At 41.0% G+C, this 54240-nt stretch carries 53 protein-coding genes, 2 tRNA genes and 1 pseudogene; 42 read left to right on the top strand and 14 right to left on the bottom strand.

All coding sequences use genetic code 11. From position 1 onward, the window contains the following. The first annotated feature begins 193 nt into the window (after window positions 1-193). Together NFS43_RS02510 and NFS43_RS02515 are read left to right on the top strand one after the other, a co-directional pair. Window positions 194-1930, top strand: coding sequence for a 2-oxoacid:acceptor oxidoreductase subunit alpha (locus tag NFS43_RS02510; RefSeq protein WP_251549187.1), 1737 nt, complete (start codon window positions 194-196; stop codon window positions 1928-1930). Then, window positions 1931-2797 carry a 2-oxoacid:ferredoxin oxidoreductase subunit beta gene (locus NFS43_RS02515; protein ID WP_251549188.1) on the top strand — a complete coding sequence of 289 codons (867 nt, stop codon included), beginning with the start codon at window positions 1931-1933 and terminating at the stop codon, window positions 2795-2797. Between the two features lie 206 nt (window positions 2798-3003). On the opposite strand, the gene NFS43_RS02520 is transcribed toward NFS43_RS02515, so the two are convergent. Next, complete coding sequence (locus NFS43_RS02520) at window positions 3004-3873, bottom strand: cytochrome P450 (RefSeq protein WP_251549189.1); 870 nt, start codon at window positions 3871-3873, stop codon at window positions 3004-3006. Between the two features lie 217 nt (window positions 3874-4090). Between NFS43_RS02520 and miaB the strand changes: the two genes are divergently transcribed. The 4 genes from miaB (at window position 4091) to NFS43_RS02540 (ending at window position 7166) form a co-directional block, all read left to right on the top strand. After that, window positions 4091-5626 (top strand): tRNA (N6-isopentenyl adenosine(37)-C2)-methylthiotransferase MiaB, encoded by a 1536-nt coding sequence (gene miaB / locus NFS43_RS02525; RefSeq protein WP_251549190.1) that lies wholly within the window; start codon window positions 4091-4093, stop codon window positions 5624-5626. A 1-nt stretch (window position 5627) separates the two neighbouring features. Beyond that, the gene (locus NFS43_RS02530) at window positions 5628-6083 is read left to right on the top strand and encodes a YlbF/YmcA family competence regulator (RefSeq protein WP_251549191.1); all 456 of its coding nucleotides are present in this window, start codon (window positions 5628-5630) and stop codon (window positions 6081-6083) included. Window positions 6084-6299: 216 nt separating this feature from the next. Beyond that, window positions 6300-6845 (top strand): outer spore coat protein CotE, encoded by a 546-nt coding sequence (locus NFS43_RS02535; protein WP_251549192.1) that lies wholly within the window; start codon window positions 6300-6302, stop codon window positions 6843-6845. Between the two features lie 120 nt (window positions 6846-6965). Next, window positions 6966-7166 (top strand): hypothetical protein, encoded by a 201-nt coding sequence (locus NFS43_RS02540; RefSeq protein WP_251549193.1) that lies wholly within the window; start codon window positions 6966-6968, stop codon window positions 7164-7166. A 96-nt stretch (window positions 7167-7262) separates the two neighbouring features. Here the strand turns inward: NFS43_RS02540 and NFS43_RS02545 are convergent, their stop codons facing one another. Further along, complete coding sequence (locus NFS43_RS02545) at window positions 7263-7811, bottom strand: GNAT family N-acetyltransferase (protein ID WP_251549194.1); 549 nt, start codon at window positions 7809-7811, stop codon at window positions 7263-7265. 178 nt (window positions 7812-7989) lie between these two features. Here NFS43_RS02545 and NFS43_RS02550 point away from each other — a divergent pair, with 178 nt between their 5' ends. From NFS43_RS02550 to NFS43_RS02575, 6 genes are all read left to right on the top strand, one after another. Beyond that, window positions 7990-8646, top strand: a complete 657-nt coding sequence (locus tag NFS43_RS02550) for a protein kinase family protein (RefSeq protein WP_251549195.1) — start codon at window positions 7990-7992, stop codon at window positions 8644-8646. A gap of 92 nt (window positions 8647-8738) precedes the next feature. Continuing rightward, on the top strand, window positions 8739-9482 hold the full coding sequence (locus NFS43_RS02555; RefSeq protein WP_251549196.1) for a prolipoprotein diacylglyceryl transferase: 744 nt from the start codon (window positions 8739-8741) through the stop codon (window positions 9480-9482). Then, the gene (locus NFS43_RS02560; RefSeq protein ID WP_251549197.1) at window positions 9475-10893 is read left to right on the top strand and encodes a radical SAM protein; all 1419 of its coding nucleotides are present in this window, start codon (window positions 9475-9477) and stop codon (window positions 10891-10893) included. The genes NFS43_RS02555 and NFS43_RS02560 overlap by 8 nt, the downstream gene beginning before the upstream one ends. Before the next feature lie 43 nt (window positions 10894-10936). Then, the gene (locus NFS43_RS02565; protein ID WP_251549198.1) at window positions 10937-11209 is read left to right on the top strand and encodes a hypothetical protein; all 273 of its coding nucleotides are present in this window, start codon (window positions 10937-10939) and stop codon (window positions 11207-11209) included. A gap of 174 nt (window positions 11210-11383) precedes the next feature. Next, entirely contained in the window at window positions 11384-11953 is a 570-nt protein-coding gene (locus tag NFS43_RS02570) for a TetR/AcrR family transcriptional regulator (RefSeq protein WP_251549199.1), read from the top strand. A gap of 59 nt (window positions 11954-12012) precedes the next feature. Then, window positions 12013-12540: an HXXEE domain-containing protein gene (locus NFS43_RS02575; RefSeq protein WP_251549200.1), complete on the top strand. Its 528-nt coding sequence runs from the start codon at window positions 12013-12015 to the stop codon at window positions 12538-12540. A gap of 47 nt (window positions 12541-12587) precedes the next feature. Here the strand turns inward: NFS43_RS02575 and serC are convergent, their stop codons facing one another. Beyond that, entirely contained in the window at window positions 12588-13685 is a 1098-nt protein-coding gene (gene serC, locus NFS43_RS02580; protein WP_251549201.1) for a 3-phosphoserine/phosphohydroxythreonine transaminase, read from the bottom strand. Window positions 13686-13876: 191 nt separating this feature from the next. Here serC and NFS43_RS02585 point away from each other — a divergent pair, with 191 nt between their 5' ends. Both NFS43_RS02585 and NFS43_RS02590 read left to right on the top strand, forming a co-directional pair. Continuing rightward, entirely contained in the window at window positions 13877-14863 is a 987-nt protein-coding gene (locus NFS43_RS02585; protein ID WP_251549202.1) for a 2-hydroxyacid dehydrogenase, read from the top strand. A 150-nt stretch (window positions 14864-15013) separates the two neighbouring features. Then, the gene (locus tag NFS43_RS02590; protein ID WP_251549203.1) at window positions 15014-15793 is read left to right on the top strand and encodes an ABC transporter ATP-binding protein; all 780 of its coding nucleotides are present in this window, start codon (window positions 15014-15016) and stop codon (window positions 15791-15793) included. Between the two features lie 89 nt (window positions 15794-15882). Here the strand turns inward: NFS43_RS02590 and hpaB are convergent, their stop codons facing one another. After that, window positions 15883-17325: a 4-hydroxyphenylacetate 3-monooxygenase, oxygenase component gene (gene hpaB, locus NFS43_RS02595; protein WP_251549204.1), complete on the bottom strand. Its 1443-nt coding sequence runs from the start codon at window positions 17323-17325 to the stop codon at window positions 15883-15885. Window positions 17326-17531: 206 nt separating this feature from the next. On the opposite strand from hpaB, the gene NFS43_RS02600 reads away from it, so the two are divergent. Beyond that, a complete protein-coding gene (locus tag NFS43_RS02600) occupies window positions 17532-18626 on the top strand; it encodes an AI-2E family transporter (RefSeq protein WP_251549205.1) in 1095 nt (364 codons plus the stop codon). An 84-nt stretch (window positions 18627-18710) separates the two neighbouring features. On the opposite strand, the gene NFS43_RS02605 is transcribed toward NFS43_RS02600, so the two are convergent. Then, window positions 18711-19067 carry a winged helix-turn-helix transcriptional regulator gene (locus NFS43_RS02605; RefSeq protein ID WP_251549206.1) on the bottom strand — a complete coding sequence of 119 codons (357 nt, stop codon included), beginning with the start codon at window positions 19065-19067 and terminating at the stop codon, window positions 18711-18713. 135 nt (window positions 19068-19202) lie between these two features. On the opposite strand from NFS43_RS02605, the gene NFS43_RS02610 reads away from it, so the two are divergent. The 6 genes and pseudogenes from NFS43_RS02610 (at window position 19203) to NFS43_RS02635 (ending at window position 26196) form a co-directional block, all read left to right on the top strand. Further along, window positions 19203-20261, top strand: a complete 1059-nt coding sequence (locus tag NFS43_RS02610; protein ID WP_251549207.1) for an LLM class flavin-dependent oxidoreductase — start codon at window positions 19203-19205, stop codon at window positions 20259-20261. Between the two features lie 10 nt (window positions 20262-20271). Beyond that, a complete protein-coding gene (locus NFS43_RS02615) occupies window positions 20272-20838 on the top strand; it encodes an NADPH-dependent FMN reductase (RefSeq protein WP_251549208.1) in 567 nt (188 codons plus the stop codon). A 184-nt stretch (window positions 20839-21022) separates the two neighbouring features. Continuing rightward, window positions 21023-21435 (top strand): annotated as a pseudogene (gene tnpA, locus NFS43_RS02620) (IS200/IS605 family transposase). A 3-nt stretch (window positions 21436-21438) separates the two neighbouring features. Next, window positions 21439-21834 carry an RNA-guided endonuclease InsQ/TnpB family protein gene (locus tag NFS43_RS02625; RefSeq protein ID WP_251549209.1) on the top strand — a complete coding sequence of 132 codons (396 nt, stop codon included), beginning with the start codon at window positions 21439-21441 and terminating at the stop codon, window positions 21832-21834. Window positions 21835-22058: 224 nt separating this feature from the next. Next, window positions 22059-22967, top strand: a complete 909-nt coding sequence (gene murB / locus NFS43_RS02630; RefSeq protein ID WP_251549210.1) for a UDP-N-acetylmuramate dehydrogenase — start codon at window positions 22059-22061, stop codon at window positions 22965-22967. A gap of 307 nt (window positions 22968-23274) precedes the next feature. Further along, window positions 23275-26196, top strand: coding sequence for a glycosyl hydrolase 115 family protein (locus NFS43_RS02635; RefSeq protein ID WP_251549211.1), 2922 nt, complete (start codon window positions 23275-23277; stop codon window positions 26194-26196). Window positions 26197-26551: 355 nt separating this feature from the next. Here NFS43_RS02635 and NFS43_RS02640 read toward each other — a convergent pair whose 3' ends face one another. From NFS43_RS02640 to NFS43_RS24645, 4 genes are all read right to left on the bottom strand, one after another. Next, window positions 26552-26764: a hypothetical protein gene (locus NFS43_RS02640; RefSeq protein WP_251549212.1), complete on the bottom strand. Its 213-nt coding sequence runs from the start codon at window positions 26762-26764 to the stop codon at window positions 26552-26554. A gap of 186 nt (window positions 26765-26950) precedes the next feature. Beyond that, window positions 26951-27024, bottom strand: a tRNA-Arg gene (locus NFS43_RS02645). Between the two features lie 85 nt (window positions 27025-27109). Then, on the bottom strand, window positions 27110-27349 hold the full coding sequence (locus NFS43_RS02650; RefSeq protein WP_251549213.1) for a TMEM164 family acyltransferase: 240 nt from the start codon (window positions 27347-27349) through the stop codon (window positions 27110-27112). A gap of 40 nt (window positions 27350-27389) precedes the next feature. Further along, window positions 27390-27608, bottom strand: coding sequence for a TMEM164 family acyltransferase (locus tag NFS43_RS24645; protein ID WP_478354346.1), 219 nt, complete (start codon window positions 27606-27608; stop codon window positions 27390-27392). A gap of 156 nt (window positions 27609-27764) precedes the next feature. On the opposite strand from NFS43_RS24645, the gene mutS reads away from it, so the two are divergent. Both mutS and mutL read left to right on the top strand, forming a co-directional pair. Continuing rightward, window positions 27765-30374, top strand: a complete 2610-nt coding sequence (gene mutS, locus NFS43_RS02660) for a DNA mismatch repair protein MutS (protein ID WP_251549253.1) — start codon at window positions 27765-27767, stop codon at window positions 30372-30374. A gap of 21 nt (window positions 30375-30395) precedes the next feature. Continuing rightward, the gene (gene mutL / locus NFS43_RS02665; protein ID WP_251549215.1) at window positions 30396-32345 is read left to right on the top strand and encodes a DNA mismatch repair endonuclease MutL; all 1950 of its coding nucleotides are present in this window, start codon (window positions 30396-30398) and stop codon (window positions 32343-32345) included. Between the two features lie 640 nt (window positions 32346-32985). On the opposite strand, the gene mreBH is transcribed toward mutL, so the two are convergent. Then, window positions 32986-33993 (bottom strand): rod-share determining protein MreBH, encoded by a 1008-nt coding sequence (gene mreBH, locus NFS43_RS02670; protein ID WP_251549216.1) that lies wholly within the window; start codon window positions 33991-33993, stop codon window positions 32986-32988. A 435-nt stretch (window positions 33994-34428) separates the two neighbouring features. Between mreBH and miaA the strand changes: the two genes are divergently transcribed. From miaA to glnA, 8 genes are all read left to right on the top strand, one after another. Continuing rightward, window positions 34429-35400, top strand: coding sequence for a tRNA (adenosine(37)-N6)-dimethylallyltransferase MiaA (miaA, locus tag NFS43_RS02675; RefSeq protein ID WP_251549217.1), 972 nt, complete (start codon window positions 34429-34431; stop codon window positions 35398-35400). Between the two features lie 28 nt (window positions 35401-35428). Continuing rightward, window positions 35429-35659 (top strand): RNA chaperone Hfq, encoded by a 231-nt coding sequence (hfq, locus tag NFS43_RS02680; protein ID WP_042456596.1) that lies wholly within the window; start codon window positions 35429-35431, stop codon window positions 35657-35659. Window positions 35660-35867: 208 nt separating this feature from the next. After that, the gene (gene spoVK, locus NFS43_RS02685) at window positions 35868-36815 is read left to right on the top strand and encodes a stage V sporulation protein K (RefSeq protein ID WP_251549218.1); all 948 of its coding nucleotides are present in this window, start codon (window positions 35868-35870) and stop codon (window positions 36813-36815) included. Beyond that, a complete protein-coding gene (locus tag NFS43_RS02690; protein WP_251549219.1) occupies window positions 36796-36957 on the top strand; it encodes a hypothetical protein in 162 nt (53 codons plus the stop codon). The genes spoVK and NFS43_RS02690 overlap by 20 nt, the downstream gene beginning before the upstream one ends. Window positions 36958-36994: 37 nt before the next feature. Further along, window positions 36995-38251: a GTPase HflX gene (gene hflX, locus NFS43_RS02695; RefSeq protein WP_251549220.1), complete on the top strand. Its 1257-nt coding sequence runs from the start codon at window positions 36995-36997 to the stop codon at window positions 38249-38251. 16 nt (window positions 38252-38267) lie between these two features. After that, window positions 38268-39539: a methionine gamma-lyase family protein gene (locus NFS43_RS02700; RefSeq protein WP_251549221.1), complete on the top strand. Its 1272-nt coding sequence runs from the start codon at window positions 38268-38270 to the stop codon at window positions 39537-39539. Window positions 39540-39680: 141 nt separating this feature from the next. Continuing rightward, on the top strand, window positions 39681-40088 hold the full coding sequence (locus NFS43_RS02705) for a MerR family transcriptional regulator (protein ID WP_277613891.1): 408 nt from the start codon (window positions 39681-39683) through the stop codon (window positions 40086-40088). Between the two features lie 29 nt (window positions 40089-40117). Then, entirely contained in the window at window positions 40118-41452 is a 1335-nt protein-coding gene (glnA, locus tag NFS43_RS02710; RefSeq protein ID WP_251549222.1) for a type I glutamate--ammonia ligase, read from the top strand. A 376-nt stretch (window positions 41453-41828) separates the two neighbouring features. Here the strand turns inward: glnA and NFS43_RS02715 are convergent, their stop codons facing one another. Both NFS43_RS02715 and lexA read right to left on the bottom strand, forming a co-directional pair. Then, window positions 41829-42125 carry a DUF4257 domain-containing protein gene (locus NFS43_RS02715; RefSeq protein WP_251549223.1) on the bottom strand — a complete coding sequence of 99 codons (297 nt, stop codon included), beginning with the start codon at window positions 42123-42125 and terminating at the stop codon, window positions 41829-41831. A gap of 261 nt (window positions 42126-42386) precedes the next feature. Further along, window positions 42387-43010 (bottom strand): transcriptional repressor LexA, encoded by a 624-nt coding sequence (lexA, locus tag NFS43_RS02720; RefSeq protein WP_251549224.1) that lies wholly within the window; start codon window positions 43008-43010, stop codon window positions 42387-42389. A 158-nt stretch (window positions 43011-43168) separates the two neighbouring features. On the opposite strand from lexA, the gene yneA reads away from it, so the two are divergent. The 8 genes from yneA (at window position 43169) to NFS43_RS02760 (ending at window position 51417) form a co-directional block, all read left to right on the top strand. Further along, entirely contained in the window at window positions 43169-43492 is a 324-nt protein-coding gene (gene yneA, locus NFS43_RS02725) for a cell division suppressor protein YneA (RefSeq protein WP_251549225.1), read from the top strand. 12 nt (window positions 43493-43504) lie between these two features. Further along, window positions 43505-44152 carry a YneB family resolvase-like protein gene (locus tag NFS43_RS02730; RefSeq protein ID WP_251549226.1) on the top strand — a complete coding sequence of 216 codons (648 nt, stop codon included), beginning with the start codon at window positions 43505-43507 and terminating at the stop codon, window positions 44150-44152. A 77-nt stretch (window positions 44153-44229) separates the two neighbouring features. Next, window positions 44230-44460 (top strand): DUF896 domain-containing protein, encoded by a 231-nt coding sequence (locus tag NFS43_RS02735; RefSeq protein ID WP_251549227.1) that lies wholly within the window; start codon window positions 44230-44232, stop codon window positions 44458-44460. A gap of 184 nt (window positions 44461-44644) precedes the next feature. Next, entirely contained in the window at window positions 44645-46648 is a 2004-nt protein-coding gene (gene tkt, locus NFS43_RS02740; RefSeq protein WP_251549228.1) for a transketolase, read from the top strand. 236 nt (window positions 46649-46884) lie between these two features. Then, window positions 46885-47325, top strand: a complete 441-nt coding sequence (sirA, locus tag NFS43_RS02745) for a sporulation inhibitor of replication protein SirA (RefSeq protein ID WP_251549229.1) — start codon at window positions 46885-46887, stop codon at window positions 47323-47325. Between the two features lie 77 nt (window positions 47326-47402). After that, a complete protein-coding gene (locus NFS43_RS02750; RefSeq protein WP_251549230.1) occupies window positions 47403-47618 on the top strand; it encodes a YneF family protein in 216 nt (71 codons plus the stop codon). Between the two features lie 252 nt (window positions 47619-47870). Beyond that, complete coding sequence (locus NFS43_RS02755) at window positions 47871-49622, top strand: ABC transporter transmembrane domain-containing protein (RefSeq protein WP_251549231.1); 1752 nt, start codon at window positions 47871-47873, stop codon at window positions 49620-49622. Between the two features lies 1 nt (window position 49623). Beyond that, window positions 49624-51417 (top strand): ABC transporter ATP-binding protein, encoded by a 1794-nt coding sequence (locus NFS43_RS02760; RefSeq protein ID WP_251549232.1) that lies wholly within the window; start codon window positions 49624-49626, stop codon window positions 51415-51417. A gap of 70 nt (window positions 51418-51487) precedes the next feature. Here NFS43_RS02760 and NFS43_RS02765 read toward each other — a convergent pair whose 3' ends face one another. Next, on the bottom strand, window positions 51488-51640 hold the full coding sequence (locus tag NFS43_RS02765; protein WP_420910285.1) for a Spo0E family sporulation regulatory protein-aspartic acid phosphatase: 153 nt from the start codon (window positions 51638-51640) through the stop codon (window positions 51488-51490). Between the two features lie 281 nt (window positions 51641-51921). Here NFS43_RS02765 and NFS43_RS02770 point away from each other — a divergent pair, with 281 nt between their 5' ends. Further along, entirely contained in the window at window positions 51922-52629 is a 708-nt protein-coding gene (locus NFS43_RS02770) for a cytochrome c biogenesis CcdA family protein (protein WP_251549234.1), read from the top strand. Between the two features lie 178 nt (window positions 52630-52807). Continuing rightward, entirely contained in the window at window positions 52808-53287 is a 480-nt protein-coding gene (locus tag NFS43_RS02775; protein ID WP_251549235.1) for a CcdC family protein, read from the top strand. Between the two features lie 61 nt (window positions 53288-53348). On the opposite strand, the gene NFS43_RS02780 is transcribed toward NFS43_RS02775, so the two are convergent. Further along, complete coding sequence (locus NFS43_RS02780) at window positions 53349-53777, bottom strand: DUF2621 domain-containing protein (RefSeq protein ID WP_251549236.1); 429 nt, start codon at window positions 53775-53777, stop codon at window positions 53349-53351. A gap of 228 nt (window positions 53778-54005) precedes the next feature. Between NFS43_RS02780 and NFS43_RS02785 the strand changes: the two genes are divergently transcribed. Further along, window positions 54006-54102, top strand: a tRNA-Sec gene (locus NFS43_RS02785). Window positions 54103-54240: the final 138 nt, after the last annotated feature.

Genomic DNA, 54240 nt, shown 5'->3' on the forward strand with positions numbered 1-54240 from the left:
TTTAGACAATATTTTGAGTTAAAGGGTTGCAATTTTCTGTACATAGGTCTAGAATTGAAAGCGTTTAGTACCTCTCCATTATTCTAGTTTTTTGACTTTTCATCATAAGCCATAATTCTAGTGATTCACTATGGAAGATGCTACACTTAACATGATTCAATCAACTTTTTACATATCCAAAGGGGTGTAAGATATGATCAATCAACTTTCGTGGAAAGTTGGCGGACAACAAGGGGAAGGTATAGAAAGTACTGGGGAAATCTTTGCTATTGCATTGAATCGCCTGGGATATTACTTGTATGGCTATCGTCACTTTTCATCTCGTATTAAAGGCGGACATACCAACAATAAAATCAGAGTAAGCACAACACAAGTACGTTCGATATCTGATGATCTCGATATCCTAGTTGCATTTGATCAAGAAACTATTGATTTAAACTACAAAGAGCTTCATAGCAAAGGATTAATCCTAGCAGATTCCAAATTTAATCCTGTCAAACCAGAAGATGCGCAAGCATCAATGTATGCGGTGCCATTCACTGAAATTGCTACTGAACTTGGCACATCCTTAATGAAGAACATGGTTGCCATTGGGGCAACTGCTGCCGTTCTTGATTTGGATATTCATGTGTTCGAAGAAGTGGTCCGTGAAATCTTTGGTAAAAAAGGCGAGCAGGTTGTAGCTAAAAACATGGAGGCCATTAAAGCAGGCTACGAAAATATGAAGGCAAATCTTGAGGCAGGCATTCAGCCAATGCATTTGGAAAAAGCAGATGGCAAAAAACGGATGTTCATGATCGGAAACGACGCTATTGCGCTTGGAGCTATTGCCGGAGGTTGCCGGTTCATGGCTGCATATCCAATCACTCCAGCTTCAGAAATTATGGAATATTTAATTAAAAAGCTTCCGGATCTTGGCGGTACAGTGATTCAAACTGAGGACGAAATTGCAGCTGCCACGATGGCTATTGGAGCCAACTACGCCGGCATTCGCGCTCTTACTGCTTCTGCAGGTCCTGGATTATCATTAAAAATGGAATCTATCGGTCTTTCTGGAATGACAGAAACTCCGCTTGTCATTGTTGATACCCAACGTGGCGGTCCATCGACAGGATTGCCAACCAAACAAGAACAATCAGACTTAATGGCAATGATTTACGGTACACATGGGGAAATCCCAAAAATTGTTATGGCGCCAAGTACTGTTGAAGAAGCATTCTATGATACGGCTGAAGCCTTTAACCTGGCTGAAGAATATCAATGTCCTGTCATCGTCTTATCTGATCTTCAATTATCATTAGGCAAGCAAACAGTAGAACCTCTTGATTTCTCTAAAGTAGAAATCAGACGCGGCAAGCTAGTAACAGGTGAACTTCCTGACCTTGGAGCAAAGGGTTATTTCAAGCGTTATGAGGTAACAGAAGATGGAGTTTCGCCACGTGTTATTCCTGGCATGAAAAATGGGATCCACCATGTAACGGGTGTAGAACACGCTGAGACAGGCAAACCTTCTGAAACCACTGCCAATCGCCAGGCACAAATGGATAAGCGGATGCGTAAACTTAAGAATATTCGTTTTAACACCCCTGTCTATAAAAATGTTAAACACGAAAATCCTGACGTTTTATTTGTTGGCTTTAACTCTACCCGTGGGGCAATTGAGGAAGCGATGGGACGTCTTGAGCAAGATGGTTTGAAAGTAAACCATGCCCACATTCGTCTCATTCACCCATTCCCAACGGCTGAAGTTCTTCCACTGATCCAAGCAGCGAAAAAAGTGGTTGTGGTAGAAAATAATGCAACTGGACAATTAGCAAATATCCTAAAAATGAATGTAGGACATGCTGATAAAATAGTGAATCATACGAAATATGACGGTAATCCATTCTTGCCTCATGAAGTTTATACAAAATGTAAGGAGTTGTTCTAAGTGGCCACTTTTAAAGACTTTCGAAATGATGTGAAACCTAACTGGTGCCCTGGCTGTGGTGACTTCTCTGTACAAGCGGCAATTCAACGTGCAGCTGCAAATGTAGGCTTAGAACCAGAAAATTTAGCGGTCATTTCTGGTATTGGCTGTTCAGGACGTATTTCCGGTTATATTAATTCTTATGGTTTCCATGGAATCCATGGCCGTTCTCTTCCAATTGCACAAGGTGTAAAAATGGCTAATCGTGATTTAACAGTGATCGCATCAGGCGGTGACGGTGACGGTTTTGCTATCGGTATGGGACATACGGTTCATGCAATCCGCCGTAATATTGATATTACTTATATTGTTATGGATAATCAAATTTATGGTTTAACAAAAGGTCAAACTTCTCCACGTTCTGCAGCAGGATTCAAAACGAAGTCAACTCCTGCCGGTTCCATTGAGCAGGCCATTTCACCAATGGAATTAGCGCTGACTGCAGGTGCAACTTTTGTGGCACAAAGCTTTTCAACAGACCTGAAGGATTTAACAGCACTAATCGAGGCTGGAATCAAGCATAAAGGATTTTCTTTAATTAACGTATTCAGCCCTTGCGTAACTTACAATAAGGTCAACACATATGATTGGTTTAAAGAAAACTTGACGAAATTAAGCGATGTGGAAGGCTATGACCCTAGCAATCGTGAAGCCGCTATGCAAACATTAATGAAACATAATGGCTTAGTAACAGGGCTTATTTATCAAAATACTGAGCGGAAGTCTTATCAAGAATTGGTTCATGGCTATTCAGAAGCTCCATTAACTCAAGCCGGCCTCTCACTTGATCAAGCCTATTTTGATAAATTAGTTTCAGAATTTGTTTAATAATACCAAAAAAATCCCGGGCTATCCGGGATTTTTTTTAGATTGAATTAGAGGATACTGCCACCACTCTTCAAACGGTGGATTAAGTACCTTCTCGACAAAGAGAGGTTTTCTCCTTTTTTATGTGTAAAAAGACTTCCGCAACGGGAAGCCAATGAAACGGATTTCCTTTTGTATTTTTCAAAAGTATGGTTTGAGTTTTTGAATTATGTCCGCTTCCTCACATCTTTGATAATTAATTTACTATGGGGAATACTTGGCATGCTGACCATGCTGTAACTTAAATCTTGTTCGGGAACTTCATAATCTATTTGATTAACAAGATAATTTAGACTAACTTTCATGACTTCAATGGTTACCCACTCACCTGCACAACGATGCCCCATATAGTAATCACCGCCACCTTGTGGAATGAAATCAAAAGGATTTCCATCCCATTTGGCAAAACGATTAGGATAAAATAAATCAGGATTTTCCCAAATTTTAGGATCGTGATTAGTTCCGTAAATATCCAATAAAGTTAATGTACCTTCTTCAAATTTATAACCGTTCCAAGTAAAATCCTTTTTTACAAGTGCCATGGCAAACGGGAAGAAGGGATAAAAACGACGAACTTCCTGAATAAACTTTTGAGTATATTTTTCATCTCCCGATTTAAGTTTTTCTTTTTCTTCTGGATAATGATGCAATGCTAACAAAATAAAGTTAATAAATATAGCTATTGCTACTATTGGTCTTAATATATTGATTACTTCTACAGCAGTGGTTACAGTGTCAAGAAAATTCCCTTCTGAATCGCGGTGCATGGCAAATATGTATAATGCAGTATTTTCGGGTGGAATTAATGTTCCATTACGAACCTTTTCAATAATTTCACCAATCCACTTTTCTACACTATTTCGTGCATTTCTTCCCATCCAATGATTTGGTCCAACTGCACCAGCTGATTCGAACATTGCCCCTAAATCATTCGTCAGATTCTTTATTTCGTTTTCTTGAACTGGTACTCCTGACCACTCACAGGCTATCTGGCACATCATTTCCTTGGTTTCTTCATAAAAAAAAACCTTATCCATTTGTCCCCATTTACTTATACTCTAGCCCACATGGGAAAGGGTTATTTTTGTGGCTTTCTAATTGTAAGGGAGGGGAACGGTAAAACTAGGTGATTACCGCTTGCAGGTAATGAAATCAACTTGAGTTTGACATAATCCTGCCTTATAATAGAAGGGTTGAAGATTATAAAAACAAACTCATGAAAACTCAATAATTGTAAGGGATTGATTGAATAAAATGAATGAGAAACAGAGGTTAGATTCACAACAAGCTAATTCTTCGGACAAAAAATCCGAAAAGGATTACAGCAAGTATTTTGAAAGAGTCATTACGGCTCCTTCATTAAAAGATGCTAAAAAACGCGGTAAAGAAGAAGTAAAATATCACAATGATTTTTCCATCCCGGAGGAATTCCGCGGCATGGGGGATGGACGAAAGTTCTACATCCGCACCTATGGCTGCCAAATGAATGAGCACGACACAGAGGTTATGGCGGGAATTTTCCTGGCACTTGGCTATGAGCCTACCGATAGCACCGAGGACGCCAATGTCATTCTTCTAAATACTTGTGCGATTCGTGAAAATGCCGAAAACAAGGTGTTTGGAGAGCTTGGCCACTTAAAAGCATTAAAAATGGAAAACCCTGATCTCTTGATAGGCGTCTGCGGCTGTATGTCTCAAGAAGAGTCAGTCGTTAATAAGATTCTAAAGACTTATCACCATGTTGATATGATTTTTGGAACACACAATATTCATCGCCTGCCACATATCCTAAACGAAGCTTATCTGTCAAAAGAGATGGTCGTTGAGGTATGGTCTAAAGAAGGGGATGTTATTGAAAACCTTCCGAAAGTCCGTCGTGGGAATATTAAAGCATGGGTTAATATCATGTATGGATGCGATAAATTCTGTACGTATTGTATTGTCCCATATACACGCGGCAAAGAGCGCAGCCGCCGTCCGGATGAAATTATTCAAGAAGTTCGTCATCTTGCAGCACAGGGGTACCAGGAAGTTACATTACTTGGCCAAAACGTTAATGCCTATGGGAAAGATTTTGATGACATAAAATACGGTCTTGGTGACTTGATGGAAGAATTACGAAAAATCGATATTCCTAGAATTCGTTTTACCACAAGCCATCCGCGGGATTTCGATGATCACTTAATTAAAGTTCTGGCAAAGGGCGGCAATTTGATGGACCATATTCATCTGCCAGTACAATCAGGTTCTACTGATGTGTTAAAAATAATGGCGAGAAAATATACTAGAGAACAATATTTGGAACTTGTCAGAAAAATTAAGGCAGCTATTCCAGATGTGGCTTTATCTACTGATATTATTGTTGGCTATCCAAATGAAACAGATGAGCAATTTGAAGAGACCATGTCTTTATATCGCGAAGTAGGATTTGAAGCAGCCTACACGTTTATTTATTCACCACGAGAGGGCACACCGGCTGCTAAAATGGTAGATAATGTTCCATTGGAAGTAAAAAAAGAGCGCCTGCAGCGGTTAAATAATCTTGTTAATGAGTTGTCGGCACAAGCAATGAAAAAATATGAAGGGCAGATGGTGGAAGTTCTTGTTGATGGGGAAAGCAAGAATAATCCTGATGTCCTGGCCGGATACACGACAAAGAACAAACTTGTCAATTTTAAAGGACCAAAAACAGCCATTGGAAAAATTGTGAAAGTGAAAATTATCGAAGCCAAAACATGGTCATTAAACGGAGAAATGGTGGAAGAATTAGAAGCAGCAGAGGTGAAATAAGGTGGCGAAGTATACAAAAGACGATATCGTTGCATCGGCGCGGGAATTGGCCCGCATGATTGCAGAAACAGAAGAAGTGGATTTTTTCAAGCGAGCTGAAGCACATATTCATGAAAATCCAAAGGTGAAGACTTTGATTGCCGACATTAAAGGATTACAAAAGCAAGCTGTGAACCTCCAGCATTATGGAAAATATGAAGCACTAAAAAAGGTGGAAGGAAAAATTGCTTCAATTGAACAGGAGTTAGACGAGATTCCAGTCGTACAAGAGTTTAAGCAATCGCAGCTTGAAGTGAATGAATTACTTCAAATCATTGCTTCAACCATCTCAAATACCGTAACGGATGAAATTATTGCTTCAACAGGCGGAGACCTGCTGCGTGGGGAAACAGGAGCCAGTTTAAAAAATGGTACAGAAGCCTGCGGCCACGACGATGGCCATCATTACAAACATTAAATAGGGAAAGAAGCTGTCTCAATTCATGAGATGGCTTCTTTTTTTGTAAATGAAGTTCAGGTGGGCAAATCGAGTCCAATAAGGCACATACCTAAATTTTAAGCATACTATGAATCATGAATTAACATTTATCCAGGAATTATAGTTTAGATATCACACTAACCTAGACATTCGCATAGGATGAAATGAAACAGAAATGAGGAGGGTACGCGCGAAATGGGAGAATACAGAGAGATAATTACCAAGGCCGTAGTAGCGAAAGGACGGAAATTCACCCAGTCCAATCATACAATTAGCCCGGCGCATAATCCAACCAGCATTCTTGGCTGCTGGATTATCAACCATAAATACAGCGCAAAAAAAGTCGGCAAAACAGTAGAGATACACGGCTCCTATGACATCAACGTTTGGTATTCCTTTAACGAAAATACCAAAACGGAAGTGGTTACTGAACGTGTCCAATATACTGATGTTATAAAGTTAAAGTATCGTGACCAAGACTGTCTGGATGACAATGAAATTGTTGCCCGTGTACTGCAGCAGCCTAATTGTACAGAAGCAATCATCTCCCCGAACGGCAATCGAATCATCGTCCACGTTGAAAGGGAATTCCTTGTGGAGGTAATCGGCGAAACTAAAGTTTGTGTGCGAATTAATCCAGAGGGCTGCAAAGACGAGGATGAGGATTGGGGCATGGATGTAGACGACGAAGAATTCGAAGAGCTTAATCCGGATTTCTTAGTTGGCGGAGAAGAAGAATAACATGAACTAGGAGGTATTGCTTCCTAGTTTTTTTCTTGTTCAAAAGGAAACGAATCCTTCGGCAAATTTGATGAATGTTTCAAATGGGAAATCAGCAACCTATTATCAGGAGGTGTTCATGTGGAACCAAAAAACCCTGGCAATAAGGAACTGACTGATTTTCAGGAACTGACTGACAGAATGATTGCGGATCGTCCTTCCAGTCCGATGTTAGTCATTAAGACCAATTTAGATCCGAAAGAACCGACTGAAGAAAATCCCTATTATCAAGAAGGAGAAACGAAAAATTTAAAAGAATTTAAGGAGTATTTTAAGGAATAAGAACCAGGATGGCTCAAATTATATGGATCATCTTAAAACACCCTTCCAGGATAAACGAACATCTCAGGAGGTGATTTAGTTTGATGCTGCATTGAGTCATCCTCTTTTTTCCCATTCCGGTTTTAATAATGACAGCACATAGGTATCGTGAAATTGATCCTGCTGTTTAAAGTAGCCTCTCAGCAAACCTTCCTTTGTAAAGCCGAATTTTTCAAGAAGCTTGAGTGAAGGAACATTTTCCGGGTAAACGACGGCACCAATCCGATATAAATCAAGCTCTTCAAAGCTGTAGCGAAGTACTTCCTCAATGGCCTCAGAAGTATATCCATTTTGCCAATAGGCGGGATGCAGTTCGTACCCAATTTCAGCCCGTTTATTTTTCAACTGAAGTCCGTTAAGGCCAAGGGACCCGATAATCCTTTGATTTTCCTTCAATTTGATTCCCCAGCGGATCCCGCGTTTTTCTGCATAGTTTTTCCGAAACATTTCAATTAGTTTTGCAGCCTCTGCTTGCAGGACAAACCGGTCAGTGCCATAATATTGGGTTACTTGTTCGAATGATAATATTTCAAAAATGCTGTCTACATGACGGGGGGTGATTTCGATTAATTTCAGACGCTGTGTCTCTAGGGTAGGGAAACTCATGTGATCACCTTTCTATATTTGAAATCTTACCTATAAGTGTATAATCAAACCGGATAAATATAAAGGAATTATTTCCAAGAATTAGCCATATTTTCTTGGAAAGGCAATTCGGACTAAAAAATGGGTTGCCTCCTATAAGGAACGATAACATTGTACTTGAAGCATAGAAGGTGTGCAAATGCAGATGAAGCCGTTTTTAAATTTGATAGAACAAGAGTTGCTTCCCCATATTCATTTAATAACCGATCGTCCTTTTGAGCCAATATTGATACGGAACGAATCTAATAGTTGGAAAACTATTGGGAAAGGAAATTACGCGGGTGTCTTTGCACATCCCTCCTATCCGCAATATGTTGTGAAGGTCTATGGCAGAAGCCATGAAGAAATAATCAAGGAAATTAAAGTCTATCAGAAGTTAGGAGCCCATCCAGCCTTCTCTGTCCTGCATGATTATGGCGAACATTATCTTGTCCTGAAAAGAATTCCAGGCATCACTCTGTTTGATGCAGTTGTGAAGGGCTGGCCGATTCCGGAAACTGTTATTCATGATGTCGACCAGGGTTTGAACTATGCCAGGTCTGTTGGACTGAACCCCTATGATGTCCATGGCAAAAATGTAGTTATGCATAAGGGCAGGGGCTATATTGTGGATGTGTCCGATTTTTATAAGCAAGGTTATGACAGAAAGTGGGATGACTTAAAAAAAGCTTATTACAAAATTTATCTGCCCTTCCTTTTTAAGTTACATCCGCCGATCCCTTTTTTTATTGTGGATGGAATTAGGAAAGGATATCGGGTGTATCGAAATTTAACTAAAAAGCAGTTAAGGAAATAAATTAATATTTTTGAAAATAATCTTATTAATGATAAATATTTCCTTTATAATGATAAAAAACATCATCGTTTTTTGGAAGGCGGGGACTTATCTTGCATTATCCTTTCTATATATTCGGGATTCATCCACATTGGTTATTTGAGTCGCTGGCCTATTTTATTGGCTTCCGAGTCTATCTCTATACCCGCAGTAAAGAAAGAATCCCCATGGATTTGGCCCTTTGGGTCATGGTTGGTGCCATCTTAGGCGCTGCGATTGGTTCAAAGCTGCTGTATTGGTTTGAAAGTCCTGCAAAGACACTGGAAAATTGGAATCATCTTATTTATCTTATCGAGGGTAAAACGATTGTTGGCGGTTTATTGGGAGGTTTGATCGGAGTAGAAATCGCTAAAAAAATGATTGGCTGGAAACGGTCTACAGGTGATGATTTTGTCCTGCCGCTCATCGTAGGAATGATGATTGGAAGAATCGGCTGCTTTTTAACAGGGTTAGATGATCATACATATGGGGTGGCAACCCATTTGATAACGGGCGTCGATTTTGGAGATGGCATTAAGCGCCATCCTGCCCAGCTCTATGAAATCGTATTCCTAGGTGCACTTGCCATGATTCTCATGAAAATCAAACGGAAAAACTTGGGGTGGGAGGGTCTGCTATTTCAACTTTTTATGATAAGTTACCTATTTTTCCGCTTCTTGATTGATTTTATCAAGCCAACACCTCACCCGTATTGGCTGCTTAATAATATTCAAGTTGCTAGTTTACTAGGAATCATCTACTACATCTGGCTTATACATAAAAAACAAACAGAAAAGAGGAGAGAATTCTATGCCTAACCGTCCCTACTTATTTTATGAATTAACGAACAGCATCTGTTCCACCTGCCTAAGAAAGGTGGAAGCAAAGGTCATTATCGAAGAGGAAAAAGTCTACTTAGTCAAGAATTGTCTCCAGCATGGACGGGAAAGGGTTTTGATTTCAACGGATGTGGAGTATTATAAGTGGTGCCGCGAGTTCATCAAACCATCGGAAATGCCATATCGTTGGAACACCCCGATCAAATACGGCTGTCCCTATGACTGCGGACTTTGCCCCGATCATGAACAACACAGCTGTTTGACTTTGCTGGAAATCACTGAAAGGTGCAATTTGAAGTGCCCGATCTGTTATGCGGAATCCTCTCCACAAAAAGGAACGTTTAGAAGTTTAGATCGTATTGAATTTATGCTAGATAACATCATTAAGAATGAACGGATGGCAGATATAGTCCAAATCAGCGGCGGGGAGCCCACCATCCACCCGCAATTTTTCGAGATCCTCGACATGGCAAAATCACGGCCTATTCGGCATATCATGGTGAATACTAATGGCCTGCGCATTGCCACCGATAAGGAATTTGTCAGGCGCCTATCGCAATATTTACCCGGTTTTGAAATCTACCTGCAATTCGACAGCTTTGAAAAAGAGGCACTTGAGGAGTTAAGAGGGGTGGATTTAAGGGACATCCGGCAAAAAGCCATCGAGAATCTTAATGAGTTTAACATTTCTACTACTTTGGTGGCTACACTGAAAAAAGGGCTAAATGACCATGAAGTAGGAAAAATCATTCAATACGGTTTGCAGCAAAAGTGTGTTCGCGGCGTTACCTTCCAGCCGATTCAAGCGGCAGGCAGACTGGAGGAATATGACCCGGCAGTCAATCGCCTAACCTTAAGTGAAGTCCGGCAGATGATTATTGACCAGTCCAATGTGTTTCATGCGAAGGATATGATTCCTGTTCCGTGCCATCCGGACTGTCTTGCTATGGGCTATGCCCTGAAACTGGATGGGGAGGTAACTCCTTTGACCGGTCTTATTGACCCAAACATATTATTGGAGGGAGATCGGAATACGATTGTGTTTGAACAGGATGACACGATCAAAACTAAGATGTTTTCACTATTTTCCTTGAATCATTCACCGGATTCATCAGCCGGCTCCTTAAAGGATTTGCTGTGCTGCCTGCCAAAGGTTTCGATGCCGGCCAAGATTGGATATGATAATGTGTTTCGGGTGATCATCATGCAGTTTTTGGATGCCTATAATTTTGATGTTCGTTCCGTCAAAAAATCCTGTGTCCACATCGCCCACCCTGATGGCCGGATCATCCCGTTTGATACCTATAATTTGTTTTACAGGGATGATAAAGAACTGGCGTTAAAAAAAATCCAGGCTGAGCTGGATCGAAAAGTGCCGGTTATTGAATAGGCAAGTGTATTCGGTCTATCTATAAAACAAAAGAGGGATGGAAATGAATCAAAATGGGTCATTAAAGGATTTATGGATTGGAATAGGCATAACCATTGGCATCTACTTGGCGGGTTTAGTCATTCTTTTGGCGGCAGCTTATTTATTTTTCATCTACTTGATAGTAGCAGTCTTGGCTCTCTTGATCATACCAGCTGTCAGTTTTGCCAAAGGGAAGAAACGGTTAGCTCAAGGGGCTCTCATTGGTTTGGGACTTAATATTCTGTTGTTTACAGCTTGTTTTGGCATTATCATTTCCGGACTTGGCGGGGGATGAGGTTTAAATACGGCAACGAGGCTTTATAAAATATAACCGCAAGTATGAATGATGACTCCAATGTAATGGGGCCAGTTTTTTTGCATGAGGACAAAAACCCTTGACATTTTATGGAATATAATGATAATTTGAGTATATACTCAAAAAATGGACTAAGTATTAGGAGTTGGGCTTGTGACAGCTAAGAAAGAAAAAATTCTCCAAACGGCTCTCGAACTATTTAGTGAAAAAGGCTTCAGTGCCACGACCACTAAGGAAATTGCATCGAAGAGCGGGGCAGCAGAGGGACTGCTATTTTATTATTTTAAGGATAAAAATGGCCTGTTAAAGGAGTTGACCCGGCAATTTTCCTTTGTTGAATCGATCAAAGAGGAAATGCAAAACATTCAGGAATTAGATCCAAAGGAAGCTTTATTCAAATTTGGGCATCTTTATCTGGACTTTTTATCCCGAAATAAGCACTTTTTATCCTTTATTTGGTCGCCGGAAATGACTCAAAATCGTGAGGTTAGCAGGGAAGTGGCCAGCCTTATGAGTTCCATGACGAACCAGGCTGCCGCGCTTTTAAAAAATGCTATTAATTTAGAAGTGGATGATCAAAGAATGGCTGCAGCAGCATCGATGCTTCTTTCCAGTCTAATGGCATATGGCCTTTTGGGTGATAGAATAAAAGAATCGGCAATGGCTGAGTGTGATCAATTTATTAAGATTATAACGGACATCATTTTGAAGGGATTAAGCTAATTCCTTTCTTTTTTGCGAAAAAACTGAGTGAACACTCAAATTTTAGGAGGCGAAATAAGATGACTATCACGGTATTGATTTGGATGGTGGCCAGCATTTTTATCCTGCATGATTTTGAGGAGATTATTACTGTCGAGAGCTGGTTCAAGAAAAATGAAAAGGAACTATTTCATGCAGTGCCAAAAAGGTTTCATTCCTACATCAACCGTATTTTTCCAAGGCACACAGCAGGGTTTGCACTTGCCGTATTAGTGGAGTATATCGGGATTTTGATTGTAACGTTTTTGGCGGTCTTTGGCTTGAGGGAGAATTGGACGCTTCTTGGAATTCTTTCAGTGGTAACGATTTTGTTTCTCCATTCTTTTAGCCATATCGGACAATGCCTGTTTTTCAAGAGGTATACACCGGGTGTCGTGACATCCATTTTCTTGGTAATCCCCTTTTCCGTTTATTTTTTTCACTTCACACTGAGTGAGGAGTTCATTGATTGGCGAATGATTTGGTGGAGCATACCGATGGGTGTCATCCTTGTGTTCGTTTTCAATCAGGCGGGACTCGCGCTGGGGAAAAAATTAGAAACCAAATAAAGACACAGCCAAGCCTTATGTTAGGGCTTGGCTGTGTCTACCTTTTGTTATCCATTTGTCCTTTGGAATTGAACCATGAATTCGCTGAACGCTTTGCATGCTTCATATGGCACTGCGTTGTAAGTGGAAGCCCGGCATCCACCAACTGAACGGTGGCCATTTACTCCGATAAATCCTTCCTTCTTCGCTTCAGCCAAGAACTTTTTCTCTAATTCCTCGTCCTTTAAACGGAAAGTAATATTCATGAAGGAACGGCTGTCTTTTTCAGCATGTCCAAGGTAAAAACCGCTGCTTTGGTCGATAGCATTATAAATTAATTGGGCCTTCTCTTCATTTCTTCTGGCTATCTCATCGATTCCTCCAATTCCTTTGGCCCAGTTTAACACTTCACCAAGCATATAAATGCCAAAGGTGGGCGGGGTATTGTACAAGGAGTTATTTTTAACATAAGTGCTATATTTTAACATGGTAGGAACCTTGGTTTCTGCCTTCTCCAACAAGTCCTTCCGGATCATCACAACGGTTACTCCTGAAGGGCCAAGGTTTTTTTGGGCGCCCGCATAAATTAATGAAAATTTGCTGACGTCAAATGGCCTGGAAAAAATGTCACTGGACATATCTGCTACCAGTGGAACCTCTCTAGTGTCAGGGAATTTTTGCCATTGCGTACCATAAATGGTATTGTTGGATGTTAAATGTACATAGGCATCATCGGGATTGTATTGCAGTTCATCCAAACTAGGGATGCGGCGATACTGGCTTTCCTTTGTGCTGGCCGCTTGATAGGGATTTCCAAATAATTTGGCTTCCGAAAGGGCCTTTTCTGACCATGAACCTGTCATAATGTACCCAGCGTTTTGTCCAGGCTTTAAAAAATTCATTGGAACCATTGAGAATTGCAGACTAGCACCGCCCTGTATGAAGACAACCTCATAGTCTTCCGGAATCGCCATCAACTCTTTTAACAGTCTGATGGCTTGGTTATGTACGTCTTCATAGGCAGCACTACGGTGGCTTAGCTCCATCACAGACATACCCGTACCTCGGAAATCAATCAGTTCCTGTTGGGCTTTTTCCAAGACAGGAAGGGGAAGGGCAGAGGGTCCAGCGTTAAAGTTATAAGCACGGTGAACAAGTTGATTCATGAGATAACACTCCCAATTTTTTATTTATTAGAATAGTAACACATTTTTATTGCTTTAGGTAACTAAAGTGGAAATAATCAAAAAATTATTTTTGGAAAAGGGCTGTATTATCGATAGGACAATTATAAAATAGAATTCGTACATAAATGAAAAATCATGAGACTGAAATGGAAGAAAGGGGTTTGCTGCACATGAAACCAAAAATTGTTGTTGCTTACAATAAAGTCAGTCCAAAGGTATTGAGTTTTCTAAGCGAATCTTATCATGTAATCAATTTTGATAAGTTGGATGCCCAAACACTCCCAAACTTTTATCAAGAGCTGGGGGATGCACATGGCTTGCTGACAGCTGGATTAAAAATAGATTCAGCGTTATTGAACCGGGCACCCCAACTGAAAATTGTCAGTAATATTTCGGTTGGATATGATAATTTAAATCTTCTGGAACTGAACAAACGAAATGTTATGGCAACTAATACCCCAGGGGTTCTAAACGATACAGTCGCTGACACGGTAATGGGGTTAATTCTTGCTGTGGCAAGAAGAATCCCTGAATTGGATCAGCATGTAAAAACAGGAAACTGGAAAGTAGAAGATGGGGTTAATCTGTATGGAAACAATGTCCATCATAAAGTGCTGGGAATTATCGGGATGGGCGGAATTGGCACCGCCGTGGCCAAAAGGGCCCATTTTGGTTTTGACATGCCTATTCTTTATCATAACCGCTCCCGTCATACAGAAGCGGAGCAAATGGTAAATGCAGTCTACTGTTCACTAGAAGAGTTGTGCCAACAGTCGGATTTCATGTGCCTTTTAACGCCGCTTACCCCGCAAACTGTTAAACTTATTGGGGAAAAAGAATTTAAGCAGATGAAAAGCACTGCCATTTTCATCAATGCTTCCCGAGGAGCAACCGTTGATGAACAGGCCTTAATCCGTGCGCTTGAAAATAAAGAAATCCTCGGGGCAGGACTAGATGTATTTGAGCAGGAGCCAGTCAGCCCGGGCAATAAGCTTTTGTCCATGGATAATGTGGTGGCACTTCCGCATATCGGATCAGCCACACATGAAACACGGTTAGAGATGGCGATGTTAGCTGCTGAAAATCTAGTAAGCGGCCTGCAAGGGAAAATGCCGCCAAATCTGATTAATCGAGAGGCATTAAAGAACCTATTTTAATTGAATAATCCAGTATCTAATAGAGGCTTGCTGTTTCGGGCCTCTATTTTTTCTTAAGGAAGAGGAACAGAGTGCTTGTGTTTTCTGAAAATTTTGATACTATAATAAAATGAATCTATCATTAATGACAAGAAAGCAAGGGGTTAGAAAATGATTGTACAACTAGAAAACGTCTCGTTGGTAAGAGATGGAAAGCCGATTTTGCGGGAAGTTAATTGGACAATTGAACCGGGGGAAAATTGGGTGCTTTTCGGATTGAACGGTTCCGGCAAAACAGCGATTTTAAACGTGCTCAATGCCTATTACTTTCCAACCAAAGGGCAAGTGTCGGTATTGGGCATGGAATTTGGCAAAACCTATTTGGGAGAAAAACTCCGCAGGCAAATCGGATTTGTTTCTTCCTCGCTCCAAGGGAAACTTCATTCGGGAGATAATGCCTTTGAGGTTGTTTTAAGCGGCGCCTTTGCAACAATTGGGTTATATGAAGTTCCGACAGATGAAATGCGGCAAAAAGCAATTAGGCTGCTTGAAGACCTGGGCTGTATCGAATATGCCAACCAAAACTATGAAACGTTGTCTCAAGGGGAAAAGCAACGGGTACTGATTGCCCGGGCATTAATGGCAGACCCGGCGCTTCTGATTCTGGATGAGCCGACAAATGGATTGGATTTTATTGCACGAGAAAAGCTGCTGGAATCCATCTCCAGGATTGCTAAGCAGTCCAATCCTCCTTCTATCATTTATGTCACGCACCATGTGGAGGAAATCTTGCCGGAGTTTAATAAAACGTTGTTATTAAAAGAGGGACAAGTTATCGCTTCAGGCAAAACAAGCGACATGTTAAGTAATGAACGGCTTTCCGATTACTTCGGGATGCCTGTCATGGTAACATGGCAGAACAAACGTCCGCTGCTTACAAGATTATCATAAAGGGAAATCCTGAAACCATCGGGCTCCCGATTTAGTTGGAGCCCAATGGAAGCGTATGGAGGCAGGAGAATGGGCATTGATCAAGTAAACTAAGGATTTAGTTTTAAGAAATCAGTGGCCAAATCTCTATATTTTTCTTTTGGATAGGATTGGTATAAAAAGCTGGATAATCGAATGGGATCACCAAAAAAATATCTTTCATATTGGGTTTGTCTTGTGCCAAATGGGCTCATAGTCAAATCCCAGGCCAGCCGGAAAATTTTCACCCGATCCTCTGCATTCCGGCTGGCAGCTTGCAGATACTGGTCCAAATCTCCTCTAATGCTGGAAGCAAAGTCTTTTTCAGAGGGCAGTGATACCATTCCGCTTGCCCCGATTAGCTGAATGATCTCCACAAATCTTGGATAAATTCTCGGATATACGTTGCTGGCAACCTGAAGTGGAATGGTACTTGGCCTAAAAATTCCCGATTCATCGGCCTTAGCGCCCTCCTCTGATTTTGCAAGAAGCGCCCTCATTGTTTCAAGGCCGATAATCATTTCTGAAAGTTTTTCCTGAATATGCGGATATCCGCTGACATTGATCGTATCAACTAATAGCTCTGCAATTCCAAGAATGAACTCTGTCTTAACAATCTGCCTGGTAATTACCTGATGAAAAGCAAACGAATGAAAGGAGCTTTGAAGCATAAACATATCGGCTGCATCAATATTGTTGTAAAAAAAGACCCGCTCCCACGGGACCAATACATGGTCAAACACCAGAATCGTGTCCATTTCCTCATAATGGGAACTCAGCGGGTAATTAAACGAAGACTCCCCGCCAACAAAAGACTCTCTGCAAATAAACTTTAAACCAGGTGTGTCTGAAGGGAGGGAAAATGCAAAGGCATTCCTCTCATCTGTCTCACCGCCAGTGAAAAAGACCAGCACCTCATCGGTCAAACCGCCTTGCGTCGCTAAAAGACGTGCTCCTTTTATGATAATCCCATTCTCATTTTGGCCCACCATCCTTGCAGCAATCGGTTCCTTTGAGTTCTCAAAATAAAACTGGGACCGATTCACTTGTGGTGTGATAAAGGTATGGGTAAAGGAGAGGTCATATTCTCTTGCCCTTTTATAGAGTGATTCGATATTTTCAGGGAAACTATTTTCCTTGTTATTCAATGACTTAGCCGAAGAGGCGAAGGCCATTAGGGCACTGTTCATATAGTCTGGACTCCTGCCTAATAATCCATGGGTGTGCCTTGCCCATATTTCCATCATTTCCCGCCGTTTTATTAACTCATCCTTTGTTCTGGGCTGTAAGTAAGAAAGTCCAACAGGATTCCCTGATTCTGGAGAAGGGAAGGTTAGCTTGTCTTGAAACAGTGGATTATGCTGTAACTCATAAAGGGAAGCTTTTGTTTGGATCATGCCTTTAAATGCAGGATGTTCGGAGATTTTTCCTGTAATTCGCTTTCCATCCAGCCAGATTTCGGTTTGTAACTGATCGATTCGGTTTATATATTCCTTTCCGTTTATTGCTCCCATCTAACCACTCCTAAAGCCTTTAACTTACTAGTTCCATACTATTAGAGCAATCCTTATTTTGTTCGGAATTTATCTGCTTTGAAATCATTTTATCTAAACAAAATCAGCCAAATCACTTGAAGCCATAGGAAATGATTGTACCTGAATCCATGGGTTTGATATACTTTTACTATAAAAAATCCGAAAAAGAATATGAGGTACGTGCATTGTCAAAGTCGAAATTGCAATTCTGGCTGATTCAGATTTTATTGATTGTATCAATCATTTATGTATCAAGTAAGATTTCCTTTTTATTTCAACCAATTGGCATCTTTTTCTCAACCATCTTTTTCCCGATTCTCATCACCGGATTCCTGTTTTTCATGCTGAATCCAATAGTTAATTTTCTCGAGCGGCGAAAAGTCCCTCGAGTGATAGCAATCCTGATTATTTATGTAGTCGTTGCAGGAGTTCTGGTATTGGCAATTGGCAATCTCGTGCCTGCTATTACGAAGCAGGTCACTTCTCTTGCGAATGAAATACCGGATTACGCAGATAAAACCATGAATTTTGTGGAGGATTTGTCTAAATCCTCCGAATTCAAGCGGTTTATAGACGAACAAAATAATTTGATTGAAACGGTTCAAAAAAGGCTGATCGAATTTGCCAATACCCTGCCGGATAATATTACACGAGGACTTGGCAATATCATCGGCGTCATTGCCAATATCGCGGTTATTCTCGTTACAGTACCGTTTTTGCTATTTTACATGTTTAAGGATGGGAAGAAATTTCCTCTGGCTGTCAGCAAGTTTATTCCGTCAGAGTACAGGGAGGAAGGGCTCTCAATATTAAAAGAAACGGGGGAGACCCTTTCGGCTTATATCCAAGGGCAAGTAACGGTTGCACTGGCGGTCGGGTTGTTGTCGTTTATAGGTTACTTGATTATTGATATGCCCTATGCACTTGTGCTTGCTCTTTTGGTTGCCCTAACCAACATTATCCCCTATGTTGGCCCATTTTTGGGAGGTGCACCGGCCGTCCTGATTGCCCTTTTTGATTCACCGACAAAAGCGTTGCTTGTCGTGCTGGTCATCTTAATTGCCCAGCAAATCGAAGGGAACTTGTTGTCACCCATGATTCTTGGCAAGACGTTAGATACCCACCCTGCAACGATTATCATTATTTTATTAGCAGCAGGAAATTTGGCAGGTATACTCGGAATGGTTTTGGGTGTGCCAACCTATGCCGTTTCGAAAACGATTGTCTTGAATGTAGTCAAATTCTTAAGGGCCAGAAAAAGGGCAAATAATACGGCCTGAGAAAGGAATGAAAAACGCTATGGACCACATGAACTGTAAAATGTGATCCATAGCGTTTTATTGTTTATTCCTTAAATAGGCAGCTTATTTGAGCATTTCTCTGTTCTGGCTCATTTTTTGTTGTTTATGCAATAGGTGTTTTTCTCCCCAATTATGCATTGCATTTAAAATCGGCTCTAAGGTCCTGCCATAATCAGTGATTGAATATTCAACTTTTGGGGGAACCACTGGATAAACGACCCGACGTATAATATCCTCTTCTTCTAATTCACGCAGCTGGTTCGTCAGCATTTTTTGCGTAATCCCGGGAATATTAGTTTTGAGTTCGCTAAATCGTTGAGTGCCATTTTTTAACAGATACAATAAAATAATGGGTTTCCACTTGCCAACCAATATCCCTAATGCATCTTCCACACGGCACAACTGCGGCTCAATTTCCATTTATATTTCCTCCTTAGTATCCTTTTTTATACTATACCACTTTTAAGTGCGTACTTCATAAAGTCGAGACTAAGAGTAATAATTACATTGTCTGTTTAAATCATTTAAAAAACGTAAATAGGATAGGTGAAATAGATGGAAAAATATCGAATCGACCCAAACAAAGGTCTTGAATTCGGACTTTATACATTAGGGGACCATATCCCAGATCCCAATACTGGAAAACGCATTTCAGCTCAGCAGCGGATTAATGAAATTATTGAGTTGGCTAAGCTTGCTGAAGAAGCAGGAATTGACTTTTTTAGTGTCGGTGAAAGCCACCAGGAGTACTTTGCCACACAGGCGCACACGGTTGTCTTATCAGCTATTGCTCAGGCGACAAGTAAAATCAAAATTGGAAGTTCCTCTACGATTATAAGTACCTCTGATCCAGTTCGGGTTTATGAGGATTTTGCCACGATGGATTTGATTTCAGGCGGCCGTACGGAAATCATTGCCGGCCGTGCATCAAGAGTGGGACTTTTTGAATTGCTTGGGTATAATCTCCGTGATTATGAAGAATTGTTTGAAGAAAAGTTTGAACTCTTACTGAAAATAAACGAAGAAGAAGTGGTGAATTGGAGCGGGGAATACCGTGCTTCCTTAAGGAACGCAAAGGTCCTGCCGCGCCCTCTAAATGGATCTCTGCCCATTTGGCGTGCCGTGGGCGGTTCACCAGCTAGTGCCATCAAGGCTGGATATGCAGGTGTCCCAATGTTCATGGCTCATTTAGGCGGGCCTGCTTCCGTTTTTAAGCGGACCATTGATGCTTATCGTGAAGCAGCAAGACTTCGCGGCTTTGACCCATCTGAGCTGCCCGTAGCCACAGCTGGATTTTTCTATGCAGCTGAAACAACGCAAGAAGCATTGCGGGAATATTATCCTTATATCAATGAGGGAATGAAGGTAACCAATGGGCAAGGATTTGCAAAACAAATGTGGGCTCAGGGTGCTGATCCACGGAATATCATGAACGTCGGCAGTCCACAACAAATCATTGAAAAAATTCTTTATCAGTATGAACTCTATGGGCATCAACGGTACATCGCGCAAATGGATTTCGGTGGTGTGCCATTTGAAAAATTAGTGAAGAATATTGAACTAATCGGAACGGAAATTTTACCAGCCATTAGAAAATATACCGCAAAAAAATAGGAGGAGCGTCATGAAAATTGTTGGATTATCTGGTTCCATTGTGGGATCAAAAACAAGAACCGCCATGAATTACGTTTCGAAGGAGATCGCCGAGAAATATCCTGAAGCGGAATTCACCCTTATCGATCTGGCAGACTATAGCCTGCAGTTCAGTGATGGACGTAATTACATGGAGTATGAAGGTGATACAGGATTCGTAACAAAAACGATAATGGAAGCAGATGCCATAGTAATTGGAACACCAATATTTCAGGCATCCATTCCAGCTACATTAAAAAACATTTTTGATTTGCTGCCAGTTAACGCATTTCGCGATAAAGTGATAAGTATGCTTGTAACTGCAGGCTCATCGAAGCATTTTTTGGTGGCTGAACAGCAGTTAAAGCCTATTTTGTCTTATATGAAAGGGCAAATTGTTCAGACCTATGTATTCATTGAAGAGAAGGATTTCTATAAGAAAGAAATTGTTAATGATGATGTCTTCTTCCGTATTGATCGTCTAGTAGAAGATACTGTCCTGCTAACAGAAACTTATACAAAACTTCGAGAAGAAAAAGAAGCTGCCTATGATTTTTAAGGATATAAAAGGCAATCTTCTATATTTAGAAAACGTGGACTATCATCTCTCCATTTCAATGGAGAGATGATAGTCCGCCCTCTTGAAAAAACCTCAGGTGATTTTATTATTTTTAAATACTATATGTTGTTAAATAAAATTACTAATATTCTTAATAACAGGATGTTTTTGATATACTATATGTATGAATAAAACAAATATAAAACATGCACGTACTTGTGTATATAATGTCAACTATCACATCGTTTGGTCGTAAAATATCGTAAGAAGGTACTGACAGCTGAAATTGAAAATGACCTAAAGGCACTATTTCAGGAAATAGGAAAGGAGAAGGGATTTGAAGTGGTTTTGGCAGAAGTGGATGAAGGGGACCACATCCATGTATTTGCCACTGCTCATCCAAAAGTAGCTCCATCATATATCGTTAAAATGCTAAAAGGGATCTCCGCGCGCAAGCTGTTCATGAAATATCCTGAACTGAAAAGGCAACTATGGGGAGGGCATCTTTGGAATGGAAGTTTCTATCTTGAAACCGTTGGGTCGATTTCTGAAGAGGCCATCAAAAAGTATATCGAAAATCAAAAGAAAGGCGGCTAAGTTATGATGCGTACCTATAAATTTCGCATCGAACCCACCAAAGACCAACGACAAAAAATCGACGAAACCCTTGTGTATTGCAGAAGGTTGTATAACGCTTGTTTGGAACAGCGGATCATTGCCTATAAAAAGGATGGGAAATCCCTCTCTTATTACAGCCAAAAGAAAGAACTGCCTCCATTGAAAGCCGCTTGTCCAGAATTTAAAACCGTCCATTCGCAAGTTCTCCAAAATGTGGTTGAGCGTCTTGATAAAGCCTTTCAGTCCTTCTATCAAAGACTCTCAAAAGGGGAAAAGAAACCAGGTTTCCCCCGCTTCAAAGGCTCCAACCGTTATCATAGCTTCAGATACCCTCAAAGCAAGAGAGGTTCACGTAATGGGCATATCATTTGCTTATAGTTACGAAATGATATATATATACTTTATATACTAATAGGTTTATTAAGTAGATATGCTCTTTATTTGAAAATGAAATAATAGAATCCCATTTGATCCATATAAAGATTTCAATAAACGGGCATGATTATTTTTGGTACAACGAAATAATCATGCTTTTTGCATGTTGGAATGCAGGATGGCAGGGAATCAGGCTTCTTATAATGACTAAAAGAGGAATGAGACTGATGAGCGGTTCACAAAAATGGATAAATAGGTTACAACAAATTCTTCCCGTCGAAAATATTAAGGTTTCAGAGTCCATTAAGAATTATACGTATACAAGATTAGGAGGACCTGCTGATATTTTTCTAACACCAACTAATTTCGATGAGATGAAAGTAATTCTACAAACAGCAAAAGAGTGCGATATTCCTGTAACGATCATTGGGAATGGATCCAATCTTATCGTTAAAGATGGCGGGATACGAGGTATAACGATTAGTCTTATGAAAATGAAAGCCATTAAAGTGGTGAATCAGACCCTATCTCTCCAAGCTGGAGCATACCTTAAACATGTAACGGAAGCAGCATTAAGAAATGAGTTAACGGGGCTCGAATTTGCTAGTGGTATCCCAGGAACTGTTGGTGGTGCCGTATATATGAACGCAGGAGCGTATGGCGGCCAAATTTCGGATGCATTAACGAATGCCTGGGTAATGGATGGAGACGGTCATCTTCTTTTGCTATCAAAGCAGGAGCTATTATTTGGCTACAGAAATAGTATCATTTCAGATAAAAAGTTTATTGTGTTAGAAGCCGAATTCCAGCTTGAAAAATCCCGTTATGAAGTAATAAAGGAGAAGATGGAAAAGTATAGATTGGCTAGAGAAAAGAAGCAGCCTTTAGAATATCCTTCATGTGGAAGTGTCTTCAAGCGTCCAGCTGGTTATTTTGCTGGAAAGTTAATTCAAGACAGCGGTCTTCAAGGATTAAGAATTGGCGGTGCAGAAGTTTCAGTTAAACACGCAGGGTTTATAGTGAATGTGGACAATGCGAGTTCAAAGGATTACACAGATTTGATCAAGGTTATACAAGAAACTGTAAAACAAAAATTTGGTGTTGAGTTAGAAACAGAAGTCATTATTTTAGGCTAACCATGACAACTTAATAAGCTGCTCAAAGGATTGAGCAGCTTTTGTTTGTGTGATTGGGCATACTTTAGAATTTTTAATCCATTATAGCAGTATATAAAAAGTAGAATATGTTATTATTTGTTTATACAGTCAATAGGTGATTAGCAGAAAATTCAACTAGAATAAACTACTACTACACTAGTAGTTGTAATCGGTTTCAATTAGGGCGGGCGAAGCTTCTTCCTATAAAAGATATTGATTGTATAGACTTTATAGAGGAAATGCATATAGTGATTATTCAAACTAGATTTGTAGAAAGGAATTGTTTATGGAATTTGTCATTAATCAAGAAATGTTAAACAATGCAGCGGCTGCAGAAGCTTATCCATCAATACCAGGTTCATTATTTTATGAAGAAAATGAAGCTTTAAGCGGCGTGAAAAAAATAGCCAAAAAGGTTATGCATGATGTTGAACTGGTTTTCGGAAATGCTCCACAAGCCACCTTGGACAGAATGCAGCTTGGACAGAATGCAGTTTTATATGGAACGGTGGATCACAGCCCAATGCTTCTTGAACTTGAAGAGAAAAAGATGATTGATCTGTCAGTGATTACAGGAAAGAGAGAAGTATTTTTATTTCAAGTGATTGACCATCCATTTGAAGGTGTTGAAAAAGCATTGGTCATCGCGGGAAGTGATAAACGCGGTACCATCTACGGCCTGTTTCATTTATCAGAGCTGCTAGGGGTATCTCCGCTGGTGGATTGGGCCAATGTGAAGCCGCAGCGAAAAGAATCTATTTCCTTGAGCGGAGACTTGAAATATATTTCGAAAGAGCCATCAGTCCGTTACCGCGGCTTTTTTATCAATGATGAATGGCCTGCCTTTGGCAGCTGGACGATGCAGAATTTTGGCGGCTTTAATGCAGAAATGTATGACCACGTTTTTGAATTGCTGCTAAGATTGAAAGGAAATTACCTATGGCCTGCCATGTGGTCAGCTCGTTTCAGTGAAGATGGGCCGGGATTGGCAAATGCAGAACTGGCAGACGAGTATGGGGTCATAATGGGGGCGTCCCATCATGAGCCTTGTTTGCGTAATGGAGAAGAATATAAATATCTGCGTGGAGAGAATTCGATTTATGGAGATGCCTGGAATTTTATCAAGAATAGAGAAGGGATTACCAGGTTCTGGGAAGATGGGCTGAAGCGCAGCGGTAAATTTGAAAACGTCATCACGGTTGGCATGCGAGGCGAAGCGGATACGTCAATCATGGGTAAAGAGGCTGCACTGGCTGACAATATCCAATTGCTTCGGGATGTGATACAGACACAAAATCAGTTGATACGGGACAATGTTAATCCCAATCTTTCAGAAGTGCCAAGAATGTTGGCGCTATATAAAGAGGTGGAACCCTTCTTTTACGGAGATAAGGATACACCAGGGCTGATAGGCTCGGAGGAGCTTGAGGATGTTATACTGATGCTCTGTGATGATAATCATGGAAACCTGAGGACTTTGCCAACAAAAGAAATGCGCAGCCATAAAGGCGGGTATGGCATGTATTATCATTTTGATTATCATGGCGGCCCGATTTCGTATGAATGGATCAATAGTTCATACCTACCTAAGATATGGGAACAAATGAGTATGGCTTACGACTTTGGCATTCGGGATCTGTGGATTGTGAATGTTGGTGATATTGCTACGCAGGAATTTCCATTATCATATTTTCTGGATTTAGCTTATGATTTTGAAAAATGGGGAACCAGTGCGATTAATCAGACCGATATCTATACAAGGCAATGGATTCAAACACAGTTTAAAGGTGTATTCCCAGAAGATGAATTGAAAAAGGTATTTGAACTGCTGACAGGTTACACAAAGATTGCCCATAATCGCAGACCTGAGGCCATGAATGCAGAGGTATATCATCCAGTGAATTACAGAGAAACGGATATGATCTTAGAGCAAATAGACCACCTTTTGGAAATGGCGGATGAACTATATAAGCTTGTGGATTCTGAGAATTTGCCAACTTATTTCTCTCAAGTCTTTTATCCTGCAGTAGGAAATCTCAATTTGCAGAAGATGTGGCTGCTTACCGGAAAAAATCATTATGATGCCAAGTTAGGTAAAATGGAAGCAAACAAATTGGCTGATCAGATCAGCGACTGCCTGAAACGAGATCGAGAGCTAGTGGAACAGTATCATGTGATGGATGATGGCAAATGGTTTGGAATGGGACATTCTGAGCATATCGGTTTTATTCGCTGGAATGAAGATGAATGCCAGAACCCGATCCTGATGCAGGTATTGCCTGCCAATAAGCCAAGACTGCTAGTTTCGGTGGATGGGACGGATCAGCACTCTGAGGGCAGCTCATGGCATATAAATAAATTATATTTAAATGACTTTCTGCAGCCAGATATGGAGGAAGCTTCCTTTACCATTTCTAGTATTAGTGATAGGACCGCAGATTTTACGATTACTTGTGAAAATCAGTGGCTGAAGTGTTCGAAGACGAGCGGCAGCTTAGATGGCAGAGAAAAAACAAGCGAAACCATTACTGTAACGATTGATCGCAGTGTCATGAATGGAGAGTCAGAAGGCAGTATTGTTGTGGAGATGCCGTGTGGTACCTGCACTATCATTGTAAGCGCTTTGCAGGATGATTTTAGTGAATTCCCTGATAGGACCTTTGTCGAGACCAATGGTTATATTTCCATTGAAGCAGAGCATTATTTTCTGAATCAGGAAGCAGCTAATCAGCAGGGAGATGTAAATAGATTTCAGGTGCTTCAGGGATATGGCAAAACGTTATCTGCTGTGAAGGCTTTTCCAACGACGGAATATTTTACAGCGGGTGAGGACGCACCATATTTGGAATATCATTTCGTGGTCCATGAGGCTGGAGTTTATGAGCTGGAATTATATTTGCAGCCTTCCAATCCGGTCACGAATGCTGGGACATTATTCTGTGGAATACAAGCGAATGAGGATAGCGTTCAAATGGTTAATACGCTTCCGGAAGGGTATCGTGTTGATGACCATAACTGGGCAGCTGGGGTGTTAGATAATATCCACAAGCACTGCAGCAGGATCAATTGTCATGAAGGATTAAATACACTTAGGATTTATGCGGTAAGCCCGGGGTTTGTTTTAGAAAAGCTTGTCATTTATCCAGAAGGAAAGAAGCCTGCCAATAGTTATCTGGGGCCGACGGAAACTTATTATGTAGGGAAATGAGGAAGGTGCACTATTTTTTATTACCAAAATTCCCCTATGTAAAAAAATAAAAAGCCTTGAGCTCAGTCCTGTCGGGAAATTTTTTAAATTAGAAATATTTATTCATTAAGCCCGAGATATTTGTAGTGCAATTGATGTAGGATGTTTGCATAAAATGCTGTTCTTCAGGAGATAATTTAAAAGCAGATGACGGTGTTCAGCCAAGTCATCTGCTTTTTTTTGTGAAAATATACAATATCAACTTAGCATTGGATTATGTCTATTGGGTTTGATGATAATCAGAGGCAGACTATTAATAGTGTGAATTCTTTGAGGATTATTTTAATTGCATTTTGTAAAAATAATTATATAGGGATTATTGTCCAAGTAGATTTCGAAGTTTTTTTTCATGTTGGGCATTTTTAAGGGTAAGATAATCAACGGTTTCCTGTGTTTCGGTCAATTCTACTCTAAAACCATTAAGCTTAGATTCAATACGATCGAATCTTTCTTCCATGCGTTCAAATTTTTCATCCATACGATTTTCAAGATCTGTTTTCGATTGATTTTCTATGTTCTCTTTGTGCAATAAATATAAGTCCCATTAGTATTCGCTCCTCCTTAAATGAAGGATGCTTGTCCTAAAGTCACAAAATTTCATGTCCTACAGCGTAGCCGAAAAACAGCAAAAAAAAGCGCTGATTCTACACTATGCATTAACCGGAAATAATAGAACGGCTACATTGCGTTAGAACAGCGTTTTCTGGCTTTAGTACGTCCCAGAGAGGATTCGAACCTCCGACCTACAGTTTAGGAAACTGTTGCTCTATCCTGCTGAGCTACTGGGACAAAAATGTTATGTAATCCTAAACTTAAAATAGGAACGTTACTTATTATATAGAGTTAAACGGCGGAGGTCAATAAAAATTTTTTATTATTTTACAGGCAAATCCTTTTGCTCCTTTACTGCATGATTGACTTTTTCCCGGAACAGCAGCCAAATGATTGAACTGAGTATGATTAACAATACCTCCATAGAAACGATATAGGCGGGATAAGGCCCTAAGTAATCCAATAAACTGGCACTAGACGGCTTATGGGTTAGAAACATATAGTTTCCATTCACTAATTTGTTAACCAATAAAATAAAAGGCATGAGAACATTTAAAAACACAAACAGTTTGACAATCGAACCAATGGTCGGCCGGTATCCTTTAACCCAGGTGAAAAACCAGCGGCACCCAGATCATGATCAAATGGGTTAAGAAAAAGTGGAAAAAGCGAAAATGAGGAAAATCATAATGCAGCACAGGCGTAATAATAGTCTGCGATGCTCCTAATAGAGCAGTAAATAATAGAATTTCATAGTAAAGCTTCTTTTTTGTCAAAAGCAAGAGAATCGTTAAAATCAAGCTAATGTTGCATAGTTCCAAAGGCAGGGCATGACTGGCAAGAATATAAACATCGGACTAAAAGCCGATAGTGAAGGGATTTTTAAGTGAATAGGATTTATCTGCCTAATCAAGTTGGCTGAATGTATGTTATAATAATTTGTCGAAGATACTCGAAAGATTAGAACAATGGAGGAAATTATGGCCTATACTCCTATGGTACAACAATACTTACAAGTCAAGGCAGAATACCAAGATGCCTTTTTATTTTTTCGCTTAGGCGATTTTTATGAAATGTTTTTTGACGATGCCATCAAAGCATCACAGGAACTGGAGATCACCTTAACAAGCCGTGATGGCGGCCTGGATGAACGCATTCCCATGTGCGGGGTTCCATACCATTCAGCGGCGAACTATATTGAAACCTTAATAGCCAGAGGCTACAAAGTAGCCATCTGTGAACAGGTAGAAGACCCGAAGACAGCAAAAGGTGTCGTCAAGCGGGAAGTGGTTCAAGTCATCACACCGGGAACGATGATGGAAGGCAAGGGGCTCGCTGATAAAGAAAATAACTATATCGCTTCCGTTACGGCATTTGATGACCAAACCTTTGGCTTTGCCTATAATGATATTTCAACCGGTGAAAGCAAGGTCACCTTGCTTGGCAAGAATTTTGATGAAGTGCTAAATGAGTTAGCCGTATTAAATGCAAAAGAAGTGGTTGTTGCCAGTCATTTCGATGCAGAACTGCAAAGGAAAATGCGGGAGAGAGACATTCTTACGATTTCCTTTGAAGATAATAGTTCAATAGAGATGAACTTTGCCCATTTGCTGGAAAACCTTAACCAGGATAAGTTAAAGCAAACCGCTGCAAGACTATTTAACTATTTGTTCCGCTCCCAAAAACGAAGTCTGGACCATCTCCAGCCAGTCACGACCTATCAAATTACCCAATTTTTAAAAATTGACTACTTTTCGAAGCGGAATCTGGAACTGACAGAGACAATCCGCTCGAAGGGGAAGAAAGGGTCCTTGCTCTGGCTGCTGGATGAGACGATGACGGCAATGGGAGGAAGGATGCTCAAAACTTGGATTGACCGCCCGTTGATTAACCGGGAAGAAATCGAGCAGCGCCATCATTTAGTGGGGGTTTTGATGAGCCGCTATTTTGAGCGGCAAGACCTGCGGGAAAAACTGAAGGAAGTCTACGATTTAGAGCGGCTGGCAGGACGTGTCGCTTTTGGCAATGTCAATGCGCGTGATTTAGTTCAATTAAAACGCTCCTTGATGCAGGTTCCATTTATCAAAGAAATTCTTCAATCTATGAGCCATGAAGAAATGGATCGCCTGGCGGAACAGTTAGATCCATGTGAAGAGGTAACGGATTTATTGGAGCAATCCATAGTGGACAATCCGCCGCTTTCATTAAAAGAAGGCAATATGATCCGTGATGGTTACAATGAACAGCTCGATCAATACCGCGATGCCAGCCGAAACGGGAAAACCTGGATTGCCCAGCTGGAACGGGAAGAGCGGGAAAAGACTGGCATCAAATCGTTGAAGGTCGGTTATAACCGTGTGTTCGGCTACTATATTGAAGTGACTCGTGCCAATCTGCATTTGCTGGAAGAGGGAAGGTATGAGCGGAAGCAGACCTTAACCAATGCCGAACGGTTTATTACACCGGAATTAAAGGAGAAAGAGGCTTTAATTTTACAAGCAGAAGAAAAAATCGGCGAACTTGAGTATGACTTGTTCACTGAAATTCGTGAAATTGTAAAAGAGTATATTCCGCGCTTGCAGGATCTGGCCAAAGCCGTCAGTGAACTGGATGTGCTGCAAAGCTTTGCCAAGGTAAGTGAAGACCGTCACTATGTGATGCCGATTTTTTCAGACGATCGAAGGATTGTCATCAAAGACGGCCGTCATCCAGTTGTGGAAAAGGTATTAAATTCACAGGAATATGTCCCAAATGACTGTGATATGGACAGCGGCCGGGAGATTCTGTTAATTACCGGCCCGAATATGTCGGGTAAAAGTACGTATATGCGGCAGATCGCTTTGACCGCCATTTTGGCACAGATTGGCTGCTATGTGCCAGCCGCACAAGCCGTTCTGCCAATCTTTGACCAAGTCTTTACCCGGATTGGCGCCGCAGATGATTTGATTTCAGGGCAAAGTACGTTTATGGTGGAAATGCTGGAGGCTAAAAATGCGATTGCCAATGCCACACAAAATAGCTTGATTCTGTTTGATGAAATTGGCCGAGGGACGTCCACCTATGACGGGATGGCGTTAGCCCAGGCGATCATTGAATACATCCACAATCGCATTGGAGCTAAGACCTTGTTCTCCACTCACTACCACGAGCTAACGGTTTTGGAAGAGGAATTGGCTAAGTTAAAGAACGTTCATGTTAGTGCGATTGAACATAACGGCAAAGTTGTCTTTCTTCATAAGATTAAAGAAGGTCCAGCTGATAAGAGTTACGGTATCCATGTCGCCCAGCTGGCAGAACTGCCGCCGGAATTAATCAAGCGGGCCAATGAAATTTTGACGGCATTAGAGCATTCATCAGAAGTGCCTGTTTCGATCAAATCGGCTGAATCAGCAGTAGAGCAGCCAAAGTCTGTCGAAGAAATGGCTCAATTATCCTTTTTTGATGAACCACAACAGCCGAAAAAGCAGGAGCCATCTGGAAAAGAAAGAAAAGTGTTAGAAAAAATCAAACAGCTTGATTTACTGGATATTACACCATTGCAAGCTATAAACATTCTGTACGACTTGCAAAAAAAGCTTAAAGGCTGATAAATGGAGGGAGGCAGGATCATGGGGAAGATCATTCAATTAGATGATGCTCTTTCAAATAAAATAGCGGCGGGAGAGGTTGTGGAACGCCCTGCCTCTGTTGTTAAAGAATTGGTGGAGAATGCAATCGATGCCGGAAGTACCGTAATTGAAATTGAAGCAGAGGAAGCGGGACTTGCGAAGATACGGATTACCGATAATGGCAGTGGAATTGAAGAGGAGGATGTGTTAATTGCCTTCCAGCGTCATGCCACATCCAAGATTAAAGATGAAAACGATTTGTTCCGCATCCGTACCCTTGGGTTCCGTGGTGAAGCCTTGCCGAGTATCGCCTCTGTTTCCAGACTAGAATTAAAGACCTCAACCGGAGAGGGTGCGGGAAATCTAGTTGTGATTGAAGGCGGTAAGGTGGTAAGTTTTGAAAAAACTTCGAGCAGACGCGGCACTGATATCACCATTACCGATTTATTTTACAACACCCCAGCAAGGTTGAAATATATGAAGACCATCCACACGGAACTCGGGAATATTACCGATGTTGTGAACCGGCTGGCGTTGGCTCATCCGGATGTCGCTTTCCGGTTAATCCATAACGAACGGAAGCTTTTGCAAACCAACGGCAGCGGCGATGTCCGCCAGGTGCTTGCCTCCATCTATGGACTGGCGATTGCCAAGCAGCTGGTTCCGATATCCGGGACTTCCTTGGATTATAAGATTACCGGATACGTTTCGATGCCGGAAGTGACCCGGGCTTCAAGAAACTATATATCAACGATGATTAACGGCCGATTTATCAAAAATTATCCATTAGTGAAGGCGATCCAGGAAGGATATCATACCTTGCTTCCAATTGGCAGGTTCCCGATTGTCCTGCTGAATATCGAAATGGATCCGCTGCTGGTTGATGTCAACGTCCATCCATCGAAAATGGAGGTTCGTTTTAGTAAAGAGCAAGAGCTAAATGAATTGGTGAGCACGGTTATAAAAAACACCTTTAAATCAAAGGTATTAATTCCTTCTGGTTATACACCAGCTAAAGCGGAAAAGCCAAAGTCTGAACAGACGGCGCTTCCGCTTGATGAGGGAACCCTGCCATCCAGTGTATATAAGGAAAGACCAAGATTTCCCGAGACCTATCTGGACAACCCTTCTGATTTTCAAAACAAAGATATTGCCATAGAAAATCAGGTGAAGGATCCATTTGGTTTTACACCGAAACACGAGGAGCCGGCAGTGGCTGCAAATGAAAAGGGATCGATGTGGGATCAAATCAATCCCTTTTCTTTCTCTAACTATAATGTGCCTGCTGAGGAGGAGCCAACTGAGTTTCCAGCTCCGGATGAATCAGCCTTCCAAGCTGCAGAGGAGAGGAGCGGCTCTAGCGAAAGCAGGGTGCCAAGAATGTATCCGATTGGACAAATGCATGGCACCTATATTTTCGCTCAAAATGAAAATGGGTTATATATTATCGACCAGCATGCTGCGCAGGAACGCCTCAAGTATGAATATTTTCGTGAAAAGGTCGGCAGGGTGGAGTCGGAATTGCAGGACATGCTCATGCCATTAACCTTTGAATATGCCTCGGATGATTACTTGAAGATCATCGAATACAAGCATGAACTGGAGAAGGTTGGCGTATTCCTGGAGGAATTTGGGCTTAATAGTTTTATTGTCCGTTCCCATCCGACGTTGCTTCCGAAGGGGCAGGAAAAAGAGATCATTGAAGAAATGATTGAACAATTGCTTTCTATGAAAAAGGTGGATATTAAAAAGCTCCGTGAAGAGGCTGCGATTATGATGAGCTGTAAGGCATCGATCAAAGCAAACCGTCATCTCCGTAATGATGAAATCCAAACGCTTTTGGATGATTTAAGGAAGGCATCTGATCCCTTTACTTGTCCGCATGGAAGGCCGATTATTGTACATTATTCCATTTATGAAATGGAAAAAATGTTTAAGCGCGTGATGTAATATTTGAGTTCCCTATAAAGTTAAGAAAGTCCAATTCGCAATTGAATTGGACTTTCCTTATACTATTTAATAAAAGTCTCTGTTAGGGTTCATTGTTGATTTTCGTGTGGGTATGAGAATGAATAGGCGGAGAATTTCCGTCTATTGTAGATAGAGGGGCCTAAAGAAGCAGATATAAGCGGAGAAATTCCGCTTAACGGCTCTAAATAAGCCAAAATTCATTGTTTTGGATAAAATAAACGGAAAAAACTCTCTTATTTTTAAGGAAATACCCATATTTCCTAATTTAGGCGGAATTTTTCCGATTATTTTTCAAGCATAGAAAATCAACGTTTAGTTATAAACGAGCCTAAAAAAATGGCTGCTAGAATCAGAGAGACATCCAAACTGGTTTATCTGGTAAAACAAAAAGCCATTCCCGTTAAATTTGGCGCTTTATCAACCTATTCTGTCTGATTACCGGCACTTTTCCCTGGGTTACCGGCAGAAACTCCAGCCTCTATCAACCATTCTGGCACATGAATCAACCGGATTTGATAGTTTACCGGCACTTAGCTCTAAAAATAAACCAGGCCTGATTTCCATTAACCAATATAAAACTAGAAAAAGCCAAGCTTTCGCCTGACTTTTCTATGCCTGTTTAATTCACTGCAGCAGGCAGCTTATGAATATAAGGTACGGATTTTCCTGTACCAATTGCAACAGATTCCAAAGGCTCGTCAGCTAGCTGTACAGGAACAAAGATTTCTTTGCTCAACCAGTCCTTCATCCCATTTAGGAGGGCTCCGCCGCCTGTCAAAATGACACCGCGATCGACAATATCACCGCTAAGCTCTGCAGGACAATCCTCCAGTGTCGCCCGGACAGCTTCTAAAACATGAAGCAGCGCTTCTTTGATAGCATTTCGAATTTCATAGGATGATAGTTTAATCGTTTTAGGCAGACCTGTGACAAGATCACGACCGCGGACATCCATGAATTGTTCCTCGTGGTCAACAAGCGCATAGCCGATTTCCATTTTCACATTCTCAGCCGTTCTTTCTCCAATCAAGACATTATACTCTTTGCGGACATATTGAATAATATCTTCGTCAAGGCGGTCACCGCCAATTTTAATCGAATGGCAAGCCACTACGCCTCCGAAGGAGATGATCGCAACCTCTGTATTCCCTCCGCCAATATCCACTACTACATTGGCAATCGGTTCATCGACTGGGAGCCCTGCCCCTATAGCGGCAGCTACAGGCTCTTCAATCAAGGTGATTTTTTTTGCGCCGGCATTTTTCACCGTATCATGGATTGCTCGTCTTTCAACGCTCGTTGACCCGGATGGGATACATACCATAACGTTCGGCTTACGAAGTGCTAGACCGATTTTTTTCGATGCTTTGCGCATGATGTGCTTAAGCATTTCAGTAGTGATGTCAAAATCCGCAATCACGCCATCCTTTAACGGTCGGACCGCAATGATTTTTTCAGGGGTTTTGCCCACCATTTCTTTTGCTTCCATACCGACGGCGACAATTTTCTTCGTTTCGGTGTCAATGGCTACGACAGATGGTTCATTCACGACAATCCCTTTATTCTTGCTGTAAACCAATGTATTTGCTGTACCTAAATCAATTCCAATATCATATGTTGAAAACATGCATTTCACCTTATTTCTTATTTTCTTAGTTCGATCATGCCTGTCAAAATACCCCATTATGGATATTTGACAAAGGAAACTGAAATCTTTTCACTGAAGACCGACAAAATCTGAGTTATTTTTTCAAAAATAATCTACGAATAAGCTTAACATGAATGTGGGGGTAAAAAGCCTTTTGTAAAAGAACCGTTATCGTTTTGTAAATATGTAAGAAATATTTCCCTGATATGGAATTATAGCGGCCTACAAAAATCTCTCCCTTATATACGCATAGAAAAGAAGGATTTTGACTATACTTGATTGGTGTTCAAATGCGTTTCAATTGTGGTACGATAAAGATGGTCACACAAATCTACATTAGCTGAAGCTGGAGGGTTAGTGAAAAGCCTCACTAGTCCAATGTAGGTGTAAATTTTTAGATAAGGAAAAGGCAGTATGAAAAGTTTGGATGCAAACCAAAAATTAATCGTCATTATCGGGCCAACCGCAGTTGGAAAGACGAAATTGAGCATTGAGCTCGCCAAGCGTTTTAATGGTGAAATCATTAGCGGGGATTCTATGCAAATATACCGCGGCATGGACATAGGGACCGCCAAAATTAAGCCAGATGAAATGGAAGGCATCCCGCATCATTTAATTGACATTAAGGAACCGAATGAAAGCTTCTCGGCTGCTGAATTCCAGCAGCTGGTCCGGGCAAAAATAACGGAGATTGCCGAAAAAGGGAAACTTCCAATTATTGTGGGCGGTACTGGGTTGTACATACAATCTGTTATTTATGATTATCAATTCCCGGATGTTACGGGAGATCAAGAATTCCGCAGCAGGCTTGAGGAAAAAGCAAAAGAAATTGGAAACGAGGCCTTGCACCAGCAATTAAAGGAGATTGATCCAGAGAGTGCGGCGAAAATACATCCAAATAATGTAAGAAGAGTCATCCGTGCATTGGAAATTCACTATTTGTCAGGTGGAAAGGACACTCAAATCGAGAATGCACAAGCCGGGCAGTTGGAGCTCCTATACAATGCAGCGATGATCGGGCTGACAATGGACCGTGAGAAACTCTATGAGCGGATTAATGCCCGAGTTGAGTTGATGCTCTCGGAAGGATTGCTGGAGGAGGTAATAAATTTATATGAACAAGGGCTGCGCGGCTGCCAGTCCATCCAAGCGATTGGATATAAAGAAATATATGAATATCTGGATGGGCACGTTTCATTTGATGAAGCCGTGTCCAATCTAAAGCAGAATTCCAGGCGATATGCCAAAAGGCAATTGACTTGGTTTCGTAACAAAATGAAGGTAAAATGGTTTGATACAACAAATGTGAATCATTTCTCAAAAAAAATAGATGAAATTTCGCATTATGTTGAAGGAAAGCTTCAAGTAAAATCGAATACATATTAGTAGAGATAAAAGAGGAGGATTTACAAAAATGAAAACGACCATTAATATTCAGGACCAATTTTTAAACCAATGCCGTAAGGATAACACCAATGTAACTGTATTTTTGTTAAATGGATTTCAATTAAGAGGCCAAATCAAGGGGTTTGACAATTTTACGGTTCTTTTTGAATCAGAGGGGAAACAGCAGCTTGTTTATAAGCATGCGATTTCCACATTTGCCCCTCAAAGAAATGTCCAGCTTGATTTGGATAACCAATAAAAAGTTTGAAAAAACCGGAGCCCGTTTATGGGGCTCTTTTTTCATTTATCGGGAATAAAACCTTTAATGAAATGCCCAAACGGTGAATACAAATAGTATGAAAGAATATGTATTTTTTAGTTTACCAATTCATTGTTTATGGACATCCAGTAAAACCGTCCATAACAAGAACATACGGGAATTGTCTGCAGAATGAGAGGTGAAAGCTTTGGATCAACCCATTCGTACGAAGAGCAATGGTCAAATAAGAGTCGTTCTTAGCTCTCAAGAAAAGAAACCAATAACGAAAGAGTTACCAGACTTTCAAGTTGCTCCAAAGGTTATTTCCCCTGAGCATTCGGCTCTAAAGGATATTGAAGAAGAACTTGGAGCATTAGTGGGAATGGAGGAAATGAAACGGACCATAAAGGAAATTTACGCGTGGATCTATGTCAATAAAAAGCGGGAAGAGATGGGGCTGAAGGCGAAAAGGCAGGCCCTGCATATGATGTTTAAAGGAAATCCTGGGACTGGCAAAACAACGGTAGCGAGGCTCATTGGAAAATTATTTCACAAAATGAATGTCCTTTCAAAGGGGCATCTCATAGAGGCGGAGCGCGCCGACCTGGTCGGTGAATACATTGGCCATACGGCACAAAAGACGAGAGACTTGATAAAAAAGGCCCAAGGAGGGATTCTGTTTATTGATGAAGCTTATTCCTTGGGAAGAGGCGGGGAAAAAGATTTTGGGAAGGAAGCCATCGATACATTAGTAAAGCACATGGAAGATAAACAGCATGAATTCATCCTGATCCTTGCTGGATACTCCAGGGAAATGGATTATTTTTTATCTCTCAATCCCGGGCTTCATTCACGATTCCCTTTAGTCATCGATTTCCCTGATTACAATATTGACCAACTAATGGAAATTTCCAGCAAAATGCTGGCAGAAAGAGAATACATGTTTAGCCGGGAAGCTGAAAAAAAGGTAAAGGATCATTTAATCTGGGTGAAATCGGTTCTTAATCCCAATCATTTTTCCAATGGGAGATATATCAGAAATATCATCGAAAAATCCATCCGGACCCAAGCTATGAGGCTATTAATGCTAAATAGTTATGATAAGCACGAACTGATGACACTGAGGAGCAATGATCTTGTTTTTGAGGAAGACTAGTCCAGCGGCGGATGGACGCCGCTTGGAAGGCAGTACAAAGGATTCATTAATCGGAAATGTTTTAAAAAAATCGGCAAATCTTCAGGAGGCCGATTTTTTTAAATTTATGGAAGGAAAATTAGAGTATCAGGAAACTTTTTGATATGATGGATGAAACATAAGGAAAGGATGGATGTCCTTTGGAACAACAGGAAACCAAAGAAAAAGTCATACTTGTTGGCTGCCAGACAGACGACGACGATTCCAGGTTCCAGTATTCAATGGAGGAACTGGAATCTTTAACAGATACAGCACAAGGAAAAACGGTGGCAGCACTTGTTCAAAAACGGGAGAGAATCCACCCAGCCACCTATATTGGAAAGGGAAAAGTGGAAGAATTGCGGGCGTTGGTTGACGAGCTGGAAGCAGACATTGTTATCTTTAATGATGAACTGTCTCCGAGCCAGAAACGCAATCTCGCTTCAGCGATTGAAGCCCGCATTATTGACCGGACCCAGCTGATCCTCGATATTTTTGCCATGCGTGCAAGGTCCAAAGAAGGGAAATTGCAGGTAGAGCTTGCCCAGCTTCAATATCTCCTGCCGCGTCTCGCCGGCCAGGGAACAGCCTTATCAAGACTCGGAGCAGGGATTGGAACAAGAGGACCTGGGGAAACGAAATTGGAATCAGACCGGCGGCATATTCGCCGCAGGATTGATGATATCAAGGGTCAGCTTTCGGTCATTGTCCAGCACCGGGAACGGTACAGGGAGCGGCGCAAGAAAAACAAAACCTTTCAGGCAGCGATTGTCGGATATACAAACGCCGGTAAGTCCACATTGTTTAACCGTTTATCTGAAGCGGATTCCTATGAGGAAAATCAATTGTTTGCCACACTCGATCCGATGACAAGAAAACTAATTCTGCCAAGCGGTTTTTTGGCGTTAATTACTGATACGGTCGGTTTCATTCAGGATTTGCCGACAGCGTTAATCGCTGCCTTCCGGTCAACCCTTGAAGAGGTAAGAGAAGCGGATTTGCTTCTCCATGTCGTGGATATGTCTAACCCGGATTATTATCAGCATGAAAAAACCGTCCACAAGCTGCTGGAAGACTTAGAAGTAAAAGACATTCCGCAGATAACGGTATATAATAAACGAGATATCAAGCATCCTGATTTTGTTCCAACCTCCGAGACCCCAACCGCATTCATTAGCGCGTTTGACCAGGAGGACCGGCAGGCATTAAAGCTTAAGATTGAACAAGCTATGATGAAAATGATGGAGCCATATAAAGTAGAGGTCCCGTCAACAGAAGGTAAGCTGCTGTCCCAATTAAAAAACGAAACCATTTTAAGGGAACTATCGTTTGATGAGGATAAGCAGGTGTACCGCTGCAAGGGATACTCGTTACAGGATCATCAAATAACAGGGCAATTGCAGAAATTTAAAGTTTAGATAGGAGTACATCAACATGTTTCAACAGTTAAAAAATGGGGCAAGACTTCAGCCGATAGTAAGAGAAGTGGAACAGCAGATCGCTGAAGTACATAAACAAATTGAGGAAAGAATGGAGACGAACCAATTTCGGGTATTGCAAAGTTTCCAAAAGCACAGGGTAAGTGACTCGCACTTTATCCCATCCACAGGCTATGGCTATGATGATATCGGCAGGGACACGCTTGAGCGTGTATATGCCGATGTGTTTGGCGGAGAAGCCGGCCTGGTCAGGCCGCAAATCATTTCCGGCACTCATGCCATTTCCATCGCGTTATTTGGTGTCCTCCGTCCCAGTGATGAACTGCTATATATTACCGGGAAACCTTATGATACATTGGAGGAAATCGTCGGAATCCGGGGCAGCGGCATCGGTTCGCTGCGAGAATTTGGAATTTCCTATGACAGTGTTGCTTTGACCAGTGAAGGAGCTATGGACTGGGACGCAATAGCCAAAAAAATAACACCAAAAACTAAAATGATTGGAATTCAACGATCAAAAGGGTATGCGGTGCGCCCATCCTTTACGGTTACAGAAATTGGCGAAATGATTAAGTTTGTCAAAGAAATCAAACAGGACGTCGTTGTATTTGTAGATAACTGTTATGGTGAATTCGTCGAAGAAATCGAGCCTTGCCATGTAGGAGCGGATTTAATGGCGGGGTCACTCATTAAGAACCCAGGAGGCGGTATTGCCAAAACAGGAGGCTATATCGTCGGAAAAAAAGAATGGGTAGAAGCCTGCTCGTATCGGATGACATCACCTGGTATTGGTGCCGAAGCAGGCGCTTCCCTTTACAGCCTTCAAGAAATGTATCAAGGCTTTTTCCTTGCTCCGCATGTTGTCGGACAGGCATTAAAAGGGGCAGTCTTTACCGCGGCAATGCTAGAAAAATTAGGAATGAATTCGTCGCCTATATGGAATGCGAAGCGGACTGATTTAATCCAGTCGGTGCAATTTGATGAAAGGGACAAAATGGTAGCTTTTTGCCAAGCTATTCAATTTGCCTCTCCAATTAACTCGTACGTAACACCGCATCCGAGCTATATGCCTGGTTACGAGGATGATGTCATTATGGCAGCGGGAACGTTTATCCAAGGGGCAAGCCTCGAGTTGACTGCAGATGGCCCGATACGCCCCCCTTACGTGGCATATGTCCAAGGCGGATTGACATATGAACACGTAAAAATCGCTATTTGTCTTGCGTTAGATCATTTGGCGGAAAAAGAATTAATTGAGTTAAACTAGGATATCCTAGGAAGAACACTAGGAAATGTAAGCTGCATTTTTATTTTAAAAACTATGTAAGATTATCTTCCATATGATTGACATCTTTTCTAACAAAAAATATAATAACAATATGAAATAGAAAAAAGGAGGAGAAATTTGGTGAGTGGGAAAGAAATACGTCGTTCTATGCCTCTTTTTCCAATCGGAACCGTTATGCAGCTCACAGAGCTGACTGCAAGACAAATCCGATATTATGAGGAGCACCAGTTAATTTCTCCGGCTAGGAACCAAGGAAATCGCCGGTTATATAGTTTAAGCGATATTGATAGATTATTAGAAATCAAGGATTTAATCGATCAAGGCGTCAATATGGCCGGAATTAAACAAATCTTCCTTGTCAAACAACAACAAGAGCAAACTAATAACCAACAGCAGCAATCGGAAAAAGCAAAACGTGAGTTAACTGATGATCAGTTGCGGCATCTTCTGCGCAATGAATTAATGCATTCAGGAAGATTGAACCGTTCCACCTTGAGACAAGGTGACATGTCTCGCTTTTTCCATTAATAACAATTTTTTTAGCAGGGGGAAATGAAATGGCAAAGTACACTCGCGAAGATATTCAACGCATGGCAAGTGAAGAAAATGTAAAGTTTATCCGTTTGCAATTCACTGACATTCTTGGAACAATCAAGAACGTGGAAATTCCAATCAGCCAATTGGAAAAAGCCCTGGACAACAAAATGATGTTTGATGGTTCTTCCATCGAAGGGTTCGTACGGATTGAAGAGTCTGACATGTTGTTGTATCCGGATTTAGATACATGGGTCGTCTTCCCTTGGACAGCTGAAAAAGGAAAAGTTGCCCGCCTTATTTGTGATATCTATAATCCAGATGGCACGCCATTTGATGGGGATCCTCGCAATAACTTAAGAAGAGTTTTAAAAGAAATGGAAGAGCTTGGATTTACCAACTTCAATCTTGGACCTGAACCAGAATTCTTCTTGTTTAAATTAGACCAATCGGGTGAACCAACTCTTGAGCTGAACGACCAAGGCGGATACTTTGATTTAGCCCCAACTGATTTAGGGGAAAACTGCCGCCGTGATATCGTGCTTGAATTAGAAGAAATGGGCTTTGAAATTGAAGCTTCCCACCATGAAGTGGCTCCTGGACAGCACGAAATCGACTTCAAATATGCTGATGCTTTAACGGCTTGTGACCAAATCCAAACTTTCAAGCTTGTTGTAAAAACGATTGCCCGCAAGCACGGATTGCATGCAACGTTCATGCCAAAACCATTGTTCGGTGTTAACGGATCTGGAATGCACTGTAACCTTTCTTTGTTCAAAGATGGTGAAAATGCATTCTTTGAACCAACTGGAGATCTTCAGTTGAGTGATACAGCACGCCAATTCATCGCTGGTGTCCTTAAACATGCGCCAAGCTTTACAGCTGTAACAAACCCAACTGTAAACTCTTATAAGAGATTGGTTCCTGGCTATGAAGCACCTTGTTATGTGGCTTGGTCAGCTAGAAATCGTTCACCATTAATTCGTATCCCTGCATCCCGCGGTTTAAGCACTCGTATCGAGGTCCGCAGCGTTGACCCATCTGCTAACCCATACTTGGCAATGGCAGTGCTTTTAAAAGCAGGACTTGATGGAATAAAAAATAAGTTAACTCCTCCTGCACCAGTTGACCGCAATATCTATGTGATGAGCAAAGAGGAAAGAATCGAAGAAGGCATTATTGATCTTCCTGCAACATTGCTGGCAGCACTTGAGAACTTAAAAACAGACGAAGTAATTGTTTCAGGTCTCGGTGAGCATATCTTCGAACATTTTGTAGAAGCAAAAGAGATTGAGTGGGATATGTTCCGTACCGTAGTCCATCCTTGGGAGCGAGATCAGTATTTAACCCAATATTAAAAGTAGTGAAACCCTTGGCGCTCAATGTGCCGGGGGTTTTTTGCTGGCGAAAAAGCAGCAAGGGAAAATGCATGTCAAAATAAACTGCCCGTCTTTTCCAGTAGGGAAAAGGTAAGTAAGTGCAGCTTCTAGATTTATTAAAGCAAGGACTATTCCATGATGGCTTGATGAATTGGCTTTGGGAAAAAAAGTGAATTTTTCTTTAGAATTGCAGTACAAATTGAAAGAACTATTAAATGTAAAAGAAAGTAGATAAGGGGATAATCAGCAAAAACACTCAGTTTCATATAACTGGGTGTTTTTGTGGTAATGGTAAGGAGAATAGAAGAAAAAGCTGTTCTAGAATGGTTTTAAACAACTTGGCTTGTTTAAGCCGTTAAGATTCATTATTTTTATGGTTGTCCCGGTTTAAAAATTTGAATCGTAATATGTCAGCATCACCAACAATTCCAGCAATAACAGAATAAAGAATCATTTCGACAATTGAGTTTAGGGCTGTATATAAAACTAAGAGAAGGGAAGCGAATGCACCAAGCAGCATTTCCTGAATAAAACCGAGATAAAGGAATTTTTTTGTCTTTCGGGGCATAACCATCTTTCCATGTTTCCGGACATGTCCAATAAATCCAACGAAACCACCAATAACAAACGAGAAAATCATGTCAACATACACTTGTTTCTCACTCTCCTTAAGCCTGATTTTTTTGACCTAAGGTAAATCTTGGTGTATTATCATTATACAAAAATTGGAAACGTAATAGCATGGGTAAAAATACGCAATTTTCAATAAATTGAAAAGTTTTTCAAAACATTGGAATCTATTCTATAAAAATAAAAGCCGGCATGTTTGCGATGCCGGCTTTCAGTATGGGTATTGACGATTCCTTCCATCAGGCTGAAAGATTGATTGACTCTATATAGGAGATAAGCCATTCTAATGAATTTGTCTATAAACTCCAATAACTTTTCCAAGAATCGAAACGTTTTTTAAAATAATGGGGTCCATTGTGGAGTTTTCAGGCTGCAGCCGGATATAATCTTTCTCTTTAAAAAATCTTTTGCAGGTAGCTTCATCATCTTCCGTCATGGCAACGACGATATCCCCATTATTTGCTGTTTGCTGCTGCTTGACAATGACATAGTCTCCATCAAGGATCCCAGCTTCGATCATGCTCTCACCCATAATTTCCAGCATGAATACTTGTTCATCGGCTGGTACAAGCCTTTCGGGCAGCGGAAAATACTCTTCTATATTTTCAATCGCGGTAATAGGCATCCCGGCAGTAACCTTACCTACTACAGGAACATTTATAGCTTGATTCCTTGGAATTTGTGCGGCTTCATCCGCGTCTAATACTTCAATTGCTCTTGGCTTGGTAGGATCCCGTCGAATCAACCCTTTGCTTTCCAATCTAGCAAGATGGCCATGAACGGTAGAACTGGAAGCAAGCCCGACAGCTTCCCCGATTTCTCGGACGGATGGAGGATATCCCTTACTCTTAACTTCATCTTTAATAAAATTCAAGATATCCTGCTGCCGCTTTGATATTTTTACCATGATAAATTGCACCTCGCCTGGGTTAATGTTGTCTATATTATAGCATGTTCGTAAAATTTATACAAACATAAGTTCGAATTTCTGTTGACAACAAACAAATGTTCGGATTATACTTGAAGTATTAAGTACGAACATATATTCTATAAGAGGTGTTTAGGATGAAAAAATTGTGGAACCATTACTCCTATGCTATCATTCTTTTAATCATAAGCTGTGCATTTGCTTTTATCTTTACCATTCAGCACCAGCCGGAAGATCAGGACAAGTACATGAAAATTACTGTCACAGACGGTGATTCGTTATGGAAGATTTCAAAAGCCTATTCCGAAGGGCATTCTATGTCGAATAAAGAATTTGTTAACTGGGTAAAAAAGCATAATCAAAATATCGATGATGAGATTCATCCTGGTGAAGAAATAATGATTCCTGTAAGCAATGAAACTTCAACTGTCACGGAATTGGCCGGAGTGATGGAAGACTAGGAAGGAAGAACAATGAAAGCAATTATTTACTGCCGTGTCAGCACAAATAAAGAAACACAAGAAACTTCCTTAAAACGTCAAGAGGAAGAACTGTTAAGACTGGCCGCTGAGTATCAGTTTGAGGTTGCTGCTGTCATTAAGGAACAGGCAAGCGGTTATGACATTGATAGAGAAGGAATTCTTAAACTGCTGGAACAAATCAAGGACCCAGAGGTTCAAGCTGTTCTGATTCAGGATGAAACGAGAATTGGCAGAGGGAATGCTAAAATCGCGATCCTTCATTGCATTGTGAAGGAAGGCATTAAGCTTTATAGCATTGCACATAATGGAGAATTGCAGATGTCTGAGTCTGATTCCATGGTCTTGCAAATTGTTAGTATGGTAGAGGAATACCAGCGCAAGCTTCACAATGTTAAAATCAAGCGTGGCATGAAACGCGCTATTCAACAGGGGTACAAACCCCAAAAAAACTTAAAAAACCATGGAGAAAATTCTGGACGCGAGAAAATCATTGTACCTGTTGAGGAAATTGCCAGATTGAGGACAAATGGGCTAACCTTTGCTGAAATAGCAGCAACTTTAAGAGGGTTTGGTTATCCAATTTCTAAGGCGACCGTCCATAGGAGATACCAAGAATTTATCGAAAGCCAAAGCGATTAAACCTTCTGCCTTGTCAGAAGGTGTTTTTTTTAGTAAAATCATTGTTCATGAAATAGTAAGCGAAAGAAGGTGCATGGATGCTATCCAAAGAAAAACTGGCAAGAATTAATGAACTTGCGAAAAAAGCAAAGACCACAGGTTTATCGGATATAGAAGCTAAGGAGCAAACCTCATTAAGAAGTGAGTATTTAGCAGCCTTTCGTTCCCAAATGCTTGACACTTTGACACACACAACAATTATCGATCCTGAAGGAAACGATGTAACACCAGAAAAAATAAAACAAAGGAAAAAACAAAACCTTCATTAAATAATAAAGGGATACAAAAAATTGTATCCCTTTTTTGAATACATAGTGCTAGGTTTGGTGGGAAAATATTGAACAAACTGACTTTTTTGTTCATTTTTTGTTGTCAACTAGTTGAATTAATTAACACTGAACTATAATATTAATGTTGGGTTAATTATCCTGTGAAAAAGAAAGGATGTAAGAAATGTTTAACACGATTGATGATTTATCTGTAACTACAATCCGTACATTAGCAATTGACGCGGTTGAAAAAGCAAACTCGGGGCATCCGGGCATGCCGATGGGTGCTGCGCCAATGGCATATACATTATGGACAAGATTTATGGACCATAATCCAAAAAATCCAAAATGGTTTAACCGAGATCGTTTTGTCCTATCTGCTGGACATGGTTCAGCGTTACTGTACAGCATGTTACATTTATCTGGTTATAATCTTTCGATTGATGACTTAAAACAATTCCGTCAATGGGGAAGCAAGACTCCAGGCCATCCTGAGTATGGGCACACAGAAGGAGTAGAAGCTACCACAGGTCCGCTTGGACAAGGAATTGCCATGGCAGTTGGGATGGCAATGGCTGAACGTCATCTTGCCAGTGTTTATAATAAAGACAATTATGAAATTGTCAATCACTTTACATACAGCATATGCGGTGATGGTGACTTAATGGAAGGTGTTTCTGCTGAGGCAGCCTCCTTAGCAGGCCATTTAAAATTAGGCCGTTTAGTAGTCCTATACGATTCCAATGACATCTCGCTGGATGGAGATTTAAACAAATCTTTCTCTGAAAGCGTTAAAGACCGTTTCTTGTCATATGGCTGGCAATATCTCCGAGTAGAAGACGGCAATAACATGGAGGAAATTGCGAAAGCGTTAGAGGAAGCACGCAGTGACCTAGACCGTCCAGCCATGATTGAAGTAAGAACAACAATTGGCTTTGGTTCGCCAAATCGTGCCGGAACTTCAGGTGTTCACGGTTCCCCGCTTGGAGCAGAAGAATCCAAGCTGACAAAGCAAAGTTATCAATGGACGTTTGAAGAAGACTTCTTTGTTCCAGATGGAGTATATGAAAACTTCCGTAAACTCATTGTTGAAAACGGCGAGAAAAAAGAAAAAGAGTGGAATGACTTGTTCGCTCAATATAAAAATCAATACCCAGAATTAGCAACACAGCTTGAGCAAGCCTTAGATAACCAGCTGCCTGAGGGATGGGACAAAGACCTTCCTGTATATGCTGAAGGGAAAAGTTTAGCATCCCGTGCATCTTCTAGTGAAGCTTTAAACGGCATTGCTAAAAATCTTCCTATTTTAATAGGCGGTTCTGCCGATCTTGCCGGTTCCAACAAAACAATGATTAAAGGAACCCATGATTATATGCCAGGCTCTTATGATGGCAGAAACATTTGGTTTGGTGTACGGGAATTTGCGATGGGAGCAGCGATGAATGGGATCGCCCTTCATGGAGGAGTTAAAGTATTCGGGGGAACATTCTTTGTATTCTCTGATTATCTTCGTCCGGCGATTCGTTTGGCTGCACTAATGGGACTTCCGGTCACTTATGTCTTCACTCATGACAGTATTGCCGTTGGGGAAGATGGTCCAACCCATGAACCGATCGAACAGCTTGCTGCATTAAGGGCTATGCCGAATCTTTCCATCATTCGCCCTGCAGACGGTAACGAAACGGCTGCTGCCTGGAAATTGGCTGTCGAGTCAACCAATAAACCAACAGCATTGGTGTTAACCCGCCAAGACTTACCGACATTAAAAGGAACAGACCAAAATGCCTATGAAGGTGTGAAGCGGGGAGCTTATGTCGTTTCACCAGCTTCCAAAGAGACACCAGCTGCTTTATTGCTTGCATCCGGCTCTGAGGTAAGCCTTGCTGTGGAAGCTCAAAAAGTACTGGCTGGAGAAGGCATTGAAGTGTCTGTTGTCAGCATGCCATCATGGGATCGTTTTGAAGAGCAGCCACAGGAGTACAAGCAATCTGTACTTCCTAAAAAAGTGAAGAAACGCTTAGGAATCGAAGTGGGTGCTTCCTTAGGCTGGCATAAATACGTAGGTGACGAAGGCGATGTTTTAGCCATTGACAAATTTGGCGCTTCTGCACCATATGGCAAAATTATGAGCGAATATGGCTTTACAGTGGACAATGTTGTTTCAAAAGTGAAAGCATTGTTAGATTAATTCGAAGCAAGGAGACGGATATCTTCCGTCTCCTTTTTTCATAAAAAATGTTAAAAAATTATGAAAATATTTAGTTTTAAAAGGATATTACCATCTGTCTATTGAATATGTAAAAAAATGAATTCTGTCTTGACAATCGACAAAAGTAGTGAAAGTTTTTGCCGCCATAAGACAAAGGTTTCCTTACTGATTTTTTATAATAGATAAAAGGGCATGTCAGCGAAGGAGAGGTCTGTGTGAGAAAATATCAGCTTTATTTAATAGAAGATGAATTTGCCACCCATTACTTCGGGCGAGAGCGTATATTTTTTCAGCTTTTTCAGGAGCAGCAGCAGGCACGCGGTGAACTCGAATATATTATCAACAAACAAATCCATTACATAACGAAAAGATTGGAAGTTTTGAAAATCCATCAATTGATTCAAAAACAATTAGGGAAATTGTCCGGCTTTAAGGCGGATCATGGTGCATATACACTAGAATTAAGTGGAAAAATAAGCAGAGCAAAATTAGAGGTGTTCCAGGAGTTGATTACGATCGAGGCGCATGGCTCGTTTGAGGCGGAAACGGCATTTTTTGAGGTGCTGCGCAAATGTGAGTCTTCGTTCTTGGCAATTGACTTGGAACATGAGCGGTTTGGCTGGTTGAAACCGATTAAAGAAAGAAAATTTGTCTAATTGCAATGAAATATTGTCTAATTGTGTTTTATTTAGTAAACTGATGTATGTTAGACAACTTGAAGGAGGAAGTTTTAATGGGTATGTACATTCTAGTTGGTATACTCTGCTTGCTTGCAGGTATAGCGCTAGGATTTTTCATTGCTCGCCGTTATATGATGAGCTATTTAAAGAAAAATCCGCCAATCAATGAACAAATGTTAAAAACAATGATGATGCAGATGGGTATGAAGCCTTCGCAGAAGAAAATCAATCAAATGATGAATGCGATGAACAAGCAGCAATCAAAGTAAGCTTACATTTGTAATCGTTTATCTTAATGGTTGACTGCCATTATCCCTATTCTTTCAAACCACTTTTTCGAAGGCGAAAAGGTGGTTTTTATTTTGCTTTCGTCCACCCAAAATGTGAGTCTATTTTTGTTATTGTTTTTTCAATCTTTATTATTTTATTAAAATTTGCTAAAATGTACCTTTGACAGATAAAATAATGGATTCCTTTAAGTCCATTTTGCAGTTGACTTCTTTTGGTACGGGGGCGTGTGAATGAAAGTTTTTTTGGAGTTAGGGTGGTTTTTTAAACAAGAAAAAAGGGCGTATATTTCTGGTGTTATCATCTTAATGTTTGTAGCTTTATTGCAATTAGTGCCGCCAAAGGTTATCGGCATTATTGCCGACCATATCAATGATGGCACGCTGACTGCAGGATTGCTGGCAGAATGGGTGCTGGTCCTTGTTGCAGCAGGGGCGGCCATGTATTTCCTTCGATATTATTGGCGGATCCAAATTTTTGGGTCTGCTGTGAAGCTCAGTAAAATCCTGCGAAATCAGTTATATCAGCATTTCACTAAGATGTCTCCTTCCTTTTATCAAAAGAACCGGATAGGGGATTTAATGGCACATGCGACTAATGACTTGTCGGCCATCCAGCAGACTGCTGGTTCAGGGGTTTTGACCCTGGTTGATTCCTTGTCGACAGGCGGTTTTGTTATCCTCGCGATGGCCTTTACGATCAGCTGGAAATTAACGCTGATTTGTCTCATTCCCATGCCGTTGATGGCAATATTAACGAGCTGGTTCGGCACGATGCTGCATAAGAGCTTTTATAAGGCGCAGGAGGCTTTCTCATCATTAAACGATAAAACCCAGGAAAGCATCATGGGAATCAAGGTGATTAAGACTTTTGGGCAGGAAATGGAGGATATTGAAGATTTTCGAAGGCAATCCGATGATGTGGTGCAAAAAAATATTGTGGTCGCCAAGATCGATTCCCTATATGACCCCACTATCTCGATTATCGTTGGCATTTCCTACTTTTTATCCATAGTCTTTGGGGCAAAGTATGTATTGAACGGAGAGCTGACGATAGGGCAATTAATCTCGTTTACTACTTATTTAGGATTATTGATCTGGCCCATGCTGGCATTTGGCTGGCTTTTCAATATTATGGAACGGGGAAGCGCTTCCTATGAACGGGTTTCTGCGCTGTTGAAGGAGGAAGAAGAGATTAAAGACACCCCAAATGCCATTGATAAGGCGCCATTTGGCGATATTGATTACCAATTGGTAGAATTTACTTATCCTGGTGCATCGCAGCCCATTTTAAAGGACATCCATTTTTCTTTAAAAAGAGGCGAAACTTTAGGGATTGCAGGCAAAACCGGTGCTGGAAAAACGACTTTGCTAAAGCTGCTCATTCGGGAATTTGAAGGCTATCAAGGACAAATCCTGTTTGGCAGCCATTCTCTGCAAGCATATAAGTTAGATCGATTGCGGGAAGCGGTGGGATATGTTCCCCAGGACCATTTCTTATTCTCTGCTACGGTAGCTGAAAACATTGCCTTCACCAATCCATCTGCATCCAAACAGGATATTGAGGCAGCTGCCAAGCTGGCAAATATTCATGAGGATATTCTTCAATTCACGGATGGGTATCAAACCGTCGTTGGAGAGCGCGGGGTATCGCTGTCAGGCGGACAGAAGCAGCGCATTTCGATTGCTAGGGCGCTATTGATGAATCCGGAGATGCTGATTCTGGATGACTCTTTATCGGCTGTGGATGCTAAAACGGAAGAGGCAATCCTTTCTTCGCTGAGAGAGAATCGCGAGGGTAAAACGACTATCATTACTTCCCATCGGTTAAGTGCCATTCAGCATGCTGACCTCATTCTAGTGATTGACGAGGGCCGGATTATGGAACGGGGAACCCATGAATCGTTAATGGCAGCGGACGGATGGTATAAAGAAATGTATTTACATCAGCAGCTTGAGGAGCTAGTGGAACATGGAGGACAGTAACATGGAAAAGAAAACACAGCTGTCAAGCAGTGAACAAAGACGAGTGTTATATCGGCTGCTTTCTTATGCTAAACCCCATAAGAAAGAGGTAACGATTGCCTTTTTGCTGCTATTGCTTACCACGGTTGGAGATATCGTCCTGCCGATCCTGGTCAAGATTTTTATTGACGATTATTTGACTCCAAGGAAGCTTGATTGGGCACCATTGATTATACTTGGCTCCATCTATATGGGAATCCAAGTGGCTAAAGCCATTCTATTATTTTTTCAGCTGGTGGCCTTTCAAAAAATTGCCTTGTACATCATCCAGCAGCTGAGAATTGATGTTTTTTCCAAAGTTCAGGCACTTGGTTTAAAGTATTTTGACAAAACGCCGGCAGGAAGCATCGTTTCACGAGTAACCAATGACACGGAAGCCATTAAAGACATGTTTGTGACGGTTATCTCGACCTTTATCCAAAGCGGAGTTTTTCTGGCCGGCATCTTTATCAGCATGTTTATCATGGACATAAAGCTCGGCTTGTTGTGTGTCATCATCATCCCCATTTTAGTGCTGGTCATTGTCTTATATCGAAAATATAGTTCCAAATACTATTTGGATATGCGGGAAAGGCTTAGCCAGCTAAATGCTAAACTAAGTGAATCGCTTCAGGGGATGTCGATCATCCAAGTCTTCCGCCAGGAAAAACGTCTGCGGGCAGAATTCGCGGATATTAATGAAAAACATTATGGCGCCGGCATGAAAAATATCAAAATTGATGCGCTGCTGCTAAGGCCTGCGATTGACCTGATATATATCTTTGCGTTAATTATCGTGTTGTCATACTTTGGGATAACTTCTTTCGATACATCGGTTAAAATAGGGGTCATTTATGCGTTCATTAATTATATCGACCGTTTTTTCGAACCTGTTAACCAAATGATGATGCGGCTTTCTTTATATCAGCAGGCAATTGTTGCTGGTTCGCGTGTTTTTAAACTGTTAGATCATGAAGAACTGGCTCCAGCACAGAATGAGGACCAGCAGCTTTGCATTGGGGAAGGGAAAATAGAATTTAACCATGTAAGCTTCTCATATGACGGCAAAAGAGATGTGCTAAAAAATATCTCCTTTACAGCCAATCCAGGTGAAACGGTGGCTTTAGTGGGCCATACCGGGAGCGGGAAGAGCTCGATCATAAACTTGATGATGCGGTTCTATGAGTTTGAACGGGGAGAAATCTTGATTGACGGGAAGTCGATTCGCTGTTTTTCAAAGCAGGAGCTAAGAGAAAAAATGGGGCTTGTCCTGCAGGATCCTTTCCTGTTCTATGGAACAGTGAAAGACAATATTCGTCTCCATCAAAAGGAAATGACAGATGAGCAAGTTGAGGCGGCAGCCCAATTTGTTCAAGCCAATACCTTTATTGATAAGCTGGAGGGCGGCTATAACCATAAGGTGGTCGAAAGAGGGTCGACGTTTTCAAGCGGACAGCGGCAATTGATAGCCTTTGCAAGAACCATAGCGGCCAATCCAAAAATCTTGGTACTTGATGAAGCCACCGCGAATATTGATACGGAAACAGAAGAAGCGATTCAAACAGCCTTGGCAAAAATGCGTAAAGGCCGGACAACAATTGCGATTGCCCATCGATTATCTACGATCCAGGACGCTGATTTAATTCTTGTCCTGCATCAAGGGGAAATTGTGGAGCGGGGAACACATCAAGAGCTTTTGTCTCAGCGGGGTCTCTATCATAAAATGTATCTTCTGCAAAATGGCCTCTCCCAACAGGTTGAGGATGTTATTTTATAATAGAAGAAGCCTGTTCAAAAAGGAACAGGCTTTTTTCTAAATTTAAAGTTTACTTCTAAGGGGGGAACTTTTAAGAAGAAACTTTCTCTTTATATTTTCGATTATATTCATTTAATAGGTAATCAAGCTCCTGGCTGTAACGAATGGCCAGGGTGGAGGTTAAACCGTTGGTGTTGGCGACTTTAATTAATTCGGTACGTTTGTTCTCTATTAATGCAAGCAAATCATGTTTAATCACGGCCGCTATCCTTTCCGGAAAAACTCCTAAATGTGAGAATGGTAATGGTAGAATATGTTTACCCTCAACTGGGGACTGTTTACTAGTATAACCTAAGATGTAAATTATTTCAAAGCTATTGCCATGAATTTTTATGAGAAAATATGACATAAGTATGAAAGGCAGATCCAAGGGTGAGGCGACACAAAATATTCATGCACAACAATGTCCTTTCTGCCAATGTTTTGTTAGAATGAAAGGGTATCGACAATGGTGGGAGTGTTATTATGGCAGATGTTAATATATTCTTGGCACTTGGAGCTGGCTTTTTAAGCTTTATTTCTCCATGCTGCCTGCCCTTATATCCAGCTTTTTTATCCTATATTACTGGAATGTCTGTTGCAGAATTAAAAAGTGAAAATGCTCTGCTGCAGAGACGAAGCTTATTTCACACTTTATTCTTTTTATTAGGCTTTTCGATAATTTTTATTGCCATGGGGTTTGCCACGTCGTTTGTCGGAAACTTTTTTATGGAATATAAAGATTTAATTCGTCAGTTAGGCGGAATCTTTATTGTCCTGTTTGGCTTAGTTATTGTCGGCGTATTTAAACCGGATTTCTTGATGAAGGACCGCCGTTTTGAATTTAAAAATCGTCCATCTGGGTATTTTGGTTCGGTTTTAATCGGAATGGCATTTGCAGCAGGCTGGACACCATGTACGGGTCCCATTTTAACCGGCGTGATTATGCTTGCCGCAACCAATCCTGGCTCAGCAATGTTTTATATGGGCGCTTATATCATTGGTTTCGCCATTCCATTTCTTCTTTTGTCGTTCTTTATTGGCCGGATGAAATGGATTAAGAAGCACAGCAGCAAAATCATGAAAATAGGCGGCTATATCATGATTGTTATGGGAATCGTGTTATTCTTTGACTGGATGACGAAGATTATTACTATTTTTCAGTCTCTATTCGGAGACTTTACAGGATTTTAACTCATAGGATTGGATGAAACCATTTAGGAACATCTTAAATGGTTTTTCCTTTAAATTAGGCCAGTTGTTTTGAAGTTTATTAAATTGGCAACATTATTACAGTGGATTTCGTTATTCAATTTTCATATTATGAGTTATAATGAGTAAGCGAATATTTTGAGCGTAAGGGAAGATGATTATGAGTTATGTTCTTATATCAACCATTGTGGCAGTTTTAATGGGTGTTACGGTTATTTTTGTCCGTTTAAAAGCTTCCAACAAACCGACCAACGCCAAAAAAATCATCATGCCGCCGTTCTTTATGGCAACTGGGGCTTTCATGTATGTTATTCCGCAGTTTCGCTTAACACCGGCTGAAATTATTGAAGCGATCGTACTCGGAATGTTTTTTTCGATTTTTTTAATCAAAACCTCTAAATTTGAAATTCAAGGAAATGACATTTACTTAAAGCGTTCGAAGGCATTTGTTTTTATCCTTATCGGATTGTTAGTTATCAGGATAGCACTCAAATCCGTTTTGAGCGCCACCATTGATGTAGGGCAATTAAGCGGCATGTTCTTCTTGCTGGCTTTCAGTATGATTGTTCCATGGCGTGTGGCCATGTATCGAAATTATTTGAAGCTCCAAAAGGAACTTCAAGGCATCAATATGATTTAGTACTGGACACTGGCAAAATAGGTCAGTGTTTTTTTATGAAAAAAACCGCCCTTTTAGGCGGTTAGAATAGATGTTCATATGGAGCTATATCGATTTTATTTTCGAACAGTTTTTTTCGCAAGAATTTGTGGTCCCGTTTAGGAGTGGCCTGAATATAACCACGGATGACTAATTCTTCGGTAATTCTAGGCACTTTTTCTTTAATGGCCAGTTCGCCGATTTTGCCGGCGATTTTATGCCGCGCTACGTCCCGGAACAATTCTGGAACGGGGCTGACTAAATCCTCAAGCAGCGCCTTTTCTTCTTCGCCCCATAAGTGTCGCGATTCATTTACATAATATTCTTCCCAGTCCATAACGGATTTCCCGTCGTCTTTGGGCAGCTTTTTTAAAAATTTGCGGAACATAAAAAATCCGCCGATCCCCATCATCACGACTAAAAATACGACCCAAAACAGGATAAACCACAGAAACCAACCTTCAAGCTGCATGCCGTTTCACCTACAAAATCATTTATACTAATTTTATTATAGACGGATTTTTGGTAATAAGACAAGTATTTGTCACATATGTGGAGGGGAAAACGGCCGATTTCTAGAGGCTGGTACATGGAGGAAGTTGTCGAAAAAGTGACAATTAGGCTGTTTTTATTGATTTATTACTATTTTCCGTTGTAATATAGTGTTACGGAAAAAGCTAGTCCAATTTAATACTATTACGGGGCTGAATGGGGTACTGGTGTCCTCCACAGTCTTCAAAACTGCTTGAGACCACCGTGTGTGGTCTGGTGGGTTCGATTCCCACACAGTCCCGCCAACTCAATACTACCAAGGGTTCTGATGAATTCCTTTTGTACATAGACCAGAGGGCACTCGGTCTTTTTGTGCGACGGGCAGTCGCGTAGAGTGTTGACTCAGTCGACACTCTTCTTTTCATTATCTGAAAGAGACGTCA

Source organism: Neobacillus muris, from assembly GCF_943193175.1.
Classification (GTDB): Bacteria; Bacillota; Bacilli; order Bacillales; family Cytobacillaceae; genus Neobacillus; species Neobacillus muris.

Bases quoted from the DNA above. Each gene is read 5' to 3' on its own strand.
- NFS43_RS02510 (WP_251549187.1), top strand. From the start codon at position 194: ATGATCAATCAACTTTCGTGGAAAGTTGGCGGACAACAAGGGGAAGGT.
- NFS43_RS02520 (WP_251549189.1), bottom strand. From the start codon at position 3,873: ATGGATAAGGTTTTTTTTTATGAAGAAACCAAGGAAATGATGTGCCAG.
- miaB (WP_251549190.1), top strand. From the start codon at position 4,091: ATGAATGAGAAACAGAGGTTAGATTCACAACAAGCTAATTCTTCGGAC.
- NFS43_RS02535 (WP_251549192.1), top strand. From the start codon at position 6,300: ATGGGAGAATACAGAGAGATAATTACCAAGGCCGTAGTAGCGAAAGGA.
- NFS43_RS02545 (WP_251549194.1), bottom strand. From the start codon at position 7,811: ATGAGTTTCCCTACCCTAGAGACACAGCGTCTGAAATTAATCGAAATC.
- NFS43_RS02550 (WP_251549195.1), top strand. From the start codon at position 7,990: ATGCAGATGAAGCCGTTTTTAAATTTGATAGAACAAGAGTTGCTTCCC.
- NFS43_RS02560 (WP_251549197.1), top strand. From the start codon at position 9,475: ATGCCTAACCGTCCCTACTTATTTTATGAATTAACGAACAGCATCTGT.
- NFS43_RS02565 (WP_251549198.1), top strand. From the start codon at position 10,937: ATGAATCAAAATGGGTCATTAAAGGATTTATGGATTGGAATAGGCATA.
- NFS43_RS02575 (WP_251549200.1), top strand. From the start codon at position 12,013: ATGACTATCACGGTATTGATTTGGATGGTGGCCAGCATTTTTATCCTG.
- serC (WP_251549201.1), bottom strand. From the start codon at position 13,685: ATGAATCAACTTGTTCACCGTGCTTATAACTTTAACGCTGGACCCTCT.
- NFS43_RS02585 (WP_251549202.1), top strand. From the start codon at position 13,877: ATGAAACCAAAAATTGTTGTTGCTTACAATAAAGTCAGTCCAAAGGTA.
- NFS43_RS02590 (WP_251549203.1), top strand. From the start codon at position 15,014: ATGATTGTACAACTAGAAAACGTCTCGTTGGTAAGAGATGGAAAGCCG.
- hpaB (WP_251549204.1), bottom strand. From the start codon at position 17,325: ATGGGAGCAATAAACGGAAAGGAATATATAAACCGAATCGATCAGTTA.
- NFS43_RS02605 (WP_251549206.1), bottom strand. From the start codon at position 19,067: ATGGAAATTGAGCCGCAGTTGTGCCGTGTGGAAGATGCATTAGGGATA.
- NFS43_RS02610 (WP_251549207.1), top strand. From the start codon at position 19,203: ATGGAAAAATATCGAATCGACCCAAACAAAGGTCTTGAATTCGGACTT.
- NFS43_RS02615 (WP_251549208.1), top strand. From the start codon at position 20,272: ATGAAAATTGTTGGATTATCTGGTTCCATTGTGGGATCAAAAACAAGA.
- NFS43_RS02625 (WP_251549209.1), top strand. From the start codon at position 21,439: ATGATGCGTACCTATAAATTTCGCATCGAACCCACCAAAGACCAACGA.
- murB (WP_251549210.1), top strand. From the start codon at position 22,059: ATGAGCGGTTCACAAAAATGGATAAATAGGTTACAACAAATTCTTCCC.
- NFS43_RS02635 (WP_251549211.1), top strand. From the start codon at position 23,275: ATGGAATTTGTCATTAATCAAGAAATGTTAAACAATGCAGCGGCTGCA.
- mutL (WP_251549215.1), top strand. From the start codon at position 30,396: ATGGGGAAGATCATTCAATTAGATGATGCTCTTTCAAATAAAATAGCG.
- mreBH (WP_251549216.1), bottom strand. From the start codon at position 33,993: ATGTTTTCAACATATGATATTGGAATTGATTTAGGTACAGCAAATACA.
- miaA (WP_251549217.1), top strand. From the start codon at position 34,429: ATGAAAAGTTTGGATGCAAACCAAAAATTAATCGTCATTATCGGGCCA.
- hfq (WP_042456596.1), top strand. From the start codon at position 35,429: ATGAAAACGACCATTAATATTCAGGACCAATTTTTAAACCAATGCCGT.
- NFS43_RS02700 (WP_251549221.1), top strand. From the start codon at position 38,268: ATGTTTCAACAGTTAAAAAATGGGGCAAGACTTCAGCCGATAGTAAGA.
- glnA (WP_251549222.1), top strand. From the start codon at position 40,118: ATGGCAAAGTACACTCGCGAAGATATTCAACGCATGGCAAGTGAAGAA.
- lexA (WP_251549224.1), bottom strand. From the start codon at position 43,010: ATGGTAAAAATATCAAAGCGGCAGCAGGATATCTTGAATTTTATTAAA.
- yneA (WP_251549225.1), top strand. From the start codon at position 43,169: ATGAAAAAATTGTGGAACCATTACTCCTATGCTATCATTCTTTTAATC.
- NFS43_RS02730 (WP_251549226.1), top strand. From the start codon at position 43,505: ATGAAAGCAATTATTTACTGCCGTGTCAGCACAAATAAAGAAACACAA.
- NFS43_RS02735 (WP_251549227.1), top strand. From the start codon at position 44,230: ATGCTATCCAAAGAAAAACTGGCAAGAATTAATGAACTTGCGAAAAAA.
- tkt (WP_251549228.1), top strand. From the start codon at position 44,645: ATGTTTAACACGATTGATGATTTATCTGTAACTACAATCCGTACATTA.
- NFS43_RS02750 (WP_251549230.1), top strand. From the start codon at position 47,403: ATGGGTATGTACATTCTAGTTGGTATACTCTGCTTGCTTGCAGGTATA.
- NFS43_RS02755 (WP_251549231.1), top strand. From the start codon at position 47,871: ATGAAAGTTTTTTTGGAGTTAGGGTGGTTTTTTAAACAAGAAAAAAGG.
- NFS43_RS02760 (WP_251549232.1), top strand. From the start codon at position 49,624: ATGGAAAAGAAAACACAGCTGTCAAGCAGTGAACAAAGACGAGTGTTA.
- NFS43_RS02770 (WP_251549234.1), top strand. From the start codon at position 51,922: ATGGCAGATGTTAATATATTCTTGGCACTTGGAGCTGGCTTTTTAAGC.
- NFS43_RS02775 (WP_251549235.1), top strand. From the start codon at position 52,808: ATGAGTTATGTTCTTATATCAACCATTGTGGCAGTTTTAATGGGTGTT.
- NFS43_RS02780 (WP_251549236.1), bottom strand. From the start codon at position 53,777: ATGCAGCTTGAAGGTTGGTTTCTGTGGTTTATCCTGTTTTGGGTCGTA.